This is a genomic window from Ventrimonas faecis (genome assembly GCF_040096075.1).
GTDB lineage: Bacteria > Bacillota > Clostridia > Lachnospirales > Lachnospiraceae > Brotaphodocola > Brotaphodocola faecis.
This window is the reverse complement of record NZ_JBBMFJ010000014.1, coordinates 1-57,671: the sequence shown is the minus strand read 5'-3', so window position 1 is coordinate 57,671 and position 57,671 is coordinate 1. Positions and strand designations below refer to the sequence as shown.

Sequence of the window (57,671 nt, the reverse complement as noted above, 5' to 3'; positions counted from 1 at the left end):
GCCTGAACAAGGAACTGGTTTCCCTGGAAGAGGTAACGAACAAGTACGACGTTCAGGAGTTAAAGGGGATGATTCAGGACCATGTGGCATACACCGGTTCTGCCCGCGGAAAAGAGATTCTGGATCACTTTGGCGAGTACCTGCCGAAATTCAAGAAGGTAATGCCTCATGACTACCGCCGCATGATGAACACCATCGTGCAGATGGAAGAGAAGGGCTTAAGCAGTGAACAGGCGCAGATCGAGGCATTTTACGCAAACCAGAGAAAGTAAGGAGGAGAGGACGATGGGAAAGCCAACAGGATTTTTAGAATATGACAGAGTAAACGGCAAGGCGGCTGCACCACTGGAGCGCATCAAAAACTTCAATGAGTTCCACACTCCTTTGACGGAGGCGCAGCAAAGGAAACAGGGCGCACGCTGCATGGAGTGCGGCGTCCCCTTCTGCCAGTCCGGCATGATGATGAACGGCATGGTATCCGGCTGCCCGCTCCATAACCTGGTTCCGGAGTGGAATGACCTGGTTTATACCGGAAACTGGGGACAGGCCTATAACCGCCTGAAAAAGACCAACAGTTTTCCGGAGTTTACCAGCCGTGTGTGCCCGGCTCCGTGCGAGGCAGCCTGCACCTGCGGCCTGAACGGAGATCCGGTCAGCATTAAAGAAAACGAGCATGCCATCATTGAGAAGGCGTACGAGACAGGAGCAGCAGGTCCGAGACCGCCGAAGCTGCGTACCGATAAAAAGATCGCAGTCATCGGTTCCGGTCCGTCCGGCCTGGCTGCGGCAGACCAGTTAAACAAGCGCGGCCACAATGTGACGGTGTTTGAGCGGGAGGACCGCGTGGGCGGCCTTCTGATGTACGGCATCCCGAATATGAAGCTGGAAAAGCAGATCATTGACCGAAAGATCAATGTCATGAAAGAAGAGGGCGTGACCTTTGTGACCGGCGCCAATGTCGGAAAGAATTATAAGGCTGCAAAGCTGTTAAAGGAATTTGACAGCGTAGTTCTGGCCTGTGGCGCATCCAACCCGCGGGACATCAACGTGCCGGGCCGGGATGCAGAGGGTATTTACTTTGCGGTTGATTTCTTAAAATCCACCACAAAGAGCCTGTTAAACTCCAATCTGGAGGATGGAAATTACATTTCCGCGAAGGATAAGCATGTCATCGTCATCGGCGGCGGTGATACCGGAAACGACTGTGTCGGCACCGCCATCCGTCATGGCTGCGCGTCCGTGACCCAGCTGGAGATGATGCCGAAGCTTCCAGAAAAGCGCACGGAAAACAACAGCTGGCCGGAGTGGCCCCGCATCTTAAAGACCGACTACGGCCAGGAAGAGGCCATTGCCGTGTTCGGCCACGACCCGCGTATCTATCAGACGACTGTGAAGGAGTTTGTGAAGGATGAGAGCGGAAAGCTGGTAAAGGCCATCCTCATCAGCCTGAAAGCGGAGAAGAATCCGGAGACCGGACGCATGTCCATGGTGCCGGTGGAAGGTTCCGAGAAGGAAGTACCGGCAGACCTGGTGCTGATCGCCGCAGGATTTTTGGGCGCCCAGGCTTACGTGGCAGACGCATTCGGCGTGGAGTTAAATGTCCGCACCAATGTGGCTACCGAGGCCGGAAAATATGCCACCAACGTAGAGAAAGTCTTCACCGCAGGTGATATGCACAGAGGACAGTCCCTGGTGGTATGGGCGATCCACGAAGGCCGCGATGTGGCAAAAGAAGTGGATAAGTATCTGATGGGGTATACGAATCTGGCGTAAAGCCGACAATGAAGAAGAGGACTGATCTCGCAATCAGTCCTCTTCTTCTTCGTGGGCGTGGTCATAAATTTTCTGGATTTCCGGCGGGAGCTGGTTTGGCATCATGGCGTGGATGCGGTCTTCGGAGCACCATTCCATAAATTAAAACAGAATAAAGCAATGAGAGAATACAGGGATAATATCCTGATTGAAGCATATAATAGGTTTTAGAACAGAAAACTGTGTTAAGTTGCAAAAATCTTCCCTAAAACCGGCTATACATATACTGGAAGACTTGCTGAATATCCTTTCCTCTGCTATTGGTTCTCTGACCAATCCTGAGAAGTTAAAGAATACCTTTAAGACTGTAAAAAAATCTAAAATCACTTCAAAAACGATCAAGAAATATCTGGATTGCTTTGAGGATTCTTTCCTGATTGAATCAGCACAGAGATATGACATCAAGGGTAAGGCATATATTGAAACTCCAAAGAAATACTATTTCTCTGATCTTGGGCTTCGTAATGCAAGAATCAATTTCCGTCAGTTTGAGCAGACACATTCCATGGAGAACGTGATTTATAACGAATTGCGTATGCGTGGATACAGCGTGGATGTTGGTGTTGTTACCATTGCGGAGAAAGATCAAGAAGGAAAGGTAACCCGTAAACAGCTGGAAGTTGACTTTGTATGCAATCTTGCTTCATCCAGATATTATATCCAGTCAGCGTATTCATTACCTGATGAAGCAAAACGTACTCAGGAAATCAGACCATTCAGAAAGATAGATGATTCTTTCAAGAAGATTGTTATTACAAAAGATATTGTGCAGCCGTACTATGATAACTATGGTATTTTGACCGTGAATATCTATGATTTCCTTCTTGACCCGCAAATTCTTGAAAAATAATACAATGTAAACTCTTGTTGCGAATAGGGACAAATAAAATAAAAATCCGCTTGACAGGAACCAGGTCATCTTATATAATGTTGTTATTGCATGAGCAATACAAACAATTTATAAAATGGCCTGGTGGCTCAGCTGGTTAGAGCGCCGCCCTGTCACGGCGGAGGTCGTGGGTTCGAACCCCATCCGGGTCGCTATATATAAAAGAAGTCTGGTAGCAGGCTTCTTTTTTTTATCAGTAAAGCAGGAAGTGAATGAGCCCGTCTCCCGGTATTTTCAGCATATCAGGTTGTTTGCCTTTTGAACACACGTGTCCGAATGCAGCGGATGAAGTCCGATGCAGGCGAACGCATGTTGTGAGAGCAAGCAAACAACGATATGTGAAAATAGAGGGAGGCGGGCTCATTCACTTCCGGAGCTATGTTTCAAATTTTGAATTTTCGTAACTGTTCAATAGGTCTGCGCACTTGCTGCGCTGACCGTAAGAAAACATGAGCTGGCAAGCAAAAATCCCATTGCCGCAGGCAATTTTCAATGGATTTTTGCTCGTGACTGTGAAGGTACTGAACAGTTACGAATTTTCTCACAAACTTCCCATTCTTTCCTCACAAAATGAACACATTCGCCTGATATGTTTATAAAAGCGAAAAGACTGAAAATGATTCAGAGAGGAGCACATTATGAGGATGAGAGAGCTTGCGGCTGTGATGGCGGGTGTGTCGTTTGGCATGGCAGTTTTGCCGAACATGACTGCGTTTGCGGCGGATAATAATATAGATTACCGGAGGAAGGTAGTCGGCATTGCCGGCATTATGAACAACACCAGCACCGGCCTGAATGATCCGGTGACCCGGGCAGAGTTTGCCAATATGCTGGTAAAGGCATCCACCTACCGGGATTTTCTTCCCACCACCAGTAGCGTGTCGGTTTATGCCGATGTCCCAGCCACGGCCCAGTACGCGTCCAGTATCCGCATTGCGGCAGAACAGAACTGGGTGACTGGTTATCTGGGCGGCTTATATAAGCCGGAGCAGTCCATTACGCTGCAGGAGGCGGCGCGGGGAATTCTGGCACTTCTTGGTTACACCAGCGAGGATTTTGGCAGCAGCCTTTCCAGTGCACGTATGGCAAAATTTTATGCCTTGGAGTTGAATGAAAATCTGGACAGGCAGCCAAACGAGGTACTAAACCGTTCAGATTGCATCAACCTGTTTTATAACCTGTTAAAGACCGACTCCAAAACTACCGGAAAAGCCTATGCGACTGTGCTTGGATGTGAATTGAATTCTGATGGAGAGGTGAATCCGCTGGGACTTGCGGATACCAATCTTAAGGGACCAAAGCTTGTGACCAAGGGCTCCCAGATCGGCAATTATGTTCCGTTCAATGTGCAGGAGGCCAGCATTTTTGTAAACGGCGATGCCTCCAGCTATGAGGCATTAAAAAGCTATGTTTCCAGCAGTTATGTGGTGATTTATTACAATCAGACCGCAAAAACCATCTGGGCCTACATTGCGGATGAAGATGTGCAATCCGGCCGTTGTGCCGTGCGCGGAACGGTGGAGAACATTTATTACAGCTCCAGCGATGTCATGACGCCGACCTCTATCACCCTGGATGACGGGCAGGAATACAAGCTGAGCAGTTCCGAGATGCAGTTTGCGTTTTCTGTTTACGGCTCCATCCGTGTAGGTGACCGGGTAACGCTGATCTGTGAAAAGAGCGAGAACTCCAATGGTGACGCGACCTATACCGTTGTGGACTATGTGGAAGATTAAGGGAGGCCGGACATGTTTGGAACATTATCAGCAAAATTTAGAAAGACACATTCCGAGGCAGGGAGTGAAAACGGAAACGGCGGAATGACCGGACTGGGAAATGCAGCAGGAAAAACCGGAAAACGGCGCAAAAACAAGGGCGGAAAGAAACGTGTGCTGTTGATTGCAGCAGGTGTGGCGGTTCTTGCAGGCGGCCTGTTCTGGCACAATCACAGCGCTAAAGCTAAAATGGCCAGTTCAAAAGCAGGAGAGCAGAAAACTGCTACGGCAACCGTAGGAACCTTGACTTCAGAATTGACTTCATCTGGCACTATTTCTCCAAAAGACACTTATACCATTACATCTCTGGTGGAGGGAACAGTGCTGACGGCGGATTTTGAAGAGGGCGATCAGGTGACGGCGGGGCAGGTACTTTACCAGATTGATGCTTCTTCTGTAGAGTCCGATCTGAAATCTTCGGAAAATTCTCTGACTCGTGCCAATAAGAGCTATCAGCAGGCTTTGGAGGATTACCAGGAAGCGGTCAGTGATTACAGCGGCAATACTTATAAGTCTACCCGTACTGGCTTTATCAAAAAATTAAATATCCAGGTGGGAGACAAGGTGAGCTCTAACACAGATCTGGCAGAACTTTACAATGACCAGACCATGAAACTCAAAGTGCCGTTTCTGGCAGGGGAGGCTGCATCCATTCCAGTGGGCAGCCAGGCCGTGGTTACACTGACGGATACGGAAGAACAACTTTCCGGCTTGGTTACGGCGGTTAGCAATATGGATGAGGTGCTGGATGGTGGCCGTATTGTCCGTTACGTTACCATGGAGGTGGCAAATCCGGGTGGTCTTACTACATCCCACAGCGCTGCCGCCACGATTGGCGAGTTTGCCTGCTGCAGTGAAGGAAGTTTTGAGGCTATGACGGATACTACCATGAAGGCTTCTGTAACTGGAAACGGCAGTCTGGAGGTAGAGGAGCTTCTGGTGCATGAGGGAGACTATGTGACTTCTGGTACCCCGCTGTTCCGTATTAAGAGTAAGGATGTGGAAGATATTCTGGATTCCTATCAGGACGCGGTGGACCAGGCTCAGGAGAAAATCGAGTCGGCCCAGAGCAATGCGGACAATAAACAGGAAACCTATGATAACTACACCATTACCGCGCCGATTTCCGGTCAGGTGATCACAAAGAGCGTGAAAGCGGGAGATAAGATTGACCGAAGCTCCAGCAGCTCCACTTCAACGCTGGCAGTTATCTACGATTTGTCGGAGGTGACCTTTGAAATGTCCGTGGATGAGCTGGATGTAGGCCGCGTGCAGGTGGGGCAGACAGTCAATGTCACGGCGGACGCCATTGAAGGAAAAACTTTTACAGGTAAAGTCACTAACATCAGCTTGCAGAGCTCCCAGTCCAATCGGGTCACCAACTATCCAGTCACTGTAACTTTGGATGAGGTGGACGATCTGCTTCCGGGCATGAACGTGGACGGAACCATCATTCTGGACCAGGTGGACAATGCGCTGATGATTCCGGTGGATTCCCTGATGCGGGGCAACCGTGTATATGTGAAGGATGACAGTGTGACCGAGCAGCAGGGCAATGTACCGGCCGGATTTAAGGCAGTAGAAGTAGAGACCGGCATTAGCAACGATGATTACGTGCAGATTACAAGTGGTCTTTCTGAGGGCGATGAAGTTTATGTAGATTCCTCTTCTAATACCAGCACCGATATGTTCCAGATGGGCGGAATGGGCGGCCCTGATGGAATGGGCGGCGGCCCTGGCGGCGGAAACGGTGGGCCGGGAGGCAATGGCGGAAACGGTGGAGGCGGCAACCGCGGTGGAGGTATGTAAGATGGCAGAACCTCTGATCGAATTAAAAGACATTTACAAAATATATCATATGGGTGATGAGGAAGTCCGCGCCAACGACGGCATCTCCCTCACCATCAACCGCGGCGAATTTGTGGCAATTGTAGGAAAGTCCGGAAGCGGAAAATCCACCCTCATGAACATCATCGGCGCGCTGGATGTGCCCACCTCCGGCAGTTATCTGCTGGGAGGCGAGGATGTGGACCAGATGAGCGATGACCAGCTGGCAGACATCCGCAACCGGATGATCGGCTTCATTTTCCAGCAGTACAACCTTCTTCCAAAGTCGAACCTTCTGGAGAATGTGGAGCTTCCGCTTCTGTATGCAAAGGTTCCGGCAGAGGAACGGAAGGAGCGCGCCATGCGATCCCTGGAGCGGGTCGGACTGGCGGACAAATGGAAGAATATGCCGAATCAGCTTTCTGGCGGCCAGCAGCAGCGAGTATCCATTGCCCGGGCGCTGGCGGGAGACCCATCTCTGATCCTGGCGGACGAACCCACCGGTGCGCTGGACTCAAAAACCAGCCGCGAGGTACTGAATTTTCTGAAGGAACTCAATGAAGAAGGAAATACCATTGTCATGATTACCCACGATAATTCCATTGCCCTGGAGGCAAAGCATGTGGTGCGGATCCACGATGGAAAGATTAATTTTAACGGAGATGTGAAAGACTATGCTGCAATCATTTAAGCTGGCCATCAAGAGTATCTGGAGTAACAAGATGCGCTCCTTTCTGACGATGCTGGGCATCATCATTGGCGTGGCTTCGGTCATCATCCTGGTGAGTCTGGTAAATGCCTATATGTCCTACATGACCGAAAGCTTTGCCAGCCTTGGCACCAACCAGATCACGGTCAACATGGTCAATCTTCCGTCCCGGTCGGTGTCGGTGGATGAGATGTATGCATTTTACGATGAAAATACGGAGAGCTTTGATCATATGACGCCCATGGTCAGTATCAGCGCTATCGTGAAAAACGGAACAGATTCCATGACTTCCACTTCGGTGAGTGGTGTAAGCGAAGACTATCTCGGCGTCAAAGACTGGATGCTGGCCTACGGGCGCAATGTCCAGTACGCCGACATCACGGCACGGCATAAGGTCTGCGTGATCGGTGCCTACGTGGCAAATGAGTTATACGGAAGTGCGGAGAAAGCCTACGGCGAGACCATCAAGGTAAACGGATACGCGTTCCAGATCGTCGGCGTGGTGGAACAGCAGGATGATGATCTGGAAGAGGGCGGTACCGATGATTTTCTGTTTATGCCATATAGCTGCGCGGTCAAGATGGCACGCAACGCTAACATCAATAACTACACCTTTACGATCCGTGACTTGTCTGCGGCAACGGAAGGAAAAACTCTGATTGAAGATTTTTTATATGAGAAATTCAAGAATGAAGACCTGTATACGGTCACTGCCATGAGTGAGATGCTGGATTCCTTAAACAGCATGATCGCCATGGTATCGGCAGGACTGGGTGGTATTGCCGGAATCTCCCTGTTGGTGGCAGGCGTGGGCGTTATGAATATCATGCTGGTGTCTGTAACGGAACGAACCAGAGAAATCGGTATTCGCAAGGCGTTGGGCGCCAAGCGGAGCGTCATCATGCAGCAGTTTGTTATCGAAGCGGCGGTGACCAGTTCCCTGGGAGGCGTGATCGGAATTCTGCTGGGAAGTATTGCCACCTCCACCATTGGAGCACTGGCCGGGTTAAACGCGACGCCAACCCCGATGGCCGTGATCGTGTCTTTCAGTGTGTCGGTTGGAATTGGTCTGTTGTTTGGATATATGCCTGCAAGCCGTGCGGCAAAGCTGAACCCGATCGATGCGCTGCGGAGTGAGTAGAGGAAGGAGCGTGAATGCATGAAAAAAGTTTTAAAACAATGGATTGTGGCTGCCGCCGCTGTTCTTCTGGCCGCTGTTCCACAGTTTCCGTCCTACGCATCCGACAAAGCCGTAGAGACGGTATACCTTGGCACTCCGGCTCATGTCTGGTGGGAGACGGACACCACCGGCAAGTGGTCCTCTGTTTCAAAGGCTCATGAGTATCAGGTGAAACTTTACATAGCAGACAGCGTGGACCGGGACGAAGACAACTGGCGTAAGGTGGATTTCGATGATGAAAGCATGGAAGGAGCCGAGTGCGTTATGACAAAGCGTACCGGAGAGACCTCCTGTGATTTCAGCGCCTACATGGATGATCTGCACACCTACTTCTTCGTGGTGCGGGCCACCCCAAAAGTCAGCGAACAGGCCTACGTAAAAGCCGGCTCCTGGATTGGTTCCCCGGACGCGGATTACCGTGCGGCGCAGGTAATTGGCTACACCGATGGCAAGTGGCGCAACTATCTGGAAGGAAGCCGTTATCAGTTAGAAGACGGCAGTTATCCCGGCGCAGGCTGGCAGCGCATTGAAGCCAACTGGTATCTGCTGGATGACCAGGGCTATCGTCTCACCGGCTGGCAGGAGCGTGACGGAAAACGCTATTACCTGGGGGAAAACGGTGAAATGGCTACCGGCTGGTTCGTCTGGAACGACAACTGGTACTACGCCGATAAAAGCGGCGTGATACAGACTGGATGGGTCATGACCGAGCCTGGGAAATATTATTATATGGATGAAAGTGGTGTGTGGGTAGAAGATGCCGTAAAAAAAGAGGAGTAAGTGATATAGAATTGCTGTAGATAGAAAGTCTGGGATTTTTGAAAGTCCTGGACTTTTTCTGTTTTCTGCTGACTTCATGAAGTAAACGAAAATTATAAGAACTATCCAGAATAAAGATTCTATGCTATACTTGTTAAGAAACTGGCAAGAAAAATCATCATTCTAATACAGAACTGATACAACGCGAGGGGGTATTTCATGAACCAGAATCCATTTGGGGGTCAGGATCCGTTTGATTTTCTGCGCAGGCAGATGGAAGAACAGCTGAGACAGAAGCAGCAGAAGAACCAGTGGCAGAACCAACAGTCCGGGGGTGCAAACCAGAACCGGCAAAATAGCAATGCAGGCGGTTCGCAGAATCATGAACCGGAGCGGTTTGATTCGGACGGCAATCCGGTAAAGAATAAAAAGAAAAAACTTCGCCTGTTCCGCAATACCGGGGTGGCTGCTGCGGTGGTAGCGCTGGCTATGATTGGCATTAACAGCTACTATGTCCTGGACGAGGAAAACTATGCGGTGGTGACGACACTTGGAAGTCCCCAGGCAGAGTCCCAGGCGGGACTGCATTTCAAGATTCCGTTTATCCAGAGCGTGACCATGGTTTCCAAGGGCATTAAAGGAATGCCGATCGGCTATGTGCAGGAGACCGGAGAATCCGTGGATGAGGAATCCATTATGATCACCAAGGATTTCAACTTTGTTAACACCGACTTTTATCTGGAATATATGGTCAATGATCCGGTGAAATATCTGTACGCGTCTTCGGACCCGGAGGCTACCCTGAAAATGCTGGCCCAGTCTTATATTCGTGATACCGTTGGCATTTACAATGTAGATGATGTTATTACCACCGGAAAAGCTCTGATCCAGTCCGAAATCAAAGAGAAGCTGACCAACCGCATGATCGCGGAAGACATTGGTCTTTCTGTGGTAAACATCACGATTCAGGACGCGTTCCCGCCGACAGAGGAAGTCCTGAGCGCATTCAAAAATGTTGAGAACGCAAAGCAGGGCAAAGAGACGGCCATCAACAACGCCAACAAGGACCGCAATGAGAAGATTCCGCAGGCGGAAGCCGAGTGCGACCAGATCATCAAGAATGCGGAGGCAGAAAAGGAAGCCCGCATCAACGAGGCCCAGGGTCAGGTAGCTCGTTTTGAACAGATGTACACGGAGTACAGCAAGTACCCGCTCATTACAAAGCAGCGTATGTTCTACGAGACCATGGAGGATGTGCTTCCGTCCATGAAGGTTTACATTGTGGATGAGAGCGGCACCCAGAAGATGCTGCCCCTTGACAGCTTCACTTCTGCAATGCAGTCTGCAGGCAGTGGAGCAGCAAGTAATGGAAGCGAAGCATCGGGAACTGAAAACAGCAGTGCAAAAGCAGACAGTAGCCAGACGGGCAGCAGAAGCGCCGGTCAGGCCGGAGATACTGGTTCTGCGAATGCGCAGTAGGACACGGAAGGAGGAAGTTCGTCATGAAAAAAATAGCAAAAGCCTTCAGCGGCCTGATTCTCATTGCAGCATTGTTTGTTTTAGGAAATTCCCTGGTCATTACCTACCCGGATGAATATATGATCGTGCGCCAGTTCGGTGAGATTGTCCGCGTAGTGGAGACTCCTGGAGTTTCCGTAAAGATCCCGTTTGTACAGACCAGCGCGCCGATTCCGAAAGCACTTCAGATTTACGATATTCCGAAGTCGGATGTCATCACCAAAGATAAAAAGAGTATGATCGCAGATGCCTTTGTGCTTTGGAAGATTTCAGACCCGGTTTTGTTCACCCGCCATTTAAACGGTCAGGTAGCCCAGGCTCAGTCCCGCATCGCGGCATCGGTCTTTTCTTCTATGAAGTCTGTCATTTCCAATATGGATCAGACAGAAATCATCGAGAATCGTGATGGCAAGCTGGCAGAGGATATCAAGGATAATATCGGTGGTTCTCTGGATGGATACGGCATTGAGGTACTGGCCGTGGAGACCAAGTCCCTGGATATGCCGGACGACAACAAACAGTCCGTATACGACCGCATGATTTCCGAGCGCAACAACATCGCGGCATCCTACACGGCCCAGGGTAATTCCTCAGCCCAGAAGATCAAAAATGATACCACAAAGGAAGTCTCCGTCATGAAGTCCGAGGCCAATGCCGAGGCTGAGAAGATTAAAGCCGAAGGCGAAGCCCAGTACATGCAGATTTTATCCAACGCCTACAACGATACCAGCAAGGCAGATTTCTACAATTTCGTCCGCTCCCTCGATGCAGCAAAAGCATCCTTAAAAAACGGAAACAACACCCTGATCCTGGATAAAAGTTCCCCGATCACGCAGGTGTTCTACGGATACTAAATTTGGCTACTTTTTATTCATCCCGCAGCGGTGCCAATACAGCAGGAAGTGAATGAGACCGCCCTCCGGTATTTTCAGCATATCAAGTTGTTTGCATCTTGAGCACACACGTCCGAATGTGGCGGATGTCAATCCGACACAGGCGAACGCGTGTCAGCGAAAGCAAGCAAACAACGATATGTGAAAATAAAGGAGAGCGGTCTCTTTCACTTCCGGACCTTTATCAGTTCCGTTCCCTGATTTTTATTGTAATTCGGTTATAATATCGGGGAACAGCTCCACCGATCTCTTCAGGATCCCATGCACCTGCGCGATGCAGATCCCATAATTGGTAATCGGCACGTTCTGTGCGACAGCTCTTGCAATCCGCGCCTTCATTTCCCGTTCATTTAACATACATCCGCCGCAGTGCACCACCAGTGCATAGAAGGACAGATCCTCCGGGAATTCTCCGCCAGAGGTGAACTCGAAGTTTAACTTTTTTCCGGTATAGTTCCGGATCCAGTTTGGAAGCTTCACGGTTCCGATATCACCGCACTGGCGGTGGTGGGTGCAGCCTTCGGAAATCAGAACGGTGTCACCTTCCTGCAGCTTGTCAAGCTGGGCGGCACCGTGCACTGCTTCCTTTAAATCTCCCTTGTAGCGGGCAAAGAGGATGGAGAAGGAGGTGAGTGGAATATCCGCCGGGGTGTCGGCGTTTACTTTTTTGAAGGCCTGGGAATCCGTGATGACCAGGGCCGGTTTCTTTCCAAGAGCCTGCAGGGTCTGGGGCAGTTCGGTTTCCCTTGCGACCACGGAGATGGCGCCGGATTCCAGCACATCGCGGATGGTCTGCTGTTGGGGCAGGATCAGACGACCCTTCGGTGCAGCGGAGTCAATGGGAACCACAAGAACCACCACATCCTCCGGCTGGATCAGATCGGCCACAATGCGTTTTTCATTCGCTTCGGCGGAGGCAGCTTTCGCCAGCGCGCCAATCCGTTCCTTGAGTTCATAAATCTGAACACCGTCCTTTGCGCTGACGCAGATCTCGTCCGCTTTCAGAGAAAGGGGAGCGGAGAGAAGATCGGATTTGTTGTATACGGTAATGTGCGGAATTTTCTTTTCGTCAAAAAGTGTTAACAGCTCCTGGTCGGCCTGCTGCAGTCCCTTTTCTACATCTACAACCAGGATGGCAATGTCGGTTTTGTCCAGAACCTGCAGGGCGCGCTTTACGCGCATTTCGCCCAGGGTTCCCACATCGTCAATTCCCGGGGTGTCGATGACGACCACCGGGCCGATGGGAAGAAGCTCCATGGCCTTCTGCACCGGGTCGGTGGTGGTTCCCTTGGTTTCCGAGACCAGGGATAAACTCTGGCCGGTCACAGCGTTTACCACACTGGATTTTCCAGCGTTTCGCAGGCCGAAGAAGCCAATGTGAACCCGCTCGGCGGATACTTTATCATTCAGTCCCATAGTTGTGTCCTCTTTTCTTAATTCAGAACCGGAAATCCCGTCGGTTGGAAGCCTTGATATCTTCAATATTCTTCCGCGCGATCTCACGCACCTTTTCCTTCGGAATTTTCTCAAGCTCTTTTTCAATCAGTTCAAATCCGTGCTTTTTTGTTTCCTCGCTGGCGTAATCTACCAGATATTCGGTCAGGGTCATCAGGGCGTTCGGATGGCAGCAGTTTAAGATCTGGCCGTTCTTGCACAGGCTCATGAAGCGGTCGCCGGTGCGGCCCTCCCGGTAGCATGCGGTACAGAAGGATGGAATGAAGCCCAGCTGCATCAGCCAGTCCACCACCTCGTCTAGGGAGCGCTGGTCGGAGACATCGAACTGCTCGGAATCATGAGGGCGCTCCTCCTCACAGTAGCCGCCCACAGAGGTTCTGGAAGCGCCGCTGATCTGGGAAACACCAAGCTGCAGCATTTTCTCACGGACTTCCTGGCTTTCCCGGGTGGAGATGATCATGCCAGTATACGGAACGGCAATGCGGATGCAGGCTGCGATCTTCTCGAAGATATCATCGGCCAGGCCGTTGTCAAAGGCGTCAGGATCGATGTCATCGGCATGCTTTACGCGGGGAACGCTGATGGTGTGTGGGCCAACGCCGTGAACCGCTTCCAGATGCTCCGCATGCATCATGAGTCCGGCAAACTCATACTGGTAACCTTCCAGACCGAATAAAACGCCCAGTCCCACATCGTCAATACCGCCTTCCATGGCGCGGTCCATGGCCTCGGTGTGGTAGTCGTAGTCGTGCTTCGGGCCGGTTGGATGCAGCTCCAGATAACTCTTTTTGTTGTAGGTCTCCTGAAACAGGATGTAGGTGCCGATGCCGGCTTCCTTTAATTTGCGGTAGTTCTCCACGGTAGTCGCGGCAATGTTGACGTTCACGCGGCGGATGTCACCGTTTTTATGGTGGATGGAATAGATCGTTTTGATGGATTCCAGAATGTACTCGATGGGGTTGTTGACCGGATCCTCCCCGGCTTCAATGGCCAGACGCTTATGGCCCATATCCTGCAGGGCAATGACCTCGCGTTTGATCTCCTCCTGACTCAGCTTGATGCGGGCAATATGTTTGTTCTTCATGTGGTAAGGACAGTACACGCATCCATTGACGCAGTAGTTGGAGAGATAGAGCGGGGCAAACATGACAATGCGGTTGCCGTAGAAGGCCTGTTTGATCTCCTCGGCCAGCTCGTACATTTCCGCAACTTTTTCCGGAATGTCGCAGGCCAGAAGAACCGATGCATCCCGGTGGGAGAGTCCGGCACAGTGGGTCTGGGTGCCGTCAGCGCTTTTGACCGGTCTTGCCTTTGCCAGAATCTCATCGATCAGGGCCAGGTTGTGTTTGTTTTCCTCCGCGTAGCGGATGGTGTCAAGAATCTCCTCGTGGTTGATGAATTCCTCTGCTTTTAAGGATTTTGGATTGTAAATAGCCATAGTATGATTTTCCTTTCTTTGTGGTTGGAAGCAGAACGCAACCTTCCGTCAGATTGTAAAGATACCTATTTTTTGATGTCTCCCCGTGCGGTGACGATGGAGTAGCCGATGGATTCCATGCGGAGGTTTAAGCAGGAGCGGCACTGGGCCGACTCGTCTCCGGTACAGATTTTGTTGTCGTAGAGCGCGTATTTTTTGCGTTCGGATACCGGAGAAAGGTTTGGCATGACGACATTGGCGCCTGCCTGGATTCCCTTTTCCCTGCCGAGCGGGTCGATGGTGCCGAGGGCCGTAGTGGCAGGAAGCAGGACATTGGGTTTGATGAGCCGGATGAGGGAGAGCAGATAGATGGTCTGGTCCGCGGTTCCCGCCGTCTGGTCTCCAAAGGGAGTGTCTTTCTGGGGAATGAACGGGCCAATGCCGCACATCTCCGGATCAAAGGTTTCAATAAATTTCAGGTCTGTGGCGAGGCAGTCCGGCGTCTGGTAAGGAGACCCCACCATGAAACCGCAGCCCACCTGGTAGCCAATTTCCTTTAAGTCCCGCAGGCAGTGCATCCGGTTGTCAAAGGACATGGAAGCTGGATGCAGCTTTTCATAATGGGCTTTGTCGGCGGTCTCGTGGCGGAGCAGATAGCGGTCGGCTCCGGCATCGAACATGGCCTGGTAATCTGCCCGGGAGTATTCACCCAGCGACAGGGTAACGGCGCAGTCCGGGTAACGCGACTTGATCTCCCGGACCAGTTCACAGACTTCCGGAATCGGCACAATGCCTTCCCCACCCTGCAGTACAAAGGTGCGAAAGCCAAGGCCCCAGCCTTCCTCACAGCACTCCAGGATCTGTTCCCGGGTAAGCTGGTAGCGGTCACAGTTTGCGTTGGACTTTCGGATGCCGCAGTAGATGCAGTCATTCCGGCAGTAGTTTCCGATTTCAATGAGGCCGCGGACATAGACATCGGTGCCGTAGATTTCCCGGCGCAGGGCATCGGCCTTTTTGGCGGCATAGGATGCCAGTTCCGGTGTCTGACCTTCCACAAGCGCACGGTATTCTTCGTGCGACAGGGCGTGACGCTCCGCCAGAAGGTCGACGAGGTCAAAAAGGTCCGTCATCCGATCACATTGGAGTAGGCGGTCTTGACGCTGACTCCGTCCAGATTTCCAAGTTTTCCGGCCAGAGCGGAGATCGTATCCTGCGGTGCGTCCATGGCGATGGATACGATGCTGATGTGCTTCGGACGGTAAGGAATTCCCATTCTTCCGATGATATAAGGGCCATACTCGTGCAGCATGGCATTCAGCTTTTCCACGGAATCCGGGTTTTCCACAATGATACTCATAACAGCAACACGTGTTTCCATAAATCCTCCTGATGATGTATAGTCAGAGAAAACAAAAGCCGCACCCCGAAAGGTACGGCTCATATATCTGAAATCCGGCAGGCTGCAGCACAGGCGTAAGCCTGTAGATGCAAAAGCGCATGGCAGGATACAGAAGACAGAAGCGGACCTTTCACGCAGGAGATATCTCCCCTTAATGTCGGGATGCTAAATGATTCTCATTAAAAATAGCATACCATAGAACATGCCAGATTTCCACTAAAACAGAAATGGATATTTTTTTGACAGTTTCTCCCAAATAATTTGTCGGAATGCTTGCTTTTTTTGGAAAAGTTAAGTATAATGAAACAATATTTGGCGGTTTAACGCGTTAAACTGATGAAAAGATATGGAAGACAGACAAAAAGGTGCCGGAAGGCGCAGCCTGGGGACCATGAGAGAGGGGAACAAACCATTATGGGTGAAGAAAAGAAACTGAACATGCCGCAGTCACTTTTGCTGCTGCTTCTGATCATCGGATCGGTTGCAGTCTGCATCCGGCTGAAAACGGGAGGACCAATGATTGGTTTATTTATGAGCTGGATCATCATCTACCTGTTCTGTAAAGTGTTAAAGATCAATTATGATCATATCGTAAGCGGTGCCTACGACGCCATCCGCGTAGTTGTGCCGACCTTGTGCCTGTTAATGTCCATCGGTGTCATGATCGGTACCTGGCTGCAGAGCGGAACCATCGCTTCCATCATTGTAGGCGGCTTAAAGATGATCAACCCAACCTGGCTGCTGCCGCTGACCTTAATTTTCTGTGCCGTGTTAAGCCTGGTAACCGGAACTTCTTACGGTTCCGTGGGCAGTGCCGGCGTGGCCATGATGGCCATCGGCAATGCCATGGGCATTCATCCGGGCATGGTAGCCGGAGCTGTCATCTGCGGTGCCATGTTTGGCGACAAATTAAGCCCGCTTTCCGACACCACAAACCTGGCACCGGCGGTAGCGGGAGCGAAGTTAAATGACCATGTGCGTTCCATGCTGTGGACTACGCTGCCGACCTTTGCCATCAGCCTGGCGCTGTTTACCATCCTTGGCATCAGCCAGACCTCCGGAGCATATGAAGAGGGAAATCTTCTGGTTTACATTGATGCCCTTCAGGGGGAGTTTAAGCTTGGTTTTCTGACCCTGCTTCCGGCTATCGTGATCATTGTGCTGCTGCTCTGCAAGGTGAACGCCATCGTTTCCCTGGGACTTTCCGCAGTCTGCGCCGGCGCGGTATCCTTCTTTTATCAGGGAGCAACGCTGCAGAGCATCATCCGTGTGGCATATAATGGTTACAGTACCCAGATTGAGGAAGCCATCTTAAAGACCATCTTAAACCGCGGCGGCATGAGCAGCATGCTGCAGTATGTGGCCATCATCTGCTTCGCGGTCGGCATGGGCGGCATGTTAGACCGCCTGGGCGTTCTGGGCAACATCTTAAATGCCATCACCGGACGCATCAACAGTGACGGAAGCCTGATTCTTGCCAGCCTTTTAGTTGGCTATGTGACCAGCCTTATCAGCTGCTCCCAGCCAATGTCCCACGTGCTCACTGGAAATATGATGAAGCCGCTGTTCAAGGCAAGAAAGATTGCCCCGGAGATTTTATCCAGAACGCTGGAGGACGCAGGAACCCTGTCCGGTCCGATGATTCCGTGGCACGGCTACTGTGTATACATGGCGGGCACCCTGGGCGTGGCCTGGTCGGTGTTCTTCCCGTACCTGTTCCTGCTGTATCTGACTCCGCTGTTCAGCATTTTTTACGGATTCAGCGGAATTTCCATCAAACATGTGGAAACAAATGAAAAATAGAACTGGAGTATTATAATATGGAAACAAAACTTGTACTTCTCGGCACGGGCACTCCGAATGCGTGCCCGAATGCCAGCGGCCCGTCTACCGCAGTGGTAGTAGGAGACCGGTCTTATCTTGTAGATTTCGGACCAGGCGTGGTGCGCCAGGCAGCAAAGGCATACCAGAAAGGCATCGATGCGCTGCGCCCGGACCGCCTGACCGTGGCATTCTGTACCCATCTGCATACCGACCATACCGCAGGCTATTCCGACCTGATCTTCACCCCCTGGGTGCTGGAGCGCAAAGAGCCGCTTAAGGTCTTTGGACCGAAGGGCATCCGTGAGATGACGGACCACATTGAGAAAGCCTATGCGGTGGATATTGATTTCCGCATCAACGGTTTTGAGAAGGCCAACGAGGAAGGCTATAAAGTAGAAGCAAAAGAGATTCAGGCCGGAATCATTTATCAGGATGACCGCGTCACGGTAGAGGCATTCCCGGTCAGCCACGGAACCCTGGAAAGCTATGGATTTAAATTCACGACGCCGGACAAGGTCATTGTCATCAGCGGTGATACCGCTCCGCTGGAAATTGTGGCGGAGAAGGCAAAGGGCTGTGACATTCTGCTGCACGAAGTAGAGTATACCGCTGGACTTTCCGCAAGGGAGCCGAAGTGGCAGAAGTATCACCAGGAGGTTCATACCTTAAGTGTGGATCTGGCGAAGGTGGCACAGAAAGCGCAGCCGAAGCTTCTGGTTACCTACCACCGCATTTATCACATGGAAATTCAGGATAACACGGTGGATGTGGAGGCGGAGATGTCCCGCAGAAACGAAGCTATTTTACAGGAAATCAAGGATGCCGGATATGAAGGCCCGGCAGTGAATGGACTGGATCTGGATATATTTTAACTATGATGGTGTTATCCATGTCAGCCTGCGGTGGCTCTGATTCTTCTGCTGACACAACAGCAGCCCAGGAGACCGAGGCAGAGGTTACCGTCGAGACCGAAGCAGCTGAGGCAGAAACCGAAGAGTTACCGGATCTGGTAGACGTAGAGGGCGCTACCATCTGGGATATCCTTCGTGTAGAGACTCCGGATCTGACCAACACAAGCTGGGGACTTTCCGGTGGTTACATCGAGGGAGAAGAGATGACCCAGGAAGATCTGGATCAGACCTTAGAGCAGTACGGCGGTCAGCTTGATTTCAACTTTGGCGAAGACGGACAGGGCCAGATGGTTCAGGGCGGCGGCACCATGGAAGGTACCTATGAGTATCTGGATGACGGTGTTTCTGTAGTCTTTGACAATCAGGAAGCTGATCTTCCTTACACTTGCCTCTTCACTGAGATGAACGATACACTCGTTTTAGTAGCAGTTCCGGATGAGTCCGGCACCACCGGCCTGTACTTCTCTCAGAACTAAAACAGAATAGAAACTCGGACGCGCATGACGCGCACTGGAAAAGCCACCGAAGCATAAACTATCATAAGAAAGCTTCAGGGTGGCTTTTTCTTTGCAGACATTTCCAAAGCCTTTGACACCTGGAGAGGAACGGGCCTGCCTGGAACGCTTACAGGAGGGCGACCGCGAGGCACGCGATATCCTGATCGAACGGAACTTAAGACTGGTCGCCCATGTGGCGAAAAAATATCAGGGCACCGATTATGAGACAGAGGATCTGTTATCTGTGGGAACGATTGGTCTCATCAAGGCGGTGAATACCTTTCATCCGGACCGGGGAAGCCGTCTGGCTACCTATGCGGCCAAATGCATTGAAAATGCTATCCTATCACAGATGCGTTTTTGGAAAAAAAGAGTTTGAATATGCCAAAGATCGTATTCACCTCCCGCTACATGCGGAATGCACCACCAGCCAGACTGGAGAAATTTCAGCACATTATGATGTGAAATGGAAGATGAGCAGGCGAATCATGCTACGGAGTAAGATTTGCCTGCTCCTTTTTTAGTGATGTGATTATCGCATCCAATAATTCGATTTTTTGTATGGAAGGGCAAGGCAGGGACTGTATGTAGCGAGAGACAAAGTCTGAGTGACTATCAGAAATGCGGTTGCCTAATTCCTGCCATCCTTGTTCTGAAACCGGATCATGGACAATCACATGAAATGCGGGACTTTTCCTGATGGAACAATACCTCCAAAGGATTTATAGTCCAATCTATGTATAGAAGGATGTCCGGTATTACTGCAAGATTTATAATCAGCCGGATCAAGGGACTTCTGATGCTGGGAATGTATACAGGTTATCTGTTTTATATCTGTGTAAGATAGAAATGGCACTGTGACAAATGACGAAAAAATGACAGTGCAGTTCAGAAAAACAGACAATATTACTGAAAACTGGGTATTTGCCCATTCTTTTTGCTGATATACTAAACATATCAGAAAAAAGGAGGGGTTTTGTTATGAAGAAAAAACTGGCGTTACTGTTGGCATGTTCCATGATGATGGGTCTGACGGCCTGCGGCGGCAAGACAGAGGCTCCTGCGACCACAGCAGCTCCGGCGGCGACTGAGGCAGCCAAGGAGGAGACAAAGGCTGAGGAGAAGACAGAAGCGGCATCGGAAGCAGCAGGTGGTATGGACGCGCTCATTGAGGCGGCAAAGGCAGAAGGGGAGCTGACCGTGTATGGCTCCTGTGAGGAAGAATATCTGGCTGCTGCCTGTCAGAACTTTGAGAAGCTGTATGGAATCAAGACAAAATACCAGAGACTTTCTACTTCCGAGGTTTACACCAAGATATCAGAGGAAGCAGGAAAGCCGTCAGCGGATGTCTGGTTCGGCGGAACCACCGATCCTTACAACGAGGCAGTTGCGGACAACCTGCTGATGCCATATGAGGCGGAAAATGCCAAGAACCTGATCAGTGACGATTACAAGGATCCTACCAACTGCTGGTATGGTATCTACAAAGGTATCCTTGGCTTTATGGTAAATACGGAAGAGCTGGAGCGTCTGGGTCTGGAAGCACCGAAGACATGGGATGACCTGACAAAAGAAGAGTACAAAGGTCTGATCATGCTGTCCAACCCTAATACAGCCGGTACTGCGAAGCTGATTATCAATACCATGATTCAGATGAAGGGTCATGATGAGGCTATGGAATACTTTAAAGCACTTGATAAGAATGTTGCACAGTATACCAAGTCCGGTTCCGGTCCGTCCAAGATGGTAGGTCCTGGCGAGTGTGTCATCGGTGTTGGTTTTCTGCATGACGGAATCTATCAGATCCTGCAGGGCTATGACAACATTCAGCTGGTGGTTCCGGAAGACGGTACTTCCTTTGAGATCGGTGCCACGGCTATTTTTGAAGGATGTGCACATCCCAATGCAGCAAAATTATGGATTGAGTATACTCTGACTCCGGATTGTGTGGATCATGCCAAAGAAAATGGTTCTTATCAGTTCCTGGTACTTAAGAATGCGACCCAGCCGAAAGAGGCAGAGGAGTTTGGTCTTGATATGAACAATACCATTGACTACGATTTTGAGGATGCCAAGGCAAACAGCGCCAAGTATGTGGAGGACTTCTTCGAGGCACTGGGAAGTTCCACCGATTCTGCTGATGCAAGCAGATTCTTAACCGAGTAAGTCGAAAGCGGGACAGTTACCAGAAACCGATCATAAGGAATCGAAGCCGCGCAGCGTCGCAGAAGCGCTGCGCGGCGTTTTCGTATCGCAGCTGTGATGATACGAAACAGTTAGGAATAGATAACTGTTCAGTAGGTCTGCGCATTCACTGCGCTGACCGTATGAAAACATGGGCTTGCAGGCAAAAATCCCATTGCCGAAGGCAATTTTCAATGGATTTTTGCCCGTAACTGTGAGGGTACTGAACAGTTACAGGAACAGTTATATACCTGAAAGGGGGCTTTCTTGTGGCCAGATCACAAAGCGCCGAGCTGGAGCGCAAAAAATTCTTTTCGGATCCTATTCTTGTAAGCATGATTACTGTGCTGCTGATCTTTTTGGCATTGTTTATCATGTATCCGCTGCTCATGCTTCTGGTGGACAGCTTTTATGAAGAGGGACGGGTTACGCTGGATGTATTCAGGCGGGTGCTGAGCCTGGAACGGTTTCAGCATGCATTTAAAAATACGCTGGTTCTGGGGGTTATTACGGGACTGGCATCCACGGCCATCGGCCTGTTGTTTGCCTATGTGGAGGTGTACGTAAAGCTTCGGACCAGGATTCTGGAAAAACTATTCGGGCTGGTATCCATGCTTCCTGTGGTGTCACCGCCCTTTGTGCTGTCTCTGTCCATGATCATGCTGTTCGGACGGAGCGGTATTATCACACGGTCCATGCTGGGAATCTACGATTCCAATGTGTATGGTCTGAAGGGAATTGCCATTGTGCAGACACTGACATTCTTCCCGGTATGCTATCTGATGTTAAAGGGTCTGCTGAAAAATATTGATCCGTCTCTGGAGGAGGCGACCCGGGATATGGGAGCGACCCGATGGAAGGTATTCACCAGTGTGACATTTCCACTGCTGCTTCCTGGCCTGGGCAATGCCTTCCTGGTAACGTTTATCGAGTCGGTAGCTGACTTTGCAAACCCTATGCTGATCGGTGGATCTTATGATACGCTGGCAACCACCATTTATCTGCAGGTGACGGGAGCTTATGATTCCACCGGCGCGGCAGCTATGTCCGTGGTTCTTTTGTCTCTGACGGTAGTATTGTTCCTGATCCAGAAGTATTATCTGGAGAAACGGACGGCGGCAACACTGACCGGCAAGGCATCCAGGATGAGAATGCTGATTGAAGACAAGAGTGTGACCGTTCCGCTGACCTGTTTCTGTGGACTGGTGGCAGCATTTGTGCTTTTGATGTACATCATGGTTCCATTTGGCGCTCTGTTCACCTTATGGGGGCGGGATTACAGCCTGTCACTCAAATGGTTCCAGTACATGTTTAAGACCAGCGGCCTGAAAGCATTTAAGGACTCCTTTCTGCTGTCCCTGATCGCTTCCCCGCTGACCGCATTTCTGTCCATGGTGATCTCTTATCTGGTGGTGAAGAAGAAGTTCAAATTGAAGGGATTTATCGAGTTTGTGTCCATGCTGGCCATGGCGGTACCTGGTACGGTACTTGGTATCGGGTATATCCGGGGATATGCCAATGGACTGTTTCGGACAGGACTGATGAGCGGATTGTACGGAACGGGTCTGATCCTGATTATTGTGTTTATTGTGCGAAGCCTTCCAACGGGAACCAGAAGTGGTATTTCGGCCCTGCGCCAGATTGACAAATCCATCGAGGAGTCGGCATATGATATGGGTGCCAATTCTGCTACGGTATTTATGACGGTGACACTGCCGTTGATCAAGGATTCCTTCTTCAGCGGACTGGTAACAGCATTTGTGCGGAGTATCACGGCAATATCTGCCATCATTCTGCTGGTAACACCGGATTTCCTGCTGATTACCTGCCAGATCAATGAACAGGCAGAGAAGGGGAACTATGGTGTGGCCTGTGCCTATGCCACCGTACTGATTGCCATCACCTATGGAGCAGTGTTGATCATGAACTGGATGATGAGACATTTTGGAGTCAGCAGAACTATCCGGTAGATCTGCTGAATCACAAGAGGAGGATTATAATCATGGAGAAACAGAAAAAAGGTGTTCGGCTGGAACACATTTCCAAAATATATCAGGATCCCAAGACTGGAAAAAACTTCTATGCGGTGCATGACACCACCCTGGATATCGAACCGGGAACATTTGTGACGCTTCTTGGTCCTTCCGGCTGCGGAAAGACGACCACCCTTCGCATGATTGCCGGATTTGAGAGTCCGGATGAGGGTGAGATCTACCTGGGCGGGGAGGCCATCAACAGCCTGACACCCAACAAGCGTGATACGGCGATGGTGTTCCAGAGCTATGCACTTCTGCCTCATTATAATGTATTTGATAATGTGGCTTATGGACTGAAGATTCGCAAGCTGCCCAAAGAAGAGATACGGGAGCGGGTACTGAACATCCTGAAGCTGGTAGAGATGGAGGGAATGGAGTCCCGCATGACCAATCAGCTTTCTGGCGGACAGCAGCAGCGAGTAGCCCTTGCCCGGGCCCTGGTGCTGGAGCCAGGCGTGCTGCTCTTTGACGAGCCGTTAAGCAATCTGGATGCAAAGCTTAGGGTAACCATGAGAACCGAGATCAGAAAGATCCAGCAGAAGGTGGGGATTACTGCAATCTACGTAACGCATGATCAGTCAGAGGCGATGAGCATCTCGGATAAGATTATTATCATGAGCAAGGGCAAGGTGGAACAGATCGGAACGCCGCGGGAGATCTACTATCATCCTAACTCAAAGTTTGTGGCAGACTTCATCGGGGAAGCCAATTTCCTGGATGCACAGGTGCTGTCAGAAAACGGGGAGAAGGCCAGAATCCGGGTTGCAGGCGAGGAGATTGAGGTCAACAACTTCGCTCATGCCAGGGCCGGGGATAAGTCTGAGCTGGTAATCCGTCCTGAGGCTGCAAAGCTTTCTGAAACAGGTGTACTGGAGGGAACCGTTACCTTGTCCACCTTTATGGGCTCTTATCAGTATTATCAGATGCTGGTGGACGGAATGGAGATTCAGATTACAGATTATAACCCGGTGAACCGGAGAATCTACGAGGTAGGTGAGAAGGCATTTCTGGAATTTGACCCCAGAGGGGTTTACATTTTGTAAACCGTTGCTTAAAATGGAGTCATGAGTGACTGCTTGGGAAGAATGGTTGCGGGTCAGGAGGACTCTGGGGTATGGGGGTTACAGATGTTTTAGGCAAAAACTTAAGTGTGGCAGCAGTTCTTGCGCTTTGTCTCACCGGCTGTGCCGGTGCTGAGAAGGCGGGGGAACATACTGCCGGTGTTCAGGCGGATGAGGAACTGGTGGTGTATTGCCCTCATCCGCCTGGTCTTATTAATCCGATTGTAGCAGAATTTGAGAGCCGGACAGGAATCGATGTGAGGGTGTGTACCGGAGGAACGGGGAAACTGCTTGGAGATGTGGCAACCCGTGAAGAACCGCTGTGTGATGTATTCTGGGGAGGCTCGCTGACTACGGTGAGAGCCAGGCAGGAGTTATTTGAGCCTTATATCAGCATCAACGAACCGATGGTGCTGGAGGAATTTAAGAATACAGAGGGGAATCTGACCCGATTTACCGATATGCCAAGTGTACTGATGGTCAATACAAGACTGTTAGGTGATCTGACCATAGAGGGCTATGAGGATCTTCTGAATCCGGAACTGAAGGGCAGAATTGCCATGTGCAGTCCGTCCAGCTCTTCCTCCGCGTGGGAGCAGCTGATCAATATGCTGTATGCGATGGGAGAGGGAGAGCCGGAGGAAGGCTGGGACTATGTGGAGGAGTTTATTGCCAATCTGGACGGCGTGCTGCTTGAAAGCTCATCGGAAGTCTATCAGGGCGTAGCCGATGGCAGATTTACAGTGGGGCTGACCTTCGAGGAAGGTGCGGCACACTATGTGGCGGAAGGTCAGCCGGTGAAGATTGTTTATATGGAAGAAGGTGTGATCTCCAGGCCTGATGTGGTGGCAATTGTGAAAGGAACGATCCATGAAGCAGAGGCAGAGCAGTTCGTTGATTTTGTTACCGGGCTGGATGCACAGCAGACGATCAGCTCCCAGCTGGACCGCAGAACCGTGCGGTCAGATGTGGAAGAGCCCTCATACCTGCCGGACAAAGGACAGCTCCATATCATATGGGATGACGAAGAGCTGAGTGGACAGAAGAAGGCTCTGTGGCTGGAACGGTTTGCCGGATTGTATGAAAAATCCGTAACTGCTCCGTAGGTCTGCGCATTCACTGCGCTGACCGTATGAAAACATGGGCTTGCAGGCAAAAATCCCGTTGCCGAAGGCAATTTTCAATGGATTTTTGCCCGTAACTGTGAGGGTACTGAACAGTTACGGACAGATTATGGAGGCTGATAGATGAAGCGGGAACGATACTTTCAGGATGAATTGAGAAAAATGTTTGTCAGCTATGCGGTAATTCCCGTTTTCGTGTTTACCCTGGTCTGCGGTGTGATCTTCATGGCGGCATTTTTGTACGGAAGGCTCAGCATTACCAGGCGGCAGAATCATCTCGTAGCGCAGGAGCTTACCCGGGTGCTTACCGGATATCAGGACGGTCTGAAGGAACTGTCTGCCATTCCGGGACTTCTGGAAGCGGATTCCGGTGAGGTTTCGGGCGAGGCTTCAAGATCCCGGATTGCCGGAATTCAGCAGCAGATCTATGAGATCGTGTATCGTCTGCAGAATGAGATCGGCTATGAGGCTGAATTTCATGTGCTGGATCAGAATGGGAATGAGATCGGCTATGAGGTTGGAACCGGAGACAGCCGGAACGTCCATAAGCAGCAGGATTACGGTACGGCAGTGGATGCACTGGGGCGGGCCGGAGCCAGCTCCTGGGGGATGTTTACGGCGATGGATCAGAAGCCGGGATGTCCTGTGATTCAGCTTAAGAATGGATGGAAAAGCCAGGCGGGGATTCTGGCGATTGGAACGGCAGTAGAGAACGGGTATCTGGTATTTACGATTCCGGCCAGGCAGATGCAGCCTCTGCTGGATCAACTGGATACCCAGACGGTTGTGTGTGATGCCTTTGGCTGGGTATATTTCAGTAATGCGTCCCAGTTTTTGACCGGCAACAATCAGGTTCGCACTGCGCTGGACGAGGCAGGTCACTGGCTGAGCGATGATGGTCAGCTGTATCTGACCATGAAACAGTCCGTGGAGCCAGGAGGATTTCTGGTATATTCTGTGGCAAATATCCAGAATATCGTGATCTCGCTGTCGATAGCAGGACTGATGATCATTACGGCACTTCTTGGCATGTGCCTGTGGCTGGTGATGGTGTCCGGCAAGGTGACAGAGAAGAAAACAGAAGACTTTTACAAGATTCTGGATGTGCTGGAGCAGGTGAAAGGTGGAAATCTGGGTACCGCAATTTCGATTCACAGTGAGAATGAATTCCAGATCATAGCAGATGCCTGCAATGAGATGATATCAGGCTTAAGAGAGCAGATGGAAAATAACAGAAAGATGGCGATTCTGGTGGCAACAGCTCAGAACAAACAGCTGGAATCCCAGTTCAACCCTCATTTTCTTTATAACACACTGGAAAATATCCGATACATGTGCAAGCTGGAGCCGGCTACTGCAGAGCGGATGGTGTTTAATCTGTCAGGACTTCTGCGCTACAGCCTGAATGGAGGAGAGGCGGAGGTGACACTTCGGGAAGATCTGGAACACCTGGAGAATTATCTTTCTATCCTGCGATATCGGTTCGGAAAACGCTTTACCTGCATCACGGATGTGGAACCGGAAGTGCTTGCCTGCCGGATTCCCAAGCTGGTATTTCAGCCGATGATTGAGAATTCGGTGAAATACGGATTTGGGCGTCAGGAGAATCTGCGTGTAGAACTGAAAGCTTATCGTTATGAAGACCGTCTGATTATGATCTGCCGGGACGATGGTGTGGGAATGAGCCAGCAGAACTTAAGCAGTCTGACCCGGCTTCTGGAGCAGGAGGAGAACACCAGCAGGCATTCAGGTCTTTACAATATTCATCGAAGAATTCAGATTCTGTACGGACGGTTATATGGGGTGGAAATCAGAAGTCTGGAAGGTCACGGAACTACGCTGATTGTGACAATTCCGGCTCATGGGGAGGAAAATCATGCTGCGGATTTTGATTGTGGAGGATGAAGATATTATCAGAAAAGGACTGGTCTACACCACAGACTGGCTGTCCATGGATTGTGTGGTAGTGGCTGAGGCAGCCAATGGTCAGGAAGGATATGAAAAGATCCTGGAGTATCGTCCTGACGTGGTGATTGCAGATATCTATATGCCTTATCTGGACGGGATCGAGATGATTGAAAAAGCATCAGAAACTGTTCACTTTAAGAGCATTCTGCTGACCAGCTATGCAGAATTCGATTATGCCAGACGAGCCATTGCGGCCCGGGTAAGTGAATATCTGCTGAAGCCGGTGGATGAACAGAAACTGGCGGATATTCTGAAGGGACTGGCCGGCGAACTGGCATGCGAGCGTCAGAAGGATCAGGCTCTTGTGCAGGTGGAACAGGCAGAGCTGGAAGGCGGGAATCTGAATCTTGAATACTACAAGAATCTGGACCGGACAGAGAATCACTATGTGTCCATGGCTGTCGAACGGATTCGTACCGATTATGGATCCAAAATCAGCATTGAGTCCATATGTGAAGAACTGGGGGTCAGCGCCAGCTACTTAAGCCGTAAATTCAAAGAAGTCACCGGGCAGACATTTCTGGACTTCCTGAACAAATACAGGGTGCAGCAGGCGGTAGCGCTCCTGAATACCGGCAGCTACCGGATCAACGAGATCTCCGATGCCACCGGATTTACAGACTATAAGCATTTTTGTACGGTGTTTAAAAAGTACACGTCCAAATCGCCGACGAAGTTCATCAAGGAAATCTAGAAAAGACATTTTCCAAGGAGGGTAAAAGGAAATGAGCGAACTGTTATTTATGGAACCATGTTTTAAAACGATGATCTGGGGCGGTCACAAGATGCGGGAGAAGTATGGATATTCCATTCCCAGTGAAGAGACCGGGGAGGCATGGGCAATCAGTGGACATCAGAATGGCAAAAGCACTGTGAAGGGTGGAACCTACGACGGATGGAACCTGGATGACCTGTGGAAACAGCACGGGGAACTGTTCGGTCATCCGGCAGAGACTTCGTTTCCACTGCTGGTAAAGGTAATTGATGCTAACAATGATCTGAGCATTCAGGTACATCCGGATGACGCATATGCGGCGGTTCATGAGAATGGCTCTAAGGGAAAGACAGAGTGCTGGTACGTTCTGGACTGTGAAAAGGGAGCGGATATCATCGTGGGCCATCATGCCCGAACCAGAGAAGAGCTGGTGCAGATGATTGATGAGGGAAAATGGGATCAGCTTTTGAACTGTTTCCCGATTCATAAGGGTGATTTCTTCTATATTCCATCCGGCACGGTCCATGCGATCCGGAAAGGTACACTGATTCTGGAGGTTCAGCAGAGCAGTGATGTGACCTATCGTCTGTACGATTACGGTCGTCTGCAGAATGGAAAACCAAGAGAACTGCATCTGGATAAGAGCAAGGATGTGATCACCTGTCCCCACAGCGGCGTGTCAACCACGGGGGCGTGGGATGATCGTAAGGATTACCGGGTACGACAGCTGGTGAAAAGTCAGTACTTTACCGTGGAGCAGTGGAAGGTAGGAACAGCACTGGATCTGGAGCAGAAATATGATTTTCTGCTTGTGGATGTGACAGAAGGAAGCGGAATGGCAGACGGCATTCCGGTGAAGGCAGGAGATCACTTTATTGTGCCATATCAGTATGGCACAATGCATGTGGAGGGTAATCTGGAAATCATTACATCCCATCTGTAGATTTTATGGAACGGCAACTCATATGGAATGGAGGAGAAACGATATGTTATTTGGAGCATTGGAAGCTGGCGGAACTAAGATGGTGTGTGCAATCGGCAATGAGAAGGGAGAGATTCTGGAGCGGGTGTCCATTCCCACAGAGACACCGGAGGTGACTCTGCCGAAGCTGCTGGCATATTTTGAAGGCAAGGGGATCCTGGCGCTGGGAATCGGCTGCTTTGGACCGATTGATTTGAATGAGTCATCGGACACTTACGGATATATTACGACAACACCGAAGCTGCCGTGGGTCAACTGTGATATCTGTGGATATTTCCGGGAACATCTGCAGATTCCGGTGGGATTTGACACCGATGTGAATGGCTCTCTGCTGGGTGAGGCAACCTGGGGATGTCTGCAGGATGTGAAGAATGCCATGTATATCACTATCGGAACCGGCATCGGAGCCGGTGTGATGACGGAGGGAAAGCTGCTTCACGGCATGCTTCATCCGGAGTGCGGACATATGCTGATGCCGGTGAGAAGTGATGATACTTACGGCGGAAAATGCCCATATCACGGAACTTGTCTGGAAGGTCTGGCAGCCGGACCGGCCATCGAGGCGCGGTGGGGCCAGAAGGCAGAAACTTTGTATGACAGACCGGAGGTATGGGAACTGGAGGCACATTATCTGGCTGTGGCAGTGGTGAACTTTATCATGACCCTGTCTCCCCAGAAGATTATTCTGGGCGGCGGCGTGATGCACAAGGATGGTCTGATGCCCATGGTGCGTCAGAAAGTGAAGGAGCAGATGGCGGGCTATATCAGGACAAAGGAACTGGAAGATCTGGATTCCTATCTGGTGCTGCCGTCTCTGGATGATAATCAGGGGATTCTGGGCGCACTGAAGCTTGGCATGGATCGATATGAGAAAGAGAAGACTGTATGTTAAATGTTCTGATTGCAGATAACTGTGCTACAGCGACGTACGTTATTTTACTAAAACATTTACAAAATACTCGGGACTGAAGTCCAAGGTCTGGTTTGATTATTAGATTTATCAAGTGGATTCGAAAAAGAAATGCTAAATGAAGTTAAATAATAATGAAAAAAACATAGGTAATTGCGAAACTTGCGATGCTCGTTTGTGCGCTTGAAGAATAGAAATTCTTATGCTAAAATAGTCAAAGGAAAGCACTTTCATTTATATCGAAACGTATCGTTCCATTCTCTGTTTTTCACAATGAATTAAAGGACTGCAACCGAGGGTCCTGAACAGTTACTCCCGAAGATGTATTGGAGTTCTTTCGCGTTTTCACAAACGATACGAGATACGAAAATATCAAGCAGGGATATATCGAAATGACTAGAAAGGCAGTCAGAATGAGATCTGGCTGCCTTTTTCTGTGCTGTGCCTGGCGGCGTAAGTATTTATTTCGATTTTCCGAGGTAAGCTGCTTTCACCGATTCATCGGCCAGCAGCTCCTTGCCGGAGCCGTGCATGGTGATCTTGCCGGTCTCCAGTACATAACCGATATCAGCGGTGTGAAGAGCCATATTGGCGTTCTGCTCGATCAGAAGGACCGTTACGCCTTGCTTGTTGATCTCTCGGATGATGGAGAAGATGTTCTTGACGATCAGGGGGGCCAGTCCCAGAGACGGCTCATCCATCATCAGAATCTTGGGATGGCTCATCAGTGCCCGGGCTACGGCCAGCATCTGCTGCTCGCCGCCGGAGAGGGTGCCGGCCAGCTGCCAGCTGCGCTCCTTTAAGCGGGGGAACAGGCTGTGAACCCATTTGATATCTTCCTCGATGGAGTCATTTCTTAAATAGGCTCCGATCTTGATGTTCTCGATCACGGTCATATCCGGGAAGACGTGACGACCCTCCGGTACCAGAGAGATTCCTTTTTTCACGATATCCGGAGTGTCCATGCCGATCAGCTGGTCTCCGTCCAGGGTGATGCTGCTTCCCTCGGCGGCCTTTACCAGTCCAACGATGGAGCGGAGCGTGGTGCTTTTGCCGGCACCGTTGGCACCGATCAGGGTTACGATGCTCTTGTCCGGCACCTCAAAGGAGATGCCTTTCACGGCTTCGATTCCGCCGTAATTTACTCTTAAGTTCTCAATCTTCAACATCGTCACTCACCCCCAGATATGCGTCTATTACTTTCTGATTGTTCTGAATTTCATCCGGTGTGCCCTGTGCAATCAGCTTGCCGAAATCCAGTACATAGATCCGATCGGAAATCTGCATGACCAGATCCATATGATGCTCGATCATGAATATGGACAAATGATAGGTTTCCCGGATTTCCTTGATGAAATCGGTCAGTTCCTGAGTCTCCTGGGGATTCATGCCGGCAGCCGGCTCGTCTAAGAGAAGCAGGCTGGGTTCTGTAGCCAGAGCCCGGGCGATCTCCAGTCGGCGCTGAAGGCCGTAGGGCAGGGAAGAAGCAATTTCATCCTTCAGGTGATCCAGATGCTGCTCTTTTAAGAGAGCCATGGTCTCGGCCCGCATCCGTGCCTCCTCGGCCCGATTCAGGCGGAGGGTAGCAGAGAATACATTCTGCTTTGCACGCATATGCTTGGCAATCAGAACATTTTCAAATACGGTCAGCTGACCGAAGAGACGGATGTTCTGGAAGGTACGGGCAATGCCCTTTTTGGTAATCACATCGGGCGTATTTTTTACGATGGGGATGGAGGTGGGAGTGACCTCACCTAAGTACATCTTTTCCATCTTGCCTTTGGGGGTGTTGGAAAGGATGGTCTCACCCTTAAATGCTACTTTTCCGTAAGTGGGCTCGTAGATACCGGTGACGCAGTTGAATGCGGTGGTCTTGCCGGCACCGTTGGGGCCGATCAGAGCCACGATTTCCCCTTCATTGACATCCAGTGTCAGTCCGTTGACGGCTACCACGCCGCCGAACTGCATGGTCACATCCTGCATATGGAGGACATTTCCGGATGTTTCTGTCTTTGCTGTATTGTTGTCTGCCATTATGCTTTTGCTCCCTTCTTGGATTTTTTACTGCCTTTCAGTCGGGAAGGAATGCCCTTCAGCAGTCGTCCCAGGCCATCCCAGGAGAATTCGTTGCTTCCCATCAGACCGCGGCTGTAGAACAGAACCACTACCATCAGCAGGATGGAGAAGATGACCATACGAAAACCGGTGCGGAACAGAGGAATCTGGATGCCGGCGATGGTCAGAGGGTTGTCGAAGAACCGCAGCCATTCACGTCCGGCTGTTACCAGGAAGGAACCAAGTACGCTTCCGGTGACACTTCCGATGCCGCCCAGCACTACAATCAGAAGAATGTCGTAGGTCAGGGAGATGGAGAAGGTCTTGGAGTCGATGGAACGCATGAACATGGCCAGCAGTCCGCCGCCTACTCCGGTGAAGAAGGAGGAGATGACGAATGCCAGTTCTTTGTAGTGGAACAGGTTCAGCCCCATGGCCTGAGCTGCAATCTCATCTTCCCGGAGAGCCTTGAAGACACGTCCATAGGAGGAGTTGATCAGCAGAACCATCAGCAGGATGCACAGAGCACAGAGACCGAAGGCCATGAACAGATTTGGGAAGCCGGGAATACTCTTCAGTCCGTAGGATCCGTTGGTGATCTGGTCAAGCTGTGGTGCTGCGATGACGGCACGGATGATCTCGGAAAATCCCAGAGTAGCAATGGCCAGATAGTCGCTCTTTAACCGCAGTACCGGGATTCCGATCAGAGCAGCAGCGGCGGCAGAAATCAGGCCGGCAATGATGAGAGCCAGCCAGAAAGGACAGTGAAGATTTGCAATGGCGGGAGAAATACCGCTTACATAGTATACACTGGCCCGGCTTTCCACCGGGATGGTCAGAATTGCCACGGTGTAGGCACCGATGGCCATGAATCCGGCCTGACCCAGAGAAAAGAGTCCGGTAAATCCGGTCAGCAGGTTCATGGAGACGGCAACCACCGCATAGATGGCGCTTCGTTCCAGAATGGAGATCTGGTAGCTGTAGCTGCTGCTGTTGGCCTGCAGGAATGCAAGCAGGGCGATGACAACCAGCAGGGCCGCCAGAGTATAAAGTTTGTTTTTGGAAATTGGCTGTTTTTTCATGTTGTCCACCTCACACTTTATCGGTTGTCTTCTCGCCGAACAGACCGGTCGGTTTGATCAGCAGAATGATGATCAGCAGGACGAAGGTAAATGCGTCGCTGAATGTGGAGTATCCCATGGCAACCAGGGCTGTCTCACCCAGACCAAGGATAAATCCGCCGATGACGGCTCCCGGTATGCTTCCGATACCGCCGAATACGGCAGCTACGAAGCATTTCAGGCCAGGCAGAGAGCCGGAGAAGGGGAATACGGTCATACGGTCTGTGAAGTACAGCACAGATCCCACTGCAGCCAGCAGAGAACCTACGGCAAAGGTGAAGGTGATGACCTTGTTGATCTTGATGCCCATCAGAGCAGCGGTATCATAATCCTTGGCCACAGCCCGCATGGCCATGCCGATCTTGGTCTTGTTGATCAGGGTAATCAGAGCATAGACGATGACCAGAGTCAGCACCGGAGTCAGGAAGGTGACGAAGGATGCGGACAGACCGCCGATCTGGAAAATCTTCTTTAAAAATGGAATCTCCGGATAGCCTTTGGGCAGAGCCGTGAACAGGTAGGTGGCCAGGTTCTGCAGCAGGTAGGAGACACCGATGGCAGAGATCATGACGGACATTCTTGGTGCGGAGCGCAAGGGGCGGTAAGCCACCCGCTCGATGGAAACACCAAGAATCACGGTGATGATCAGGACCACCGGAACCGCGATGAACCAGGGAAGGCTGGCCATAGCGAAGATCATAAAATAACCGGCCATCATGAAAATGTCGCCATGAGCGAAATTGATGAGCCGGAGAATGCCGTAGACCAGAGTGTAGCCGATGGCGATCAGGGCGTAGGCACCGCCTAAGGAGATGCCGGTCAGGCATTGCTGAAGAAAGGTTGTTAATGTCATGGAAGGGATTCCTCCTGTGTTATAGTAATAAATGCAACGAGTGGAAACATAGAGTTGTTTCCACTCATAGGGTTATTTCCACTCGCTATGATGATGTGTACCACAGGTTTTATTTTACCGTGGTGGTGGTCAGGAATTTAAATTTGCCGCCTTCAATGGTTTTGATGAAGGCCATGTCTTTGTTGGCGTCACCATTTTCGTCGAAGGAGATGCTTCCGGTTACACCGTCGATGGATACGTCTTTTAAGGCATCACGGATGGCGGTGGTGTCGGTGGAGCCGGCGTTTTCAATTGCTTTGATGGCTGCTAAGTAGGAGTCATAGCCAAGAGCGGATACAGCCGGGATGATCTCCTCCTGCTTGTTTTCCTTTAAGTAGGTCTTGAAGCCTTCGATGAAAGCTGCTGCCTCGTCGTTAGCCGGTTCTGCCTCATCGAAGAATGTGGAGAGGACTACGCCCTCTGCGGAATCGCCTGCGTTCTCGATGATGGTGGAGTTCTCCCAGGTATCACCGGCTGCGATGGTAGCGGTGATGCCCAGCTCACGTGCCTGCTTGATGATCAGTGGAGCCGTGGTAATGGAGGACGGAGCAAAGATGATATCCGGATTCTGTGCCTTGATGTTGGTCAGAATCGCTTTGAAGTCTGTCTGGTTGGTCTGGAACTGTTCCTCACTGACGATGGAGCCGCCCAGATCGGAAAATGCTGTTTTAAAGAAGGAACCAAGACCGGAGGAGTAGTCGTCACCCAGCTGAGTGATGATCGCTGCGGTCTTTGCACCGTTATCGGTTGCATAGTTTGCCATAACCGTACCCTGAAACGGATCCAGGAAGCATACACGGAAGTAAAAATCATTGCCCTGAGTAACCTGAGGGTTGGTACAGGAACATCCGATAGCAGGAATCTTGGCATCTGCGAAGATCTGGCCGGCTGCGATAGATACGCCGGAGCCGTAGCTTCCAAGCACTACGGAAACTTTCTCACTGACCAGCTTTTGAGCAGCATTGACTGCCTCGGTCTTATCTGATTTATTATCAACCTCTACCAGTTCGATCTTGTACTCATCTTCACCTACTTTTACAGTCGGATGTACCTTGTTGGCATAACGGATACCAAGAACCTCCTGGAAACCGCCGCCGCCGTTCTCACCGGTGGTCGGCTCGAAGACGCCGATCTTGATGACTTTTGAGTCGGAACTGCCACCTGAAGAAGAGCTGCCTGCTGAACTGCTGCCACAGCCGGTCATCAGGCCCATGCTCATGCATGCGGAAAGGGTTAATGCAAGCACTTTTTTCATTTTCATAATCAGATCCTCCTTTTATCTGTATCTTTCTGCATCGAGAATCCTTGACTGTACATAGTACAAGAACAAGTGTCTCTGTCATAGATACAAGTTGTAGCCAATTATAGCACTAAAGTGGAAAAGTGCAAGAAAAATTTATAAATACTTTATAATCTTAAGTGAATTCTTTGTGAGACGTAAAAAAATCAGCAATCTGTCAGCCAGAGAAAGACTTTTTCTTTGGTGACAGATTGCTGATGGAAGAATCATAATTGGGAAAAATGGCTGACCGGATGCTGTCTCTGGTCAGATGTTCATCCGCTTTTTTGTCCTGTCGTAACTGTGAGGGTACTGAACAGTTACAAGACATATTGTATATAGAAACGGAGGGAGGAAATTTTATGAGGAATAATGAAAATTGTATTGCAATTTATTCTCGAAAATCCAAGTTTACCGGTAAAGGCGAGAGCATCGGTAATCAGGTAGAGTTATGCAAAGAATATATCAAAGTCCATTACGGGGAAGAAGCTTTAAGGGATGCTGTGATTTATGAGGATGAAGGATTCTCCGGAGGAAATCTGAACCGGCCGGCATTTAAGGAGATGATGACAGCAGTGAAGGAAAGAAAGCACAAAGCGATCATCGTGTATCGTCTGGACCGTATCAGCCGAAATATCAGTGATTTTTCTGGACTGATTGAAGAATTGTCATACCTGAATGTAGCGTTTATTTCCATAAGAGAGCAATTTGACACAGGAAGTCCCATGGGGCGGGCTATGATGTATATTGCATCCGTTTTTTCCCAACTGGAGCGGGAGACGATTGCGGAGCGTATCCGGGACAATATGCATGAATTGGCCAAAACCGGCCGCTGGCTGGGAGGTACAACGCCCACAGGCTACGCTTCTGAGAGTGTAAAGAGCATAACTGTGGATGGAAAAACAAAAAAAGCCTGCAAATTAAAAATAATTCCTCAGGAGATTGAAATCATAAAGACCATCTTTGATGTATTTGTGGAAACCAATTCATTGACGATTACGGAGGCAGAACTGATGCGCCGCAGGCTCTTTACGAAAAATAATAAGCATTTTACCCGGTTTGCAATCAAAGCAATTTTACAGAATCCGGTTTACATGATTGCGGATGAAGATGCGTACCGGTATTTTCAGGAACAAGGTGCAGACCTGTTTTCAGACAGAGAAGTATTTGATGGAACCTATGGAATTATGGCATATAATCGAACGGATCAGGAAAAAGGAAAAACCACGGTATATCTGCCGATTGATAAGTGGATTGTCTCTGTGGGCGGTCACAAAGGTGTGATACCGGGAAAGGTGTGGGTACAAGTTCAGAAATCATTGGAACAGAACAAGTCGAAATCTTTCCGAAGACCCAGAAGCAACGAAGCTTTGCTGACAGGCTTATTATTTTGCAGATGTGGAAGCCGGATGTATCCGAAAATGACACAAAGAATGACGGCTGATGGAAAAAGAATTTATACTTATGTCTGCAAAATGAAGGAGCGCAGCCAGAAAAGCGTCTGTGATGGGAAAAATGTGAATGGAAATACGCTTGATATGGCAGTGGTAGAGCAGATTAAGAGATTGGAGGAGGACAGGGAGAATTTTATCCGGCTTTTGGAGCAGAGCCGAAAGTTTTACACCAGTAACCATGATCAATATGATACGCAGCTTATATCACTGAGACAGGAGCAGGAAGAAAAGACCCAAAAAATCAATGGACTGGTAGATTCTCTGACGGAAGTAGGGGATGGCAGTGCGAAGTCTCATATTGCAAAGAGAATCGAAGAACTGCACCGGGAGTGTGAAGCCATTGATGCACGGATTCAGGAACTGGAGCGGCTGACTTCCCAGCAGGAATTGAGTGATGTCGAATTTAATATGCTTCGACAGTTGTTATCTGTTTTCCGTGACAGTATCGACGAGATGTCAATAGAGCAGAAGCGTGCAGCCATTCGGACCGTTGTGCGTAAGGTTGTCTGGGATGGCACCAATGTGCATGTGATTTTATTCGGCGCTGCAGAGGGTGATATTTCAGATACTTTGCGAGAATCAAAAACGCATCGGGGAGCGGATAGCAAATGAAATTCTCATGATGTTTCGTGCCGGGAAGAAATACAGCCGCGAGGTATCTCTGTTTGAGCCCATCGGCGTTGATAAGGATGGGGAATCGGTCAGTCTGGTGGATGTCATTGAGCTGGAAACCAAAGAGGTGTTAGAAGACCTGATCCTGGACCAGGATATCCGGGAACTCTACGAGGCGTTTTCCTGCTGTTTAAAGCCTCAGGAGCAGTCTGTGGTAAAGCTGCGCTACGGACTTTTCGGGATGAAACCCCGCACCCAGCGGGAAATCGCGAGGCAGCTTGGCATTTCCCGCTCTTATGTATCCCGGATTGAAAAGCGGGCCCTGAAAAAACTGGGCGAACATTTAAAGGCGGAATAAAAAAATAATCACATAAATCATAAGAAAATTGCATTGTTTTCAGATGCTTTCCCATATATAATGTATGGGAAAGCATTTTTGATGTTTATTAGGAAGAGGTATCATCAGCTAAAGGAGGGTGTTATTATGTCTACAATCTTAGTGACAGGCGGTGCCGGCTATATTGGAAGCCACACCTGTGTGGAACTTTTGAATGCCGGTTATGATGTGGTTGTCGTGGACAACCTGTGCAATTCCTGTCGGGAATCCTTAAAACGCGTGGAGGAGATTACCGGAAAGAAGCTGACCTTTTATGAGGTGGATCTTCTGGATGAACCGGCTCTGGATGCCGTGTTCCAGAATGAGAAAATTGACGCAGTCATTCATTTCGCAGGCTTAAAGGCCGTTGGAGAGTCGGTATACAAGCCGCTGGAATATTATCACAACAATATTACCGGAACCCTGATCCTGTGTGATGTCATGCGCCGTCACGACTGCAAGAGCATTGTGTTCAGTTCTTCCGCAACCGTATACGGCAATCCGGCATTTGTTCCGATCACCGAGGAGTGCCCGAAGGGCGAGATCACCAATCCTTACGGCCGTACCAAGGGCATGCTGGAGCAGATCTTAACCGACCTTCACACCGCGGATCCGGACTGGAAGGTTATGCTGCTTCGTTACTTTAACCCGATCGGAGCACACAAGTCCGGCCGTATCGGTGAGAATCCGAAGGGTATCCCGAACAACCTGCTTCCGTATATCACTCAGGTGGCAGTAGGCAAGCTGGTATGCCTGGGCGTATTCGGCAATGACTACGACACACCGGACGGAACCTGTGTCCGCGACTACATCCATGTCGTAGACCTGGCAGACGGCCATGTAAAGGCACTGGACAAGCTCTCCAAAGAGCAGGGCGGTGTCTGGATCTACAACCTGGGAACCGGCGTTGGCTACAGCGTCCTCGATGTCATCAATGCCTTTGAGGAGGCTAACCACTTAAAGATTAACTACGTATTCAAGGAGCGCCGTGCGGGCGATGTGCCGCAGTGCTACGCAGATTCCTCCAAGGCCGAGCGGGAGCTTGGCTGGAAAGCAAAATATGGCATCCGGGAGATGTGCGAAGATTCCTGGAGATGGCAGAAGAACAATCCGAACGGATACGAAGAGGACTAAACAGAAACGAAAAGAAAGAAGAGGAGACCGGTCAGGCCTCCTCTTCGCTCATTAAGGACTTCATAATGAAAGAATAGATCTCTTTGCTTTTCTGTTCCCACCGGGCACTCATGGCGGCAGCCTGGTCACGGTCCGGAACCGATAAGTTCAGTTCAATGAGAGGGGAACGTCCCTCCCGCACCTCGCAGTGCACGATGTAGTCCTGGCTGGTGGACTTGTAATAGTCGGAAACCAGGCTGACCTCATTGCGCAGCCGGAGACGGTTCTCCTTTAAGTAGGTGTCCATGTCCTCGATGATGGCGGGGGAAATGTTGTTCTCAAAAAAGTTTAAGGTTTCTTCCCCTTCTTTGGTGATCTCGTAGCGGGTGGTGCTGTGGGTGGACTCAGCGCGAATGAGCCCGGAGTCCTTTAATTCCCCAAGGGCCTGCTGGAGCGTGAAGTAGCTGGCGTATTCGTGCTGCAGGAAAAAGTCCGTCAGCTGTGCGTTGGTCAGCGGAAAATTCACTTTTTTGAGCATATATAAATTCATGAGTTTGTATAGCGTCATCGGTTCTGACAACATGGAAGCGTGCCTCTTTCATTCAACAAAGTTTTTATTAATCATACCAATTTAAACCTTTTAAATCAAGTGAAATTATGCTAAACTAGTGCCATGTATGGAAAATTGCGGAATGCCGCAGTGCAGGCCGCAAACGAAAGACTGGTGGAAACCATCAGCAAAACGAAACAAGAGTGTGACAGAGGGTACTATGAGAGAAAGAATTAACCGACTGGCAAAAGGCATCGTGGATGCGGAGATTCCGGAGGTTCTTGTTCTTCCGGAAACCTGCGGCGGCACGGTGACAGCCGGCCAGGTATGCAGAAAAGAACTTTATGTGGCGGACCGCTATGGTTGTTTTGTAAAAGGCCTGGTGTATTCGTCCCATCCGTGTGTGCGGGTGCTGGGAACTTCCTTTGGAGGAAACCGGAACCGTATTTTTTATGAGGTTGACTGCCGTACCCTGTCAGACGGAGACAAAATCGAGGGAGTATTTGATCTGGTGACCAATGGCGGCGAGAAAAAGCTGCCATATTCTTTTGTTGTGGAACCGGATCCGGTTGGAAAGGTTCTGGCCGGGTTAAAGCAGCCGGAGGATTTCGCAAAGCTGGTGCAGGTTGACCGGGAGTTTGCAAAACGCCTGTTTGAATACCGGGATTTTACCGAAGCGCCATTTTTGCAGGATCTTCATGTCCGCGCCTTGTATGACGGATTAAAGGGGCGGCCGGACCGCCAGAGTGAACTGGAAGAATTTCTGGTTGGCCTGCGTGTAAAAAAAACGGTGGAATTAAAGGCAGATACCAAAGCGCGCAGTCTGGAAAATCCGCAGACAGGAATGGGTGATGTCATCCGCGTGGAGAGCAGCACCTGGGGGTATGTGCGCTTTGAGGTGCATGCGGACGGAGATTTTATCAATCTGCCGCAGACGGTATTTACGGAAGAAGATTTTAAAGATGGTGTCTGCGAGGTCCTTTACCGCATAGATGGAACGTATCTCCATCAGGGAAGAAATCTTGGGGCAGTCTGGATCACATCCCTGCGTCAGAATATCTGCGTTCCGGTTGAGGTGCTGGCGGGCGAGGATTCAAGGGATCGTGCGGGATATGGACGGCGTGAGGCTGTCGGCAAATATCTGGAACTGCGTCTGGAATATGAGCTTGGCCTTTACGGGGAAGCGCTGATGTTAAACCAGTTAAAGCAGCAGCTGGAGGCCATCCGCAGCCAGTATGGTGAGAGCCTTGCAGTGAATCTGTATCAGGCCGATCTGCTGATTCTGGAGGGAGACACAGAAGGCGCGAAGGAACTCCTGGAAAGCTGCCGGGAAGAGGCGGAAGCCATGCGTAAATACCGTCCGGAGTATGAACAGCTCCACCGCTATCTGATGTGCCAGCTAAAGGAAGAAAACGGCGGCGAGACGGAAACCGAGCAGGAAAGTCTGGCAGAGCTCCGTGCGGAATTTGACAGTGGAAGCCGCAGCCCGTACCTGTATGTCCGTGTATGGGAACTGTATCAGCGGGAACCAGAGCTTCTCACAGGCCTTTCCGAGTTAGAGCTTCAGGTTCTGATGTTTGCTGCAAAGCGGAAACTGATGGACGAGGATTTTGCCTGCAGGGCGGCAGCGCTTGCATCCTCCAGAAAACGGGGAGGAAAGCTGCTTCTGCGTCTCTTTGTGATGCTGTATCAGCAGTATCCGAAGGCAGAAATCCTGAATGCGGTCTGCAGCATCCTCATCAAGGCAGACTGCCGGGATAAAAAATATTTCAAATGGTATCAAAAGGCGCTGGAGGAGGATGTCAGCCTGACTCGCCTGTACGAATATTACCTGTACGCGCTTCCGGAAGATTATCCGTATCTGCTTCCGAAAGAGGTGCTTTTGTATTTCTCCTATGAGAAATCCATGGATACGGCCAACCGGGAGGTGCTTTACAGCAATATCGTGAAGTTCATGAACCCGGAATCTACGCTGTACCGGCAGTATGAACGCGACATTGAGCAGTTTGCCATGGAGCAGCTTCTGCGGTCCCGGGTGAACAGCCGTCTGGTGACGCTGTACCAGCATGTATTATATAAAGAAATGATCGATGAACAGGTAGCGCGGGTACTTCCGGCCATCTTAAGATCCTGCCGCATTACGGTATCCAACAAAAAGATCCGTTCGGTTGTGGTGTGCTATGAGGAACTGGACCGCGAGGATGTGGTTGCGGTAAAAGACGGTGTGGCCTATGCGCCGCTTTTTTCCAGCCATCCGGTCCTTCTGTTCCAGGATGAATACGGAAACCGTTATACCGATGTTTCTTACCGGAAGCAGCAGGCCATGATGGAAAACCGCAAAGAGCTGGAGGAACGCTGTTACGACATCTGCCCGGAGCAGCCCATGCTTCTGTTAGAGCGCTGCAGCGCGATCGTGAAGGAGGGCCTGGACAGCGTCACAGACCGCCGCGTTTTAAAGCGGGCGCTGACAGGATTGAAGCTTCATCCCTTATTCCGGGAAAAACTTCTGGAAGGCCTGCTTGCGTATGACAGCCAGCGTCAGGGCACGGAGAAAAATACAGCCGGTGTGATGGATTACTGGAATCAGCTACAGCCGGAGAAGCTGTCCCGGAAAGAGCGGGGCGGGCTGATCCGTATGCTGATCCTTGCCGGAAACAGTCCAGAAGCATTTGCCCTTGTGCGGGAATTTGGCTGGAGTGGCGCAGAGGAAAAGGAACTTCTGGAGTTATGCAGCCAGATGATCTTAAAACAGCTGCCAGAGTCAGACGACACGCTGTTAAAGCTGTCCTGGGAGCTTTTTACAAAGAACCAGTGGGATGGGGCGCTGTTAGACTATCTTTGCGAGCATTTTAACGGAAATTCGGAGCAGATGTATGAACTGCTCGTACAGAGCGAAAAAGAGCATGTGGAATTTTATGATCTTCCGGAGCGTCTTCTGGCCCAGATGATGTTCAGCGGCGAGACAGAGCACATGGATCCGGTATATGACTGCTACAGAAGTGGAAAACAGGTCAGTGCTCTGGTGTCCAGGGCTTATTTCACCATGAAATCCTGCGACTATTTTCTGAAAAACCGTCCGACCAGGGATTCCGTGTTTGCGTATCTGGAGGATGCGGTCCGGGAGACGGAGGACAAAAAGCGGGTTCCGACCATTTATCTTCTGGCGCTGACGTTATGGTACAGCCGTCAGGAGGCCTTGACGGAAGAACAAAAAGAACTGGCATCCGGTATGACGGAAGAGCTTCTGGAGGAAGGACGGGTTTTCGCGTACTTCCATCAGCTTGGGCGTCATATTCCACTGCCGGATTCCATTATGGACCAGATTACCATTGAATACCGGGGCAGCAGGGAGGCAAGGCCCGAACTGAAGATCCGGCTGCTTCCGAATGAGGAGACGATCCATAACGCGGAGTTTGTGAAAGTGTATCCGGGCATCTACATCCATCAGCACGTACTGTTTGAGGGAGAAGTGCTGGAATATGAGGTCTATGAGAATGGGGAAGACGGAAGAAAGAAGACTGAGGAAGGCCGGCTTTCCTACGATGCGTCCCAGACAGACAACCGGATGAGCCGCTTTGCCGCGCTTAACGATATGAGCCGCTGCCTGGCACAAAAAGACGGGCAGAAGCTGAAAGAAAAAATGGAGAAGTACATGACAGATCACGCGGCCATGGAGTCTCTGTTTACATTAATATAGAGGAACGATATGAATGAACTGATAGCAGGCATAGACCTGTGTGATGAATATACGCAGGTCAGCTGTGGAAATGAAGAAAAGACATGGACATTCCCAACGGTGGTCTGCCGTCACAGAGCGGCAGGCACCTGGTCCGTGGGGGAGGATGCCTATGCGCAGACGTTAAGAGGCGAAGGAAGCCTGACAGACAAGCTGGTGAAGCTGGTTTTAAAAGACGGAACCGCTACGTTAGACGGAGTCCGTTATCCGGCAAAGGAGCTTCTGGAACTGTTTCTGGAGCGGGTGCTTCGCACGGTAAAAAAGGATCTGGAAACGGAAGACACGTTTCGGGGACTGGTATTTACTGTGCGCAGCCTGGATGAACGTCTGGTGGAAACGCTGTATTCCTGTGGGGAAAAACTCGGTCTGGAAAAGAAACAGATCCGCGTCATTGGACATACGGAAAGTATGATATATTACATGTTAAGCCAGAAAAAGGAAATCTGGAGCGGAACGGTCGGCATGTTTGATTTATCCGAACAGGAACTTCGTTATTACGAGATGAAGGTCCAGCGCGGATTAAAGAAAAACGCGGTTCTGGCAGAGTATGAGACGATGGAGGAAAGTTTCAGTCTCGATATTCTGGAAACACCGTCCGGGGCGAAGCTGGGAGATAAGATTCTGTGTACCTGTGCGGACCGGCTGATGCAGAGAAAACTGTATTCCGCGGTATTCCTGATGGGAAAAGGCTTTGAAAAGCGGGAGTGGGCAGAGGATTTTATGAAGCTGCTCTGTACAAAACGGAGAGTTTACATGGAAACAGCAATGTTTGCCATGGGTGCCGTGTACTGTGCACAGGACCGTCTCCGCCCGCAGACCTCCTATCCCTACGCCATGATCTGCGAAGGCCGTCTGAAATCCTCCGTGACCATGGAGGTGCTGCACAAGGGGCAGGAAACAACCGTGACACTGGCTGCAGCCGGTGACGGCTGGAGAGAGGGCGGAGCCATGCTGGAGGTGATCCCGGAAAAGCAGAACGCCATAGAACTGGAAATCACACCGTTCGATTCCAAAAAGAAAAAGGCAGTCACACTGATGCTGGAGGGATTCCCAAACCGTCCGGAAAGAACAACCCGGGTGCGGGTGGAGGTATCCTTCTTAGATGAAAAGACAATGAAAGTGGTTCTCACGGACCGCGGCTTCGGGGAACTGTTCCCGGCCACGGATACCAGGATAGTACAAGAGGTTATGCTATGAGTTTAAGATTATGCAGAGCGGAAAAGGTGAAAAATCCATACTATGTGAGCTTTCTGGGGGTACATCTGTATTCTTCCCAGGAGCTGGCGTATGTGATCTGCCATTACCCGCTTCTGGTGATGGACCAGCTGGTCGATGACCGCCTTCTGGATTTCCTTCGAGAGGAGCTGAATCTTGGCTTTCTGGCCCTGAAGCTGGATAACTGGAGAAAAAGCGGCGAAGATCCGGACGAAATGCTGATTTTTCTGCTTCAGGAGAGCGACTATTATTCCGCAAATGAGATCTCGGAATACCGCCAGACCTTAAGCGGCTACCGGAAACAGCCTGCTGCGGAGATCAAAAAGCTCCGCGCGGATGCCTTATTCGGCATGCGGCAGTACGGAAAGGCGGTCCGGCTGTATCAGGAAATTCTGGATAATCCGCCGGAGGAGGCAGGAACAGAACAGCTTACCGCGCGGGTCTGGAATAATCTGGGGGCCTGTTATGGCCGGATGTTCCTGTTTGATAAAGCAGCAGAGGCTTTTGAAAAAGCCTACAACCGGAGCGGAAACCGGGACTGTCTGCGAAGCCTTTACTGGATTGAAAAACTCGACAGCCGCGTAACGCTGGGAGAGCGTTTTCGCGCCACTATCACGCAGGAGGAGCGGGAAACCTGGGATGCACAGCTTTCAGAAGCCCGGGAGAAGGCCGCACAGTCAGATCTGGTAAAGCAGGTGGAAATCTGGTTTCAGGATGGAGCGGAAGATGGCGAGAAAGCCGCCCGGGAACTGGTAGAAACCTGGAAAAGCGAGTACCGTGCCATGGTATAAAAAGAAAAATTTTAAAAGAAATTTAAAAGAAATGAAAAATAATGCTTGACATATCTGGGAAAACACGGTAAACTATCGGAGCAGTCGCAAGTGAGACATCTTGTGATTCTGATATGGGGTCTTAGCTCAGCTGGGAGAGCATCTGCCTTACAAGCAGAGGGTCATAGGTTCGAGCCCTATAGGCCCCATATAAACCGAATATGGCGGAATAGCTCAGTTGGCTAGAGCACACGGTTCATACCCGTGGTGTCGAGAGTTCAAATCTCCCTTCCGCTACTTGCATGAAGTTCTGGAATGCCAGAACTTCTTTTGTTTTATGAGCATTTTATAAGCTAAATTTTTTCTAAAATCCCTTGTATCCTGAAAATGGGTGTGTTATAATCCGAAAAAGCTGAATGAAACGTTTTGAAAGGAAAGTCAAGTGAAGAACCTGTTAAAAAAATATGGACATATCTGGGTCTGCGGCTACATCCTTTTGTACCTGCCATATTTCTTCTGGCTGGAGAGCGTGATCACGGACAATTACAAGATCATGCATGTGGCATTAGATGATATGATCCCGTTTAGTGAGTACTTTATTATTCCTTACATGATCTGGTTTGTTTATGTTTCCGGCGCGGTTCTGTATTTCTTCTTTACGGATAAGCAGGACTATTACCGGCTGTGTGCCTTTTTATTTATCGGCATGACCATCAGCATGATGATCTGCACCTTTTACCCGAATGGCACAGACCTGCGCGTGGAGGTAGATCCGCATAAGAATATTTTCTGCTATCTGGTGCAGAAAATCCATGACAGCGACACTCCGGCCAATGTATTTCCGAGCATCCATGTATACAATTCTCTGGGTGTACACATCAGCGTCATGAACAGCGAACGCCTGAAGAATCATAGATGGATCCGCCGGATTTCCTTTATCGTCATGGTGTCCATCTGCATGTCCACCGTATTTTTGAAACAGCATTCTGTGGCAGATGTCACAGGAGCCCTGGTTCTGGCCTATGTCATGTACCAGTTTGTATACGGAAATGTTTACGTGTTCAGCCGCAGAACGGCGAGACAGAAGGTTACCGGTTAATATGTAAAATTGAAAAGAGCTGTTGCGAAATGGTACTCCGTTTTGCGACGGCTTTTTTCGATTGTCAGAATTGAATCTATTTTTATACAAAATTCCTTAGGAGATTTTGCAGATTTATGATATACTTATAGGTAATAATGTGTGGGTAACTGCTTTGCAGTTACAAATGCGGGAGGTGCCCATGTACTATTTCATCGTAAATCCCAACGCCCATGGAGGCCGGGGAGCAAAGATATGGAAAAAGCTGGAACACCAGATTCACAAATCCGGAATTTCCTACGAAGCATATCAGACGGAGGCATCGGGGGATGCCAGACGCATGGCGGCAGAACTGACGGCCAACATGCAGGAACCGGCCACCATTGTCACGGTGGGGGGAGATGGCACGGTCAATGAAGTGTTAAATGGTCTGGCCATCAGTGACCTTCTGACGTTTGGCTATATTCCCACCGGTTCCGGCAACGACCTGGCCCGGGGCCTGAATTTATCCAGAAATCCGAAAAAGTGCCTGAAGCGGATCTTAAATCCATCGGAAATCTGCCGGATGGATTACGGCATCCTTTCTTATGAGGATGAAGAGCCGGTTTACCGGCGCTTTATGGTCAGCAGCGGCATCGGGTTTGACGCCGCGGTCTGTCACCGCCTGCTGGACAAAAACGGTACCGGAGGCCTGCGCCAGATCCCGGGAAGAGGCCGTTATATCCTTGCCGGTCTCAAACAGCTTCTGACCGCGAAGGCATCCAGAGGTTACCTGATTTTGGATGGGGAAAGACGGGTAGAATTTAACCATATCTATTTTGTTTCCGTGCATAACCATGGCACGGAGGGCGGCGGTTTTCTGTTCGCGCCAAAGGCTGTGTGTGACGACGGGGAACTGGAACTCTGCGTAGCCCACACAGCATCCAAGCTGCGTCTGTTTCCGGTCTTGTTAGACGCTTACCGGGGACACTTGGGCAGGCGGCGCGGCGTTCATTTTTACCGCTGCCGGGAAGCTGTGATCCATGTGGACAGGCCGCTTCCGGTTCATGCAGACGGGGAAAACTGTTTCTGCCAGGAGGAACTGCGGGTGCGCTGTGTCAAGAAAAAGCTCCGCATGATCCTGTAATGATTGAAAATAAAGGAGAGAACAAATATGCGAATCGGACAGGGATACGATGTCCACAGGCTGGTAGAAGGCCGGGACCTGATCCTGGGCGGTGTTACCGTTCCTTATGAGAAGGGTCTTCTTGGTCATTCCGATGCGGATGTGCTGGTCCATGCAGTCATGGATGCCCTTTTGGGCGCAGCCGCACTGGGCGATATCGGCCAGCATTTTCCGGACACCGATCCAAAATATAAAGGAATTTCCAGCATTGCCCTGTTAAAAGAGGTCGGGGCGCTTCTGGAGGCAGAGGGCTACGTCATTGAGAACATTGACGCCACCATCATTGCCCAGCGGCCAAAGCTTGCAGCGTACCGGCCGCAGATGGCAAAAAACATTGCCGAGGCACTGCATCTGGAGTTAAACCAGGTGAGCGTTAAGGCAACAACAGAGGAGGGGCTTGGATTCACCGGAAGCGGTGAGGGCATTTCTTCCCAGGCCATCACCCTGCTTTCCCATATGCGCGACTTTGCGGCAGATGACTGCATGGTATACCGGGATGACACCGTAAATGGCAGCTGCGGCGGTTGTCTGGGCTGTTGTGGCAGTAAGAGTGCAGAATAAAGGAAAGAAAACAGAATACAAGGAGGAACATCATGAAAATTTTTAATACACTGAGCAGAAGAAAAGAGGAGTTTGTACCGTTAGAGCCAGGCAAGGTAAAGATGTATGTCTGCGGCCCGACCGTATACAACTTTATCCACATTGGAAACGCACGCCCGATGATCATTTTCGATACCGTGCGCCGTTACTTTGAATACAAGGGCTACGATGTCAACTACGTTTCCAACTTCACCGATGTAGACGACAAGATCATCAAGAAAGCCATCGAGGAAGGCGTAGATGCAGAGACCATCTCCAAACGTTACATTGCCGAGTGCAAAAAGGACATGGCAGACATGAACGTAAAACCGGCTACCACCCATCCGCAGGCAACCCAGGAAATCCAGGGCATGCTGGAGATGATCCAGAGCCTTATCGACAAGGGCCATGCTTATGTGGCAGCAGACGGAACCGTTTACTTCCGCACCAAATCCTTCAAGGGCTATGGAAAGCTTTCTCACAAGAACTTAGATGAGATGATGTCCGGCTTCCGTGAGCTGAAGGTAACCGGCGAGGAGAACAAGGAGGATCCGTCCGATTTCGTTCTCTGGAAACCGAAAAAAGACGGCGAGCCATACTGGGAGTCTCCATGGTGCCAGGGCCGTCCGGGCTGGCACATTGAGTGCTCTGTGATGTCCAAGAAGTACCTGGGCGAGCAGATCGACATCCATGCCGGCGGCGAGGACTTAATCTTCCCACATCATGAGAATGAGATTGCCCAGTCCGAGGCAGCCAATGGCAAGACCTTTGCCAACTACTGGATGCACAACGGCTTCTTAAACATCGACAATAAGAAGATGTCCAAATCCCTCGGAAACTTCTTTACCGTCCGCGAGATCGGTGAGAAATATGACTTACAGGTACTGCGCTTCTTCATGCTGAGCGCTCACTACCGCAGCCCGATCAACTTCAGCGCGGAGCTTATGGAGGCTTCTAAGAACGGTCTGGATCGTATCATTACCTCCGCAGAGCGCTTAAAAGAGCTTCAGGGCAAGGTATCTGGTGACACGCTGACTGAGGAAGAGCGGGAGAATAAAAAGACGGTAGACGAGCTGGTTGCCAAATTCGAGGCAGCCATGGACGATGACTTCAACACCGCAGACGCTGTATCCGCAATCTTCGAGCTGGTAAAACTGGCTAACAGCACCGCAAATGAGGAGAACAGCAAGGCCTATGTGGAGCTTCTTGCAGGAACCATCGCAAAGCTTTCCGATGTCCTTGGTATCATTACTGAGCGCAAGGCCGAGGTTCTGGACAGCGAGGTGGAAGAGATGATCGCCGCAAGACAGCAGGCAAGAAAAGAAAAGAATTTTGCCCTGGCCGATGAAATCCGCCAGAAGCTTCTGGATATGGGCATCGTTCTGGAAGATACCAGAGAGGGTGTAAAATGGAAGAGAGCATAAAAATCGAGGAAGCCATCGCGAAGGCGTTAAAGCTGGAAGAGGTGGATCCGCGGACCTATTCGCCGCTGGTGCTGGCCTACATCGGAGACGCAGTCTACGAACTGCTGATCCGCACCAAGGTCATCAACCACGGCAGCATGCAGGTCAACAAGATGCATAAAAAGAGTGCCAGCCTGGTGAAAGCAGAGACCCAGGCCAACCTCATAAAAGCCATTCAGGACGATCTGACCGAGGAGGAACTGGCTGTATACAAGCGGGGCCGCAACGCGAAATCCGCCACCACAGCCAAGCACGCCACCATGATCGACTACCGCATGGCCACCGGTTTTGAGGCTCTGGTCGGGTATCTGTACCTGCAGGCACGGCACGACCGTCTGCTGGACCTGATCCGGGACGGACTGGAAAAGATTGGAGAACTTTCATGAGATACGAAGAACTGACCATAGAGGGAAGGAATGCCGTACTGGAGGCATTCCGTTCTGGAAAAACCATCGACAAGCTGTTTGTGCAGGATGGTTGCAAAGACGGCCCGGTACAGACCATTGTGCGTGAGGCAAGAAAGACCGATGCTATCATCAATTTTGTACCGAGAGAGCGCCTGTACCAGATGTCTGAGACTGGAAAGCACCAGGGCGTGATTGCTTACGCTGCGGCTTACGAGTACGCAGAGGTGGAGGATATCTTAAAGGCAGCGGAAGAGAAGGGCGAGCCGCCGTTCATCTTCCTGCTTGACGGCATTGAGGATCCGCACAACCTGGGTGCAATCATCCGTACCGCAAACCTGGCCGGAGCCCATGGCGTCATTATTCCGAAGCACCGGGCAGCAGGTCTTACCGCTACGGTGGCAAAGACCTCCGCGGGTGCCTTAAATTACACACCGGTAGCCAAGGTGACCAATCTGGCCCAGACCATCGAGGACCTGAAAAAGCGCGGTCTCTGGTTTGTCTGTGCCGATATGGGCGGCGAGGTCATGTACCGTCTGAACTTAAAGGGACCGATCGGACTTGTGATCGGAAACGAAGGAAACGGAGTCGGCAAGCTCATCCGGGAGAAATGCGACATGATCGCCTCCATCCCGATGAAGGGCGACATCGACTCTCTGAACGCTTCGGTGGCAGCAGGTGTGCTGGCTTACGAAATCGTGAGACAGCGCTTAAGCTAAGTGCCGGAGAGTACAAAAAGAGGTGTTTATAAAATGAGAAAAAGAAGGATCAGTGTCAGTGTGGCAGCTATTCTGACGGCAGCAGCGCTTTATGGGTGCGCTGGAAGCAGCGCTCCGGTTTCATCAGAGGTACAGCAGGAAGAAACCGTGGCAAAAGTACAGGACGCTGGACAGCAGGCAGCATCGAATGAGCAGGAGACTGCGGAATCCGTGGCTGCGGCAGACACAGATACACAGGAGTCTCTGGCCGTCATCGAGGATGAGGCAGTTCCGCTGTATCAGAAACCGGCGGGCAGTGATGTGCGCACTCCGGTAGCCAGCGGTACCGTGACCTACGGCAACGGCCGTGCCACCATTGACGCATCCAACACATCCAAGGGCTATGTCATGATTAAGTACACCGGTGGACAGAGCAGAATCAAGATTCAGATTGCCAAATCCACCACCTATACCTACGACTTAAATGCCCGCGATGCCTACGAGGTATTCCCGTTTACCGAGGGAAGCGGAGCCTACAGCATCAAGATTTTTGAGAATGTCAGCGGCAACCAGTACGCCCAGGTACTCAGCCAGAATGTTACGGTAAGTCTCTCTGACGAGTTTGCGCCGTTCTTAACCCCGAACCAGTATGTGAATTTCTCAAGCGGCAGCGCAGCCGTGAAAAAAGGCGCGGAGCTGGCAGCTTCCGCGGCGGATCAGATTGGCGTGGTGACCAATGTATACAATTATGTCATCAACAACGTTACATACGATACCGCCAAGGCAGCTTCCGTGCAGAGCGGTTATCTTCCGAATGTCGATCAGGTTCTGGCCCAGAAGAAGGGAATCTGCTTCGACTACGCGGCCCTGATGACGGCTATGCTTCGTTCCCAGGATATTCCGACCAAGTTGGTCATCGGCTACAGCGGCGGTCTGTATCATGCGTGGGTAAACGTATACATCGACAACGTAGGCTGGGTTGATAACTTTATCTACTTCGACGGACACGACTGGTCCCTGATGGATCCGACCTTCGCATCTTCCGGTGGACAGAGTGAGTCAATCAAGCAGTACATTGGAAACGGATCCAACTATCAGGCAAAATATACCTACTAAACTGCAGGGGGAGAGTATACTATGGCAGCGAAAGTTTATTCCGGACGGGAGCTGTCCGCATTCTGTCTTCAGGTATCCATTCTGTTAAAAGCAGCAGTCCCGCTTGATGAGGGGCTGTACCTGATGGCGGAGGATGCCCCGACCGAAGAGGAAAAGAAACTTCTCCATACCATGGGAGAGGATGTGGAACTGGGAGACCCGTTCTTCGAATCCCTGGAGCGCACCGGTGCGTTTCCGCCTTATGTGGTGCGCATGGCAAAGCTGGGACAGCAGAGCGGTACCCTGGATCAGATGATGGAGTCCCTGGCGGACTACTATGAAAAAGAATATTATATGATGAAAAACATCCGTAACGCCATCACCTACCCGGTGATGATGGTCGGCATGCTGCTCATCGTATTGTTTGTTCTGTTTACCCGGGTTATGCCGGTATTTGAACAGGTGTACGCGCAGCTCGGTGTGCAGATGTCCCCGCTTTCCCGGGCGGCATCCCGCCTTGGCGGAATCTTAAGCGGCGCGGCCCTGGTGGTATTTGTACTTCTGGCTGTGGCTGTCACCGTGGCAGCCATTGCGGCAGGCGCAGGCAAGGAGCTGACCATTGCCCATAAGCTGATGGAGCGGTTGAAACGAAACAGCAAGACTGCCATGGCCGCAGCAGGACGCCGGTTTACCGCGGTACTGGCGCTGACCATCCGCAGCGGCATGGAACTGGATAAAGGCATGGAGCTTGCCAGAGAACTGGTAGATAACAGTGCGGTGGCAGAAAAAATCGATGTCTGCAGCGAAAAACTGCAGCTGGGCGAAGGCTACTACGAGGCCATGAAAGAGTCCGGTCTGTTCAGCAGCTTCCATATCCAGATGATCAAGGTTGGCGTGCGGAGCGGTAAGATGGACGAAGTGCTGCAGAATATCTCGGATGACTACGAACAGCAGGCAGATGCCTCCATCGATGCTATGGTGGCAAGACTGGAACCGACCCTGGTTGCGGTACTGGCTGTGGCAGTGGGTCTGATCCTTCTTTCTGTCATGCTTCCGCTGGCCGGAATTCTGGCCGGAGTAGGCTGAGACGGACGGAGGAGCAGACATGAAAAAGAAATGGGATAAACGGTTCCTTGCCGGATGTGTCATCTCTGTGGCCGTATTTGGCGTCATTATGGGCCTGTTTATGAACGGTGTGTTTTCCTTCCTTGGACGGGCAAAGTCGGAAGGCTCGGATACCCTGGTGAAGGCAATCCGTCAGGCATCGGTACAGTGTTATGCCATTGAAGGACGTTATCCGCCAAGCGTGGAATATCTGGAAGAAAACTATGGCATTCAGATCGACCGGGAACGCTACAATGTGTTCTACAGCGGTTTTGCCTCCAATATTATGCCGGATATCACCGTGATCCCCGCAGAAGGAGGTGATGACAGTGACTGGCAGCCGTAATCGAAACGACGGGCAGGCCATGAGCGTGCTCTTTACCATGCTGCTGTTTCTTGTCTTCATCATGTGCGCGCTGTTTACAGTGCTTGCAGGCAGCAAGGTTTACGAAAATATCAGCAGCCGCATGGACCAGACCTATACCGGCAGTGTGGCCCTTCAGTATGTGGCAAATAAGGTGCGTCAGGGTGACACGGACGGGGCTGTTGAGGTGAAAACTGTTGATGGACAGCCGGTCCTGGAAATCCGCGAGAGCATAGAGGGTGGTGATTACATCACCTGGATCTATTATTATGAAGGCAGCATCCGGGAGTTATTTACCTATGAGGACAGTGGTCTGGGACTTGCGGACGGTCTGGAAATCCTGGAGTGTGACGGCCTGGAACTGACACAAGACGGCCAGCTTCTCCATGTGACAACGCTTGGCACGGGTGGCGGCAGCCTGATCCTGTCACTGCGGAGTGGAAGGGCGGTGACGGAACATGAATAAACGAAGTGGTTCCGGCTCCGGCATTTTCCTGATGGAAATGATGGTAGTCGTCTTTTTCTTCATGCTTTGCGCCTCCACCTGCATTCTGGCATTCGCGAAATCCGACCGGATGAGCCGTCTTGCCTGGGAGCGTGACCACGCGGTCAGCGCAGCCCAGTCGGTGGCAGAGGTCTGGAAGCTGTCGGAAGAGCAGCAGGAGGGGGAACAGAGCCTGTACTGGAACGCGGACTGGGAAGAAACGGAAAATCAGTCGGAGGCAGTTTATACGGGCAGTCTCACAGAAACCAGCAAAGAAGACGGCATACAGAACCTTCAGATCGTGATCCGGGAAGCCGGAGAGGACGGCGAAGAACTGTTTGCGTTGGACGCGGCAAAGTATGTAAGGCCGTAATTTATGCGGACTGGCTTTTGAAAACTGTGCCTGAAAGCAGTTAACAGACCGCAGCAGACAGACTGCAGGTGAAACATTACAGGAAATATCCGGAGGAAAAGACAGATGGCAAAACAGGAAATCCGAAGAAAAGCCAACATCGGAAGCTCCAGTCTGATCCTGATCTTTATTGTGCTCTGCCTTGTGACATTCAGCGTGCTGTCCCTTGGCAACGCAAAGCGGGAAGACGCGCTTTCGGTAAGAAGCGCGGACTCGGTTCAGGAATATTACCGGGCAGACGCCCAGGGAGAGGCCTTTTTACAGATGGCAGATCAGGCACTTTTAAAGGGTGACAAAGACAGCCTTGCGCCGTATCTGCAGAGTGATACCGGCACCTACTGCACGGATGTCTCCATGGACGCCGGGCAGGCGCTGCGGGTGGAGCTGAACCTTGACTGGGAAAAGAAAACATACAAAATTCTTTCCTGGAAGGTATATCATCAGGAGGATTATGAGATTGACCAGTCCATTCCGGTATGGAGTGGAGCGGGCGCATCATAGAAAAGGAAGCTATGGAGGGAATGCGTATGTATACAGAAGACGTACTGCGCAAAGCAGTGGAGCAGGGCGCGGCAGACATATTCCTGATCCCAGGTATGCCGCTTTCCTGGAAAGTGGGCGGAAAGATCCTTTATCAGACCGATGAGAAAATCTTTCCCAAAGAAATTGAAGAGATGGTGCGGGAAATCTACGCACTTGCCAATAACCGCAGCATGGACCGTGTTCTGGAACACGGTGATGATGACTTTGCCATGGCGCTGCCGGGTGTATCCCGCTTCCGTGTCAATGTGTTCCGGCAGAGAGGTTCTCTGGCAGCTATTATTCGTGTGATTACGTTTGATCTTCCGGACTTCCATAACCTGCACATTCCCCAGGTGGTCATCGACATTTCCCGCATGACTAAGGGTTTTGTTCTGGTAACCGGACCGGCGGGCAGTGGTAAGAGTACCACGCTGGCCTGCATCATCGACCAGATCAACAAGACACGCAATGCCCATGTTATTACGTTGGAAGACCCGATTGAGTATCTGCACCGCTATAACCAGAGTGTGGTTACCCAGCGAGAGATCGGGCTGGATACGGAAAGCTATGTGACAGGCCTTCGCGCGGCACTGCGTCAGGCACCGGATGTCATTCTGGTTGGAGAGATGCGTGATGAGGAAACCATCAAGACGGCGCTGACGGCAGCAGAGACCGGACATCTGGTCATCTCCACGCTGCATACGGTGGGTGCCGCCAATACCATAGACCGAATCATTGACAGCTTTCCGCCGGCACAGCAGGAGCAGGTGCGGGCACAGCTTTCCATGGTTATGCAGGCTGTGGTATCCCAGCAGCTGATCCCGGCGGTGGACGGCGGCGTGGTACCGGCCTTTGAGGTCATGTTCTTCAACAACGCGATCCGCAACCTGATCCGTGAGTCCAAGATCCACCAGATCGACAACATCATCGCCACCTCTCAGGAGGAAGGTATGATCACCATGGACAACAGCATTATAAAGCTGTTCCGGGAAGGAAAGATCAGCAAGGAAAATGCCATCATCTACAGCAGCAATGGCGAGCTGATGGAGAAGAAGCTGGCAAGACTGTAAACAAAAAATCAGATATACAGAATAACAGGGGCGTTCCCGGTCGTACATGGACCGGGAGCGCCCCTGTCTGTCTTTGGGGGTTATGAATCTTCTACGGTCAGAAGACGCAGCCCCATATCGGACCAGGTGTTTCCAATCAGGTAGGAGGTGTAGTTCTGGCCGGCGGCAATCTCAATCTGCGCGGAGAGCAGTGGCTCTGCCATATTGTTTCCGGTGATGGTGCCGGAGCCGTTTACGCCAATGACGATAATCGGAATTTCCCGCAGGAAGGAGTAGCTGTTGGAGTTGGTTACATAGAACTGGTAGGTGCCTGCCATGGCCTGCTTGTAAGGAGTCACGGTCTGGAAGGCAACGTTGCGGAATACGGTTTCGCCGCCGTAGAGCATCAGGTCATACCGGGAACCACTGAAGGTCATGTTGGCAAAGCGATAGCAGCCAGTATGAAAGGCGCGGGTATTGCAGCCGGTGTCGGCAACCTGAACCATTTCCAGCCCGCCGGAGGCAGAATCCACCAGGACCATGGTGACTTTTTCACCTGCGGTAAACGGGAAGTTCTGCTGCAGCAGCACAGAGCGCATGCCGGAAGCACGGCGCACGGTAATAGTATGGAAACCATCGGAAATCCAGTCGTAGTTGGAGATAGTGCCAAAGCGGGAGTTGATGGCATAAGCAGTGCCGTCGATGGTGATGTTGACGGCAAAACTGTTGGTGGAAGCATTTAAGAAACGCACCTGCCCGTAGTAGCGAGGGGAAATCGTCGGATTGGTCGGAGTGATCGGGAAGAAGCCGGTATTCCAGCCGTTTCCGCTACTGTTATTGCCGTTGTTTCCCCAGTTTCCATTGCCCCAGTTCCAGTTTCCGCCGATGGTTCCGGTATTGTCATTGCCCGGATAGACCGGACCGCCCTCACCGGGCTCCGGCAGCGGAGCCACAGGGATATTTGCTGCATCGTCCGGATAGACTGCCTTTTCTTCTTCCAGCTCTGGAAGCGGAGCCGCCGCATTGTTGTCACTTATATCAGAAGTTCCGTTGTAATGTGTATCATTTTCAGCCATATTGCGCCTCATTGCTTTTTACTGTACTGTATGAAACGGCAGGTCACACGGTGCCGGAAAATATAAAGTTTTCAGGCTTCCATTGGAACGGATCATGGATTATAATGAAAGCAGCGTGAGAGAATACGGAGGAAAAAATACTATGACACAGCGGGAGATAGAAAATATCAAGGAACTGTTTCGATCATTTGTGCGTGTCATGTCCTCCGCAGTTGATGAGAGAACGCCTTATAATGCCACTCATACCAGAAATATGGCGGAATATGGAGAGCGTTTCATCAGCTATCTCAATGAACAGGCCCGGGCAGCAGGAAAACAGCCTCTGTTTGATGCGGATCACAGGGAAGAATTTCTTATGAGCGTGTGGCTTCATGATATTGGTAAGCTTGTGATCCCGCTTGAAATCATGAATAAAGACACGCGTCTTATGCCGGAGCAGACCAATGAACTTTTGCACCGGTTTGAGAAAATCCACCTGCTGGCACAGATCTCCTGTCTGAAGGGAATGATTTCAGAGCAGGAACTGAAAAGAGAACAGGAAGAACTGGTGAAAGACCGTGAGGAAATCCTGCAAGCCAATACTGCAGGGATTTGTACGGATGCGCTTCGGGCGGAAATCAGCCGGATTCATGAGAAAACCTACACGGAAGAAGATGGAAGCACAAGAACGTGGATTACGGATGAGGAGTTCCGTATGCTGATGATCCGGAAGGGAACCCTGTCGGAAGAAGAACGGGAGATTATGGAAAGCCATGTGGTATTTACGGACAAGCTGCTTTCGGAAATCCGTTTTTCGAAGAAACTGTCCCATGTGCGGGCATGGGCTGCAGCACATCACGAACTTCTGGACGGAAGCGGCTATCCAAAGCATCTGAAGGGAAATCAGATTCCAATGGAAGTCCGTATGCTCACTATTCTGGACATTTTTGATGCCCTGGTGGCAGAGGACCGGCCTTATAAACCGGGAGTGCCCGTGGAGAAAGCGTTGAAAATTCTGGATGGGATGGCGAACCGGGAAGGAAAACTGGACCCGGAGCTGACCAGGCTGTTTGCAGAAAGCAGATGCTGGGAGAAAAAACTGTAATCGTAACTGTTCAGTACCCTCACAGTTACGGGCAAAAATCCATTGAAAATTGCCTTCGGCAATGGGATTTTTGCCT

General features: G+C 50.7%; 51 protein-coding genes, 3 tRNA genes and 2 pseudogenes (1 of these 56 running past the window's edge). 45 read left to right on the top strand and 11 right to left on the bottom strand.

Annotated features, from left to right (window positions below; genetic code table 11):
• The 11 genes and pseudogenes from gltB to hflC all read left to right on the top strand — a co-directional run.
• Positions 1-272, top strand: the 3' end of a protein-coding gene (gltB, locus tag WMO41_RS08115) for a glutamate synthase large subunit (RefSeq protein WP_349229325.1). 4,312 nt of this gene lie to the left of the window's left edge; the window shows 272 of its 4,584 coding nt (coding positions 4,313-4,584); its start codon lies off the left edge, out of view; it ends in the stop codon at positions 270-272.
• A gap of 13 nt (positions 273-285) precedes the next feature.
• The gene (locus WMO41_RS08110; RefSeq protein WP_349229324.1) at positions 286-1,773 is read left to right on the top strand and encodes a glutamate synthase subunit beta; all 1,488 of its coding nucleotides are present in this window, start codon (positions 286-288) and stop codon (positions 1,771-1,773) included.
• Between the two features lie 265 nt (positions 1,774-2,038).
• Positions 2,039-2,662, top strand: a pseudogene (locus WMO41_RS08105) (ATP-binding protein); the annotation flags it as partial.
• A 117-nt stretch (positions 2,663-2,779) separates the two neighbouring features.
• Positions 2,780-2,853: transfer RNA gene (locus WMO41_RS08100), tRNA-Asp, on the top strand.
• Between the two features lie 486 nt (positions 2,854-3,339).
• The gene (locus WMO41_RS08095; protein WP_349229322.1) at positions 3,340-4,437 is read left to right on the top strand and encodes an S-layer homology domain-containing protein; all 1,098 of its coding nucleotides are present in this window, start codon (positions 3,340-3,342) and stop codon (positions 4,435-4,437) included.
• Positions 4,438-4,521: 84 nt separating this feature from the next.
• On the top strand, positions 4,522-6,285 hold the full coding sequence (locus WMO41_RS08090) for an efflux transporter periplasmic adaptor subunit (protein ID WP_494338435.1): 1,764 nt from the start codon (positions 4,522-4,524) through the stop codon (positions 6,283-6,285).
• A 1-nt stretch (position 6,286) separates the two neighbouring features.
• Positions 6,287-6,994, top strand: a complete 708-nt coding sequence (locus tag WMO41_RS08085; protein ID WP_349229346.1) for an ATP-binding cassette domain-containing protein — start codon at positions 6,287-6,289, stop codon at positions 6,992-6,994.
• Positions 6,978-8,153, top strand: a complete 1,176-nt coding sequence (locus tag WMO41_RS08080) for an ABC transporter permease (RefSeq protein ID WP_349229320.1) — start codon at positions 6,978-6,980, stop codon at positions 8,151-8,153. Before WMO41_RS08085 ends, WMO41_RS08080 begins: the two co-directional genes overlap by 17 nt.
• A gap of 18 nt (positions 8,154-8,171) precedes the next feature.
• Positions 8,172-8,972: an N-acetylmuramoyl-L-alanine amidase family protein gene (locus tag WMO41_RS08075; protein WP_349229319.1), complete on the top strand. Its 801-nt coding sequence runs from the start codon at positions 8,172-8,174 to the stop codon at positions 8,970-8,972.
• A 198-nt stretch (positions 8,973-9,170) separates the two neighbouring features.
• Positions 9,171-10,430, top strand: a complete 1,260-nt coding sequence (hflK, locus tag WMO41_RS08070) for an FtsH protease activity modulator HflK (RefSeq protein WP_349229318.1) — start codon at positions 9,171-9,173, stop codon at positions 10,428-10,430.
• Between the two features lie 23 nt (positions 10,431-10,453).
• On the top strand, positions 10,454-11,323 hold the full coding sequence (hflC, locus tag WMO41_RS08065; protein WP_177291346.1) for an SPFH domain-containing protein: 870 nt from the start codon (positions 10,454-10,456) through the stop codon (positions 11,321-11,323).
• Positions 11,324-11,566: 243 nt separating this feature from the next.
• Here the strand turns inward: hflC and hydF are convergent, their stop codons facing one another.
• From hydF to WMO41_RS08045, 4 genes are all read right to left on the bottom strand, one after another.
• Positions 11,567-12,778 carry a [FeFe] hydrogenase H-cluster maturation GTPase HydF gene (gene hydF / locus WMO41_RS08060; protein WP_349229317.1) on the bottom strand — a complete coding sequence of 404 codons (1,212 nt, stop codon included), beginning with the start codon at positions 12,776-12,778 and terminating at the stop codon, positions 11,567-11,569.
• 22 nt (positions 12,779-12,800) lie between these two features.
• Positions 12,801-14,255, bottom strand: a complete 1,455-nt coding sequence (gene hydG / locus WMO41_RS08055) for a [FeFe] hydrogenase H-cluster radical SAM maturase HydG (protein ID WP_349229316.1) — start codon at positions 14,253-14,255, stop codon at positions 12,801-12,803.
• Between the two features lie 65 nt (positions 14,256-14,320).
• The gene (gene hydE, locus WMO41_RS08050) at positions 14,321-15,364 is read right to left on the bottom strand and encodes a [FeFe] hydrogenase H-cluster radical SAM maturase HydE (protein WP_349229315.1); all 1,044 of its coding nucleotides are present in this window, start codon (positions 15,362-15,364) and stop codon (positions 14,321-14,323) included.
• Entirely contained in the window at positions 15,361-15,612 is a 252-nt protein-coding gene (locus tag WMO41_RS08045; protein WP_118529770.1) for a TM1266 family iron-only hydrogenase system putative regulator, read from the bottom strand. Before WMO41_RS08045 ends, hydE begins: the two co-directional genes overlap by 4 nt.
• 435 nt (positions 15,613-16,047) lie before the next feature.
• On the opposite strand from WMO41_RS08045, the gene nhaC reads away from it, so the two are divergent.
• The 12 genes and pseudogenes from nhaC to WMO41_RS07985 all read left to right on the top strand — a co-directional run bounded on the left by nhaC (position 16,048) and on the right by WMO41_RS07985 (position 29,827).
• Entirely contained in the window at positions 16,048-17,436 is a 1,389-nt protein-coding gene (gene nhaC, locus WMO41_RS08040) for a Na+/H+ antiporter NhaC (protein WP_349229314.1), read from the top strand.
• 17 nt (positions 17,437-17,453) lie between these two features.
• Positions 17,454-18,329 carry an MBL fold metallo-hydrolase gene (locus WMO41_RS08035; protein WP_177291790.1) on the top strand — a complete coding sequence of 292 codons (876 nt, stop codon included), beginning with the start codon at positions 17,454-17,456 and terminating at the stop codon, positions 18,327-18,329.
• Positions 18,330-18,331: 2 nt separating this feature from the next.
• The gene (locus WMO41_RS08030) at positions 18,332-18,844 is read left to right on the top strand and encodes a hypothetical protein (RefSeq protein ID WP_349229313.1); all 513 of its coding nucleotides are present in this window, start codon (positions 18,332-18,334) and stop codon (positions 18,842-18,844) included.
• 91 nt (positions 18,845-18,935) lie between these two features.
• Positions 18,936-19,235 (top strand): annotated as a pseudogene (locus tag WMO41_RS08025) (sigma-70 family RNA polymerase sigma factor); the annotation flags it as partial.
• A gap of 611 nt (positions 19,236-19,846) precedes the next feature.
• Complete coding sequence (locus WMO41_RS08020) at positions 19,847-21,031, top strand: ABC transporter substrate-binding protein (RefSeq protein WP_349229312.1); 1,185 nt, start codon at positions 19,847-19,849, stop codon at positions 21,029-21,031.
• 287 nt (positions 21,032-21,318) lie between these two features.
• Positions 21,319-23,019, top strand: coding sequence for an ABC transporter permease (locus tag WMO41_RS08015; RefSeq protein WP_349229311.1), 1,701 nt, complete (start codon positions 21,319-21,321; stop codon positions 23,017-23,019).
• A 32-nt stretch (positions 23,020-23,051) separates the two neighbouring features.
• Positions 23,052-24,128, top strand: a complete 1,077-nt coding sequence (locus tag WMO41_RS08010; RefSeq protein ID WP_177273235.1) for an ATP-binding cassette domain-containing protein — start codon at positions 23,052-23,054, stop codon at positions 24,126-24,128.
• 71 nt (positions 24,129-24,199) lie between these two features.
• Positions 24,200-25,252, top strand: coding sequence for an extracellular solute-binding protein (locus tag WMO41_RS08005; RefSeq protein WP_349229310.1), 1,053 nt, complete (start codon positions 24,200-24,202; stop codon positions 25,250-25,252).
• A gap of 141 nt (positions 25,253-25,393) precedes the next feature.
• Positions 25,394-27,175, top strand: a complete 1,782-nt coding sequence (locus WMO41_RS08000; RefSeq protein ID WP_349229309.1) for a sensor histidine kinase — start codon at positions 25,394-25,396, stop codon at positions 27,173-27,175.
• A complete protein-coding gene (locus WMO41_RS07995) occupies positions 27,147-27,932 on the top strand; it encodes a response regulator transcription factor (RefSeq protein ID WP_349229308.1) in 786 nt (261 codons plus the stop codon). Before WMO41_RS08000 ends, WMO41_RS07995 begins: the two co-directional genes overlap by 29 nt.
• 31 nt (positions 27,933-27,963) lie before the next feature.
• The gene (gene manA, locus WMO41_RS07990; RefSeq protein ID WP_349229307.1) at positions 27,964-28,896 is read left to right on the top strand and encodes a mannose-6-phosphate isomerase, class I; all 933 of its coding nucleotides are present in this window, start codon (positions 27,964-27,966) and stop codon (positions 28,894-28,896) included.
• A gap of 43 nt (positions 28,897-28,939) precedes the next feature.
• Entirely contained in the window at positions 28,940-29,827 is an 888-nt protein-coding gene (locus WMO41_RS07985) for an ROK family protein (RefSeq protein ID WP_349229306.1), read from the top strand.
• 479 nt (positions 29,828-30,306) lie between these two features.
• Here the strand turns inward: WMO41_RS07985 and WMO41_RS07980 are convergent, their stop codons facing one another.
• The 5 genes from WMO41_RS07980 to WMO41_RS07960 all read right to left on the bottom strand — a co-directional run bounded on the left by WMO41_RS07980 (position 30,307) and on the right by WMO41_RS07960 (position 35,174).
• A complete protein-coding gene (locus WMO41_RS07980; protein ID WP_349229305.1) occupies positions 30,307-31,014 on the bottom strand; it encodes an ABC transporter ATP-binding protein in 708 nt (235 codons plus the stop codon).
• A complete protein-coding gene (locus WMO41_RS07975) occupies positions 31,001-31,879 on the bottom strand; it encodes an ABC transporter ATP-binding protein (RefSeq protein WP_349229304.1) in 879 nt (292 codons plus the stop codon). The genes WMO41_RS07980 and WMO41_RS07975 overlap by 14 nt, the downstream gene beginning before the upstream one ends.
• Positions 31,879-32,982, bottom strand: coding sequence for a branched-chain amino acid ABC transporter permease (locus tag WMO41_RS07970; protein ID WP_349229303.1), 1,104 nt, complete (start codon positions 32,980-32,982; stop codon positions 31,879-31,881). The genes WMO41_RS07975 and WMO41_RS07970 overlap by 1 nt, the downstream gene beginning before the upstream one ends.
• 10 nt (positions 32,983-32,992) lie before the next feature.
• Positions 32,993-33,874, bottom strand: coding sequence for a branched-chain amino acid ABC transporter permease (locus WMO41_RS07965; RefSeq protein WP_349229302.1), 882 nt, complete (start codon positions 33,872-33,874; stop codon positions 32,993-32,995).
• Between the two features lie 109 nt (positions 33,875-33,983).
• Entirely contained in the window at positions 33,984-35,174 is a 1,191-nt protein-coding gene (locus WMO41_RS07960; RefSeq protein WP_349229301.1) for an ABC transporter substrate-binding protein, read from the bottom strand.
• A 380-nt stretch (positions 35,175-35,554) separates the two neighbouring features.
• Here WMO41_RS07960 and WMO41_RS07955 point away from each other — a divergent pair, with 380 nt between their 5' ends.
• From WMO41_RS07955 to galE, 3 genes are all read left to right on the top strand, one after another.
• Positions 35,555-37,258, top strand: a complete 1,704-nt coding sequence (locus WMO41_RS07955) for a recombinase family protein (RefSeq protein ID WP_349229300.1) — start codon at positions 35,555-35,557, stop codon at positions 37,256-37,258.
• 7 nt (positions 37,259-37,265) lie between these two features.
• Entirely contained in the window at positions 37,266-37,616 is a 351-nt protein-coding gene (locus tag WMO41_RS07950; RefSeq protein WP_349229299.1) for a sigma-70 family RNA polymerase sigma factor, read from the top strand.
• 126 nt (positions 37,617-37,742) lie between these two features.
• Positions 37,743-38,768: a UDP-glucose 4-epimerase GalE gene (gene galE / locus WMO41_RS07945; RefSeq protein ID WP_349229298.1), complete on the top strand. Its 1,026-nt coding sequence runs from the start codon at positions 37,743-37,745 to the stop codon at positions 38,766-38,768.
• 31 nt (positions 38,769-38,799) lie between these two features.
• On the opposite strand, the gene WMO41_RS07940 is transcribed toward galE, so the two are convergent.
• Positions 38,800-39,330 carry a DUF4364 family protein gene (locus WMO41_RS07940; protein WP_177292168.1) on the bottom strand — a complete coding sequence of 177 codons (531 nt, stop codon included), beginning with the start codon at positions 39,328-39,330 and terminating at the stop codon, positions 38,800-38,802.
• Positions 39,331-39,517: 187 nt separating this feature from the next.
• Here WMO41_RS07940 and WMO41_RS07935 point away from each other — a divergent pair, with 187 nt between their 5' ends.
• From WMO41_RS07935 to WMO41_RS07850, 18 genes are all read left to right on the top strand, one after another.
• Entirely contained in the window at positions 39,518-42,994 is a 3,477-nt protein-coding gene (locus tag WMO41_RS07935; protein ID WP_349229297.1) for a DUF5717 family protein, read from the top strand.
• A 9-nt stretch (positions 42,995-43,003) separates the two neighbouring features.
• Entirely contained in the window at positions 43,004-44,230 is a 1,227-nt protein-coding gene (locus WMO41_RS07930; protein WP_349229296.1) for a DUF5716 family protein, read from the top strand.
• Complete coding sequence (locus WMO41_RS07925; RefSeq protein WP_349229295.1) at positions 44,227-45,039, top strand: tetratricopeptide repeat protein; 813 nt, start codon at positions 44,227-44,229, stop codon at positions 45,037-45,039. Before WMO41_RS07930 ends, WMO41_RS07925 begins: the two co-directional genes overlap by 4 nt.
• A gap of 115 nt (positions 45,040-45,154) precedes the next feature.
• Positions 45,155-45,227: transfer RNA gene (locus WMO41_RS07920), tRNA-Val, on the top strand.
• 14 nt (positions 45,228-45,241) lie between these two features.
• A tRNA-Met gene (locus WMO41_RS07915) sits at positions 45,242-45,315 on the top strand.
• A 145-nt stretch (positions 45,316-45,460) separates the two neighbouring features.
• Positions 45,461-46,117, top strand: coding sequence for a phosphatase PAP2 family protein (locus tag WMO41_RS07910; RefSeq protein WP_349229294.1), 657 nt, complete (start codon positions 45,461-45,463; stop codon positions 46,115-46,117).
• 181 nt (positions 46,118-46,298) lie between these two features.
• Complete coding sequence (locus WMO41_RS07905) at positions 46,299-47,222, top strand: diacylglycerol/lipid kinase family protein (protein ID WP_349229293.1); 924 nt, start codon at positions 46,299-46,301, stop codon at positions 47,220-47,222.
• Positions 47,223-47,249: 27 nt separating this feature from the next.
• Positions 47,250-47,822: a 2-C-methyl-D-erythritol 2,4-cyclodiphosphate synthase gene (gene ispF / locus WMO41_RS07900; protein WP_349229292.1), complete on the top strand. Its 573-nt coding sequence runs from the start codon at positions 47,250-47,252 to the stop codon at positions 47,820-47,822.
• Between the two features lie 32 nt (positions 47,823-47,854).
• The gene (gene cysS, locus WMO41_RS07895) at positions 47,855-49,264 is read left to right on the top strand and encodes a cysteine--tRNA ligase (RefSeq protein ID WP_349229291.1); all 1,410 of its coding nucleotides are present in this window, start codon (positions 47,855-47,857) and stop codon (positions 49,262-49,264) included.
• Positions 49,249-49,689 carry a ribonuclease III domain-containing protein gene (locus WMO41_RS07890; RefSeq protein WP_177292570.1) on the top strand — a complete coding sequence of 147 codons (441 nt, stop codon included), beginning with the start codon at positions 49,249-49,251 and terminating at the stop codon, positions 49,687-49,689. The genes cysS and WMO41_RS07890 overlap by 16 nt, the downstream gene beginning before the upstream one ends.
• Positions 49,686-50,426 carry a 23S rRNA (guanosine(2251)-2'-O)-methyltransferase RlmB gene (rlmB, locus tag WMO41_RS07885; protein ID WP_349229290.1) on the top strand — a complete coding sequence of 247 codons (741 nt, stop codon included), beginning with the start codon at positions 49,686-49,688 and terminating at the stop codon, positions 50,424-50,426. The genes WMO41_RS07890 and rlmB overlap by 4 nt, the downstream gene beginning before the upstream one ends.
• 33 nt (positions 50,427-50,459) lie before the next feature.
• On the top strand, positions 50,460-51,521 hold the full coding sequence (locus WMO41_RS07880) for a transglutaminase-like domain-containing protein (RefSeq protein WP_349229289.1): 1,062 nt from the start codon (positions 50,460-50,462) through the stop codon (positions 51,519-51,521).
• A gap of 21 nt (positions 51,522-51,542) precedes the next feature.
• Positions 51,543-52,586 (top strand): type II secretion system F family protein, encoded by a 1,044-nt coding sequence (locus tag WMO41_RS07875; RefSeq protein WP_349229288.1) that lies wholly within the window; start codon positions 51,543-51,545, stop codon positions 52,584-52,586.
• A gap of 19 nt (positions 52,587-52,605) precedes the next feature.
• Complete coding sequence (locus tag WMO41_RS07870; protein WP_177292317.1) at positions 52,606-52,950, top strand: hypothetical protein; 345 nt, start codon at positions 52,606-52,608, stop codon at positions 52,948-52,950.
• Complete coding sequence (locus WMO41_RS07865; protein ID WP_177292316.1) at positions 52,928-53,434, top strand: DUF4860 domain-containing protein; 507 nt, start codon at positions 52,928-52,930, stop codon at positions 53,432-53,434. Before WMO41_RS07870 ends, WMO41_RS07865 begins: the two co-directional genes overlap by 23 nt.
• Entirely contained in the window at positions 53,427-53,825 is a 399-nt protein-coding gene (locus tag WMO41_RS07860; RefSeq protein WP_349229286.1) for a hypothetical protein, read from the top strand. The genes WMO41_RS07865 and WMO41_RS07860 overlap by 8 nt, the downstream gene beginning before the upstream one ends.
• A 105-nt stretch (positions 53,826-53,930) precedes the next feature.
• Entirely contained in the window at positions 53,931-54,365 is a 435-nt protein-coding gene (locus WMO41_RS07855) for a hypothetical protein (RefSeq protein ID WP_177292314.1), read from the top strand.
• A 26-nt stretch (positions 54,366-54,391) separates the two neighbouring features.
• Positions 54,392-55,456: a type IV pilus twitching motility protein PilT gene (locus tag WMO41_RS07850; protein ID WP_349229285.1), complete on the top strand. Its 1,065-nt coding sequence runs from the start codon at positions 54,392-54,394 to the stop codon at positions 55,454-55,456.
• Between the two features lie 80 nt (positions 55,457-55,536).
• Here WMO41_RS07850 and WMO41_RS07845 read toward each other — a convergent pair whose 3' ends face one another.
• Positions 55,537-56,511 carry a DUF4397 domain-containing protein gene (locus tag WMO41_RS07845; RefSeq protein ID WP_349229284.1) on the bottom strand — a complete coding sequence of 325 codons (975 nt, stop codon included), beginning with the start codon at positions 56,509-56,511 and terminating at the stop codon, positions 55,537-55,539.
• A 142-nt stretch (positions 56,512-56,653) separates the two neighbouring features.
• On the opposite strand from WMO41_RS07845, the gene WMO41_RS07840 reads away from it, so the two are divergent.
• Positions 56,654-57,595 carry an HD-GYP domain-containing protein gene (locus WMO41_RS07840; protein WP_349229283.1) on the top strand — a complete coding sequence of 314 codons (942 nt, stop codon included), beginning with the start codon at positions 56,654-56,656 and terminating at the stop codon, positions 57,593-57,595.
• Positions 57,596-57,671: the final 76 nt, after the last annotated feature.

Excerpts from the sequence above, each read along its gene's own strand:
- WMO41_RS08110 (WP_349229324.1), top strand. The coding sequence starts at position 286 with ATGGGAAAGCCAACAGGATTTTTAGAATATGACAGAGTAAACGGCAAG.
- WMO41_RS08095 (WP_349229322.1), top strand. The coding sequence starts at position 3,340 with ATGAGGATGAGAGAGCTTGCGGCTGTGATGGCGGGTGTGTCGTTTGGC.
- WMO41_RS08090 (WP_494338435.1), top strand. The coding sequence starts at position 4,522 with ATGACCGGACTGGGAAATGCAGCAGGAAAAACCGGAAAACGGCGCAAA.
- WMO41_RS08085 (WP_349229346.1), top strand. The coding sequence starts at position 6,287 with ATGGCAGAACCTCTGATCGAATTAAAAGACATTTACAAAATATATCAT.
- WMO41_RS08080 (WP_349229320.1), top strand. The coding sequence starts at position 6,978 with ATGCTGCAATCATTTAAGCTGGCCATCAAGAGTATCTGGAGTAACAAG.
- WMO41_RS08075 (WP_349229319.1), top strand. The coding sequence starts at position 8,172 with ATGAAAAAAGTTTTAAAACAATGGATTGTGGCTGCCGCCGCTGTTCTT.
- hflK (WP_349229318.1), top strand. The coding sequence starts at position 9,171 with ATGAACCAGAATCCATTTGGGGGTCAGGATCCGTTTGATTTTCTGCGC.
- hflC (WP_177291346.1), top strand. The coding sequence starts at position 10,454 with ATGAAAAAAATAGCAAAAGCCTTCAGCGGCCTGATTCTCATTGCAGCA.
- hydF (WP_349229317.1), bottom strand. The coding sequence starts at position 12,778 with ATGGGACTGAATGATAAAGTATCCGCCGAGCGGGTTCACATTGGCTTC.
- hydG (WP_349229316.1), bottom strand. The coding sequence starts at position 14,255 with ATGGCTATTTACAATCCAAAATCCTTAAAAGCAGAGGAATTCATCAAC.
- hydE (WP_349229315.1), bottom strand. The coding sequence starts at position 15,364 with ATGACGGACCTTTTTGACCTCGTCGACCTTCTGGCGGAGCGTCACGCC.
- WMO41_RS08045 (WP_118529770.1), bottom strand. The coding sequence starts at position 15,612 with ATGGAAACACGTGTTGCTGTTATGAGTATCATTGTGGAAAACCCGGAT.
- nhaC (WP_349229314.1), top strand. The coding sequence starts at position 16,048 with ATGGGTGAAGAAAAGAAACTGAACATGCCGCAGTCACTTTTGCTGCTG.
- WMO41_RS08035 (WP_177291790.1), top strand. The coding sequence starts at position 17,454 with ATGGAAACAAAACTTGTACTTCTCGGCACGGGCACTCCGAATGCGTGC.
- WMO41_RS08030 (WP_349229313.1), top strand. The coding sequence starts at position 18,332 with ATGATGGTGTTATCCATGTCAGCCTGCGGTGGCTCTGATTCTTCTGCT.
- WMO41_RS08020 (WP_349229312.1), top strand. The coding sequence starts at position 19,847 with ATGAAGAAAAAACTGGCGTTACTGTTGGCATGTTCCATGATGATGGGT.
- WMO41_RS08010 (WP_177273235.1), top strand. The coding sequence starts at position 23,052 with ATGGAGAAACAGAAAAAAGGTGTTCGGCTGGAACACATTTCCAAAATA.
- WMO41_RS08005 (WP_349229310.1), top strand. The coding sequence starts at position 24,200 with ATGGGGGTTACAGATGTTTTAGGCAAAAACTTAAGTGTGGCAGCAGTT.
- WMO41_RS08000 (WP_349229309.1), top strand. The coding sequence starts at position 25,394 with ATGAAGCGGGAACGATACTTTCAGGATGAATTGAGAAAAATGTTTGTC.
- WMO41_RS07995 (WP_349229308.1), top strand. The coding sequence starts at position 27,147 with ATGCTGCGGATTTTGATTGTGGAGGATGAAGATATTATCAGAAAAGGA.
- manA (WP_349229307.1), top strand. The coding sequence starts at position 27,964 with ATGAGCGAACTGTTATTTATGGAACCATGTTTTAAAACGATGATCTGG.
- WMO41_RS07985 (WP_349229306.1), top strand. The coding sequence starts at position 28,940 with ATGTTATTTGGAGCATTGGAAGCTGGCGGAACTAAGATGGTGTGTGCA.
- WMO41_RS07980 (WP_349229305.1), bottom strand. The coding sequence starts at position 31,014 with ATGTTGAAGATTGAGAACTTAAGAGTAAATTACGGCGGAATCGAAGCC.
- WMO41_RS07975 (WP_349229304.1), bottom strand. The coding sequence starts at position 31,879 with ATGGCAGACAACAATACAGCAAAGACAGAAACATCCGGAAATGTCCTC.
- WMO41_RS07970 (WP_349229303.1), bottom strand. The coding sequence starts at position 32,982 with ATGAAAAAACAGCCAATTTCCAAAAACAAACTTTATACTCTGGCGGCC.
- WMO41_RS07965 (WP_349229302.1), bottom strand. The coding sequence starts at position 33,874 with ATGACATTAACAACCTTTCTTCAGCAATGCCTGACCGGCATCTCCTTA.
- WMO41_RS07960 (WP_349229301.1), bottom strand. The coding sequence starts at position 35,174 with ATGAAAATGAAAAAAGTGCTTGCATTAACCCTTTCCGCATGCATGAGC.
- WMO41_RS07955 (WP_349229300.1), top strand. The coding sequence starts at position 35,555 with ATGAGGAATAATGAAAATTGTATTGCAATTTATTCTCGAAAATCCAAG.
- WMO41_RS07950 (WP_349229299.1), top strand. The coding sequence starts at position 37,266 with ATGATGTTTCGTGCCGGGAAGAAATACAGCCGCGAGGTATCTCTGTTT.
- galE (WP_349229298.1), top strand. The coding sequence starts at position 37,743 with ATGTCTACAATCTTAGTGACAGGCGGTGCCGGCTATATTGGAAGCCAC.
- WMO41_RS07940 (WP_177292168.1), bottom strand. The coding sequence starts at position 39,330 with ATGTTGTCAGAACCGATGACGCTATACAAACTCATGAATTTATATATG.
- WMO41_RS07935 (WP_349229297.1), top strand. The coding sequence starts at position 39,518 with ATGAGAGAAAGAATTAACCGACTGGCAAAAGGCATCGTGGATGCGGAG.
- WMO41_RS07930 (WP_349229296.1), top strand. The coding sequence starts at position 43,004 with ATGAATGAACTGATAGCAGGCATAGACCTGTGTGATGAATATACGCAG.
- WMO41_RS07925 (WP_349229295.1), top strand. The coding sequence starts at position 44,227 with ATGAGTTTAAGATTATGCAGAGCGGAAAAGGTGAAAAATCCATACTAT.
- WMO41_RS07905 (WP_349229293.1), top strand. The coding sequence starts at position 46,299 with ATGTACTATTTCATCGTAAATCCCAACGCCCATGGAGGCCGGGGAGCA.
- ispF (WP_349229292.1), top strand. The coding sequence starts at position 47,250 with ATGCGAATCGGACAGGGATACGATGTCCACAGGCTGGTAGAAGGCCGG.
- cysS (WP_349229291.1), top strand. The coding sequence starts at position 47,855 with ATGAAAATTTTTAATACACTGAGCAGAAGAAAAGAGGAGTTTGTACCG.
- WMO41_RS07890 (WP_177292570.1), top strand. The coding sequence starts at position 49,249 with ATGGAAGAGAGCATAAAAATCGAGGAAGCCATCGCGAAGGCGTTAAAG.
- rlmB (WP_349229290.1), top strand. The coding sequence starts at position 49,686 with ATGAGATACGAAGAACTGACCATAGAGGGAAGGAATGCCGTACTGGAG.
- WMO41_RS07880 (WP_349229289.1), top strand. The coding sequence starts at position 50,460 with ATGAGAAAAAGAAGGATCAGTGTCAGTGTGGCAGCTATTCTGACGGCA.
- WMO41_RS07875 (WP_349229288.1), top strand. The coding sequence starts at position 51,543 with ATGGCAGCGAAAGTTTATTCCGGACGGGAGCTGTCCGCATTCTGTCTT.
- WMO41_RS07870 (WP_177292317.1), top strand. The coding sequence starts at position 52,606 with ATGAAAAAGAAATGGGATAAACGGTTCCTTGCCGGATGTGTCATCTCT.
- WMO41_RS07865 (WP_177292316.1), top strand. The coding sequence starts at position 52,928 with ATGACAGTGACTGGCAGCCGTAATCGAAACGACGGGCAGGCCATGAGC.
- WMO41_RS07860 (WP_349229286.1), top strand. The coding sequence starts at position 53,427 with ATGAATAAACGAAGTGGTTCCGGCTCCGGCATTTTCCTGATGGAAATG.
- WMO41_RS07855 (WP_177292314.1), top strand. The coding sequence starts at position 53,931 with ATGGCAAAACAGGAAATCCGAAGAAAAGCCAACATCGGAAGCTCCAGT.
- WMO41_RS07850 (WP_349229285.1), top strand. The coding sequence starts at position 54,392 with ATGTATACAGAAGACGTACTGCGCAAAGCAGTGGAGCAGGGCGCGGCA.
- WMO41_RS07845 (WP_349229284.1), bottom strand. The coding sequence starts at position 56,511 with ATGGCTGAAAATGATACACATTACAACGGAACTTCTGATATAAGTGAC.
- WMO41_RS07840 (WP_349229283.1), top strand. The coding sequence starts at position 56,654 with ATGACACAGCGGGAGATAGAAAATATCAAGGAACTGTTTCGATCATTT.